Raw genomic sequence first — 56,499 nt, forward strand, 5'->3', positions numbered from 1 at the left:
CCATTCAAGCCGATCGACTCAAGACCTCTGTTAGCTTGCATCTAAAAAGAGCGAAACTCGAAAACCTCGTCGATAACATGCAAAGCAAATTCGATCGTGATCGTTTTCATAATTTCATTGGCTCTTGCCTACCCATGCAGGCGGTTTACAAGATCATTGATTCGGTAGCACCAACCACTGCCAGCGTGTTTATTAACGGCGAAAGTGGTACAGGTAAAGAAGTGTGTGCGGAAGCGATTCACCAAGAGAGTCAGCGTAATGGTAAACCCTTCGTGGCCATTAACTGCGGCGCTATCCCTCGAGACCTAATGGAGAGTGAAATCTTCGGTCACGTTAAAGGTGCGTTTACCGGTGCGACAACCGACCGGAAAGGTGCAGCAATGCAAGCGCATGGCGGTACCCTATTTCTCGATGAGCTTTGTGAAATGGAACTGGAGATGCAGAAGAAGCTCCTCAGATTTTTGCAAACTGGTACGTTTACTCCACTCGGTGGCAACCGCGAGATTAAAGTGGATGTCAGAATTATCTGTGCGACCAACCGCGATCCACTGGTTGAAGTAGAAGAAGGACGTTTTAGAGAAGACCTTTACTATCGTGTTCACGTTGTGCCTATCGAGATGCCACCGCTTCGCGAGCGAGGGAGTGACATTGTCACTCTTTGCAATCATTTCTTGAAGCTGTACGCGAAGCAAGATAAGAAGAAGTTTAAATCAATAGACAAAGAAACGCAGAATCTACTTAAACGTTATGCGTGGCCAGGCAATGTGCGTCAGTTGCAAAACATCATCCGTAACATAGTGGTGTTGAACAATGAAACGAGCGTGACTAAAGACATGTTACCGCCTCCGATTAATAAAGTAGATGCCGCTCCATCATCTAAATCAGTGACACCAATTCGAGTAACTGCGCCTCAACCTGCAGTTGTTGAAGCACCAGAAGCTAAGTTGCCACCGATTACTCCGGAAGAGTTGGAACAATCGTCAGTCGCTCAAGCTCACAACGAGCCGATGACGCCTGCATTTACCACAAGCGAAGGTGCTATTCGTCCAATGTGGCAAATAGAACGTGAAGCCATTCAACATGCCATCAATCATTGCGATGGGAATGTGTTAAACGCTGCTGTGCTGTTAGAACTTAGCCCTTCTACTGTTTATCGTAAGAAACAGGCTTGGGAATCGGAAGATGAGTACAATCAAGCCTAACCAAGGTATACTCGACATAAACCTTCATGAGATTTGGCTGTTGATCGACAGCCAAACTTTTGGAGGCATAGAAACGCATGTTTTAGAATTAGCACAAGGCCTGATATCGGAAAGCGCTCAGTATTCAGAGGCTGTTCGTATCGTTCTTTTGACTAAGTTTAATCCTGAAGCGATCATCGTTGAAAAGTTGAATGCGCTGAACATCCCTTTTAGTTACCTCTCCGATTTAGCCTCATGTTCTGTAGATTCAAATGGCAATAGCGCGACACAGCTGAAACGTGCAGTTCAACATTATCAACCAAGGCTTATCCATGCTCATGGTTACAAAGCCAGTTTGGTCAGCAAGTTAATCAAGCTTCCGCCTCGTTTCAACAACACAAAGCAAATCACCACTTATCACGCAGGTGAAACCCCAACAGGCAAAGTATGGCTTTATGATTGGCTCGACCGTTACAGCAGTTTTCTTTCTGATCAGTCGCTCGTGGTCAGTGAAAAGATTAAAGCGAAAGTGCCGAGTCAAACCCATCAATTGAATAACTTTGTTAAAATGCCAACCGGGTTAACAAGCTCCCCTTCATCAAGCCCATTCCATGTTGGTTTTGTGGGGCGATTGAGCCATGAAAAAGCGCCTGATCGATTTGTTGCATTAGCCAAACAGTTTCCTGATGTTCGGTTTGAGCTTTTTGGTGACGGGCCAGAAATGGACATCTTAGTTAAATCGCAGCCTGATAATGTGACCTTTCATGGGCATCAGACCAATATGGACGACGTCTGGAGCCAAATCGATCTGTTAATCATCCCTTCTCGCTTTGAAGGCTTACCTATGGCGGCATTAGAAGCCATGATTCGTGGCATTCCCGTTCTCGCCACCTCAGTTGGTAACTTGCCTCAACTCATCGAGCATCAAGTTAACGGCTACCTTGCAAATTCAGAAGCTGAGCTAGAACAGTTTTTATCTTTGTGGATGTCATTGACGAACGAGCAACGTGACTCTCTCAAGAGTCACGCGATAGAAACCGTGAAAAACCAATACTCTCCACAAGCCGTTGTCCCGCAGTTGTTGGAAATCTATCAACTCGACCGTTAATTCTAGCCTTAGTCGATAACTGGTTATTTGGGCTTGATGATTTAAGTACTTTAGTCAGTTTTATACTGATTCTCAAAATGACAAAACTCACCTCAAGGCTACGCCCTCACTTAATAATCCAACATTAAATCAGTAAGTTAAACAAAATGCATAACTGGCACTCACTTTGCAATCTTTAACATCAGGCGTAACTACGTCTTAAAAAGATAACGAGCCGAGTCATAAAGAGTTTATTTGCCAATAGAGGTCACAATGGTCAACCCTGAAGCCAATAGATTGCCAGTCATCATCACGATCAGCACCTTGTGTGTTGGGCTTGGTGTTGTTTGGTACTTTGTGCCTCACCCTGCTGTCATTGTGGCGCTCGCTCTTGTGCCATTGGCCGGGTTATTCGTGTTAAACAAAACATTCTGGTTAGTTTTACTGTTCGTTGTCTTTTCATTTTTCCGAATTCACGAAGCTATACCTCAGCTCTATTCGCTAAAAATACCGCTGATGCTTTCATTAGGCGCTCTGTCGGCTCTTCTATGGCATGCATTAATCAGTAAAGAACTTAAAATCTTCTGGCACCCTTGTTTAAATTGGCTCGCCATATTTTGGGTATTGGTTTTCATTGGTATTATCTTCGCGTCCAACAGGCCAATAGCACTAGCAGAATTCAAGGGCGTTTATTGGAAAATTATAGTGATGACGCTTGCGATTACTTGGCTAGTAAACACCACGGAAAATCTCGCAAAAACCGCGATGACGATTATCTACGCTGGCGCTTTAGTCAGCTCTATTGCCGTGTACAACTCAGTAAATGGTATTGGGCTTGTCGAGGGCTCACGCGTGACTATTGGCCGCGATTTTGGCTCTATGTTAGGTGACCCGAACGACCTAGCACTGGTACTGATGTTCCCACTCGCCTTTACAATAAGCCAAGCCACCACGACTGGCATCTCACGATCCAAACGTTTAATCAGTGCCTTAGTTTGTCTGTTACTGCTCGCCGCCATTATTGCCACTCAAAGCCGTGGCGGACTACTGGGGTGTATTGCGGTGATTGGTATTTTTGCGTGGAAGCTAGTGCGCTCTAAAGTTCTCTTAATCTCAGTGGGAACTGTCGCGGCCGTGGTGCTCTATTTAGTTGCTGGTATCTCAGACAGATCTTCTGGTGGTGCCGCTGAACAAGGTATCGATGAATCTGCAATGGGTCGAATCTATGCTTGGGAAGCAGCAATAAAGATGGCAGTTGAGAATCCACTGACCGGCGTAGGGTTGAACAACTTCTTCTCGAACTACTTCTTTTACAGTTCGCATTGGGACGGACTGAATCACGCCGTTCACAGTACCTGGTTTGGTGTGTTGGCAGAAACAGGCTTTATTGGTCTGATCATTTTTGTCTGCCTTATCGTTGCTTTGATCAAAACCTCTCGCTCTACGCTAACGAGGTTAAAAAACTCGGCCACAGAAATCGCCCCCGAACTCAATGCGGTCGCCTATGCGATCTATGCAGGTCTGATTGGAACAATCGTGTCGGGTACATTTTTGACTCAAGGCTTCAACTGGCCGATTTATATCCTCGCAGCACTCACAGTTTGCGTCTCAAATGTATCTCAAACTGCCTGTCAAAATGAGAAAACCTAAAAGACACATTTTAACTTATTGAAAATATTATATTTATTAGATGGCACAATATATGAAAGTACTTCTATATAACAAAAAAGAGGATTTTCATTATGACGTCAGTATCTATACATCAATTCAAACATTGGCTTAAGTTTCATCCTAATTCTCGAATTAGAAATGTGTTTTTCATTTTGAAAAACATCAGAAGCGCAGAGCTACCTACCCCTAAACTATTTAATCGCTGTCTATATCAAGCGCACAAGCTAGTGGTGAATCTGGTTTCTGGCTTTACGCGATTCTTCTACTGGACTCCGGCTTTCAAAGGTCGTGTGGCTCAATGTGGCAAACGCCTGTATTTGTATGGTGGACTGCCTTTCGTCAGCGGTCCGGTGCAAATTACGATTGGCGACAACTGCCGTATCTCTGGCCACACGACATTCTCTGGTTGTACTCAACAACTTGAAGGCTTGGAACACCCACTATTGTCGATTGGCAATAACGTCGACATTGGTTGGCAGTCGACTATCGCTGTTGGAGGTAAAGTGGTTATCTCTGACAACGTACGAATCGCAGGCGGCGCTTTTCTATTTGGATACTCTGGACACCCGCTTGATGCAAAACGCCGAGCGCTAGGTGAAGGTGACGACCCTCAGCAAATCGGTGACATCATTCTTGAACCCGATGTTTGGTTAGGCACGAATGTGACGGTTAAAGGTGGCGTAACCATCGGCGAAGGTGCCGTAATAGCCGCAGGCAGCGTAGTAACAAAGAACATCCCGGCTTTTGCAATCGCAGGCGGTAACCCAGCTCGAGTTGTCGGTCACATCAAACCCGTTGAAGTGACAGAATCCGATATGTTCGATTCGTTAGAGACTCATGGAGGTGACCATGCGTGATTTAATCGTATTTGGTGAAGACTTTGGTGGCCTACCTTCATCGACTCAACATTTAGTTCGTCACCTTGCTAAGCAGCACAAAGTCTTATGGGTCAACTCAATTGGCTTAAGACAACCGAAGCTGTCCGCTAAAGATGCAAACCGAGCGTTCAACAAGTTGTTTGGTAAAACCAAGGCCGTAACTCAAAACATGCTCGACTCTGAGGGACACGACAACATTACTATCGTTAACTTAAAGACAATCCCTGCGCCTGCTTCTAAATTTTCTAGAAAGTTGGCTCAGCAAATGATGTTGCACCAACTAAAACCGATTATTGCGGAGCTTAATCTGAACGCGCCTATCCTATGGACTTCTCTTCCGACCGCTGTTGATTTGTGCGGACACTTAGGCGAGTCATCTGTGGTCTATTACTGCGGTGATGATTTTAGCGCGCTGGCTGGTGTTGATCATGACACCGTTGCACAGCACGAATCAGAGCTAATCGAAAAATCAACGCTTATATTCGCGGCTAGCAAAAAATTGATGGGTAAATTTCCAAAGCATAAAGCGCACTTGCTACCACATGGTGTCGACGTAAACCTGTTTTCAACACCCGCACCAAGAGCAAAAGATTTACCAAGCAACCACCGCCCTATTGCTGGTTTTTATGGCAGTCTTTCTAAATGGCTTGATTATGAAATGATTGATCATGTTGCGAATGCGATGCCGGAATGGGACTTTGTTTTCATAGGTCCAAACGAACTTGATACGCTCATGCTGCCTAAGTTGAGTAACGTACATTACCTTGGCCCTCGTCCACACCACACGCTACCAAGCTATTCTCAACACTGGGATGTGAGCTTGTTGCCGTTTGTTGATAACGAGCAGATCCGAGCGTGTAGCCCACTCAAACTAATGGAATACCTTGCGGCGGGCACACCAATTATCACAACACCGTTCCCTGCTTTGGTTCCATATCAAGGGCACGTAACCACGGTTGGCAGTGCCAACCAAATGATTTGGGCGCTTGATCATGCACGCGAGCTAAGCAACTCACCTATCTCTGTCGTCGAACAAGAGAGCTGGCAGAACCGTGGTAACTTCGTACATTGGATGTTGGAGCTATTATGAATAATCTGAAATTGCGGTTATTAGTCATCATCAATGCGATGTGGCGCCAACGCTACGTTATCGTTCTGCCAATGCTTATTTTGCCCTTTGTAGGCTTTGGTGTGAGCAAGTTGGCTCCAACTAAATATGACGCGCATACCAGTATGTTGATTCAAGAAACGGCCAAGATGAATCCATTCTTGGAAGACATTGCCGTTTCGACGATGCTCAAAGATCGACTTAACGCATTGAGAACACTGCTTCACAGTCGACATGTGCTTTACTCGGTCGCTGATGAACTGCAATTAACCACACCAGATATGCCTGAAATTGAGAAACAAGAGATCATTACTGACCTGTCTCAACGTCTAACGGTGACTCAGCTTGGAAAAGATTTTCTAAAGATAAGTCTAACGTCGAACACACCAAATGGAATGGAAGCGACGCTGCGCTCGGTAAGTGAACATTTCATTGAACAGTTACTCGCACCGGAACGTTCATCGATTGAAGATTCAAGTAACTTCTTGAAAATCCATATCGACAAACGTAGCGCAGAGCTTGCAGAAGCAGAAGAAGCGCTAGCTGCATACATGAATGAGAATGTTCATTCGACGCCTGAGGTACAGAGCCAAAGTTTGAATCGCTTAGCTTCACTCAAACAAACACTGGCAGAAAAAGAGGCCGAGTTATCGGGTGTCGAAAAAAGTTTAGGGTCAATCGACCAACAACTTTCAAGAACCAACCCTGTGATCGGTAAATTAGAAGACCAGATCATCGACATTCGTAGCGACCTTACCTTGTTACAAGCTAAATACACGGACAAGCACAGTGCTGTGCAAGCTAAAGTGCGTGAGCTAGACAGACTAGAGAATGAACGTAAGAGTTTGCTCGAGGTAACCCAGCCAACGATGAACAGCGACCAGCTTTGGGACATCGCAAGTAGTACGACACTGAACAAACTTTCTGATACCCAACCTCTTCTGGTCACTCAATTACACAGCCTACAGCTGGTTCGTGCTCGCTTTGAGTCTTTAACTGAAGAGACCAAAAGCCTTCGAACTATGATTTTCGAATTAGAACACAAGGCCAATAACTTCGGCGAAAATGCAAAAGAGATGTACCGCCTTAAACGTCAAGTTGAAATCAAACGTCAACTATATGATGAACTGACAGAGCGTTATGAAATGGCTCAACTAACGGGTTCGCTTGGTGTATTCGAGCAAAACAAACGTGTGAAGATTATCGATTTGCCTTTCACACCGAGTGTCAAATCTAACATGCCGACTTTTGTTTTTATTCTGGCTGGATTCGTTGCAGGTATCGGTTTGGGTATTGGTTTAGCGGTATTGTTTGAACTGTTTGATTCTTCAATCAAACGCAAAGACGAAATCGAAGATATCTTGGGTGTCCCTGTGATAACGGTGATCCCTAAAATGAGCTAGTCAGCCTCAAAGCCATTTTTGACTTGCTAGATTCACAGCTTTCTAATTTCCTAGCTTCGTGCTTCCTAGCTTTCTAGTTTCCAAGCTTCGTGCATCCTAGAGCAAAACGCCAACACTCGGTTGGCGTTTTGTTTATTTAGAGCCCCAAGTTCTAATGCTACTTTCGATTTACCCAAGCCCTATGATTCAAACTGCCATTCAATTGTATTTTGTTTTGATTCCCATTTTGAGAAATGAAAACTGCCCTAGAATTAAATAATCTAAACAACTGAAAAATAACGGTTATTTAATTGGCACAACTCCTGCAATCTCCTTGTGTAGTTAAACGTTTTAAAGAAGTTACTTCAAGAGAAACGTCAGAAAGGCGAAACAACAATTATAAAGGCAGGGTCCAAACTATGAATACGCATTTAACGAAGCATGGCAAAAAGATCATACACGTTGTTCAGCACCTTGCACCGGGTGGATTAGAAACCCTAACTCTGGATTTGCTACGCCTTGCCAAACCAACAGACCAAGTGTTGATTGTCAGTTTAGAGGGTACTAAACAAGAGTCTATAAACAACTGGCCGAAGCTAGAGCCATACAAAAAGCAAATCGTCTTTTTGGATAAAGCACCAGGCGTACAATTCAATATCATTATTAAGCTAATTAAAGCCTTCAACGCGATTCGCCCTGATGTGGTTCATACCCATCATATTGGCCCACTGTTATACGCTGGTTATGCCGCTCGCGTAACCGGGGTTCCAACTCGAATCCATACCGAACATGACGCTTGGCATCTGAACAACAACAAACGTCGTCGATTACAAGCGCTTGCTTTAAAAGCTGCTCAACCAACGTTAGTTGCCGACGCGACACGTGTTTATAACCAACTACGCACTGCTTTTTCTTATGAGAACATCATTACCATCAAAAATGGCGTTGATTGTGAGAAGTTTAAGCCAATGTCGAAAGAACACGCGAGAGCAAAACTAAACCTGCCGACAGACAAACACATCATCGGTTGTGCAGGTCGACTAGAACATGTCAAAGGCCAAGACCAACTTATTAAAGCACTGACTCTTTTACCTGAAAACATGGTTGTCGCATTGGCTGGCGGCGGTACTAAACGCAATCAACTAGAGCAACTGACTAGCCGCTTGAATCTGAGTGACCGAGTCATCTTTCTTGGCTTAGTTGAAGACATGACCACGTTTTACGGAGCGTTGGATACGTTCTGCCTACCTTCACGCCACGAAGGGCTGCCGCTTTCTACACTTGAAGCTCAAGCATGCAATATTCCAACCGTCGCAATGGACGTTGGTGCCGTCGATGAAACCTTATGTCCAGTCAGCGGCGCCCTCGTCAAAAGCGGCAGCATTGTGGGGTTAGCTAGTGCGCTATTAGAAAAGCAAAATGAACGCTTTTTGTCACCTCGTCGTTACGTACTCGAAAACTTCGACATCATCAAAATGGTTTCGTCTTACAACGATATATCAGAAGGAGCTTACGCATGATTGATTGGTTGCTTGCGGGACTTTGTTTGTTTTCAGGTGCGTTGATTGTCTATCATCACGCAGCCTACCCTTTGTTACTGCGTTGGTATGCGAAAAGCCACCCCGCACGCAAAGTTGAAGAGAGTCATCGTTGCTACAAAGAGGAACAGCAAGATTGCACGTTGCCGACCATCACCGTTCTTGTTCCTGCATTTAACGAAGAACAGTGGATCGCAGACAAGATTCGTAACCTTGCTTCACTCGATTACCCAAAAAAGAAGTTGGAAGTCATTATCGCTTGCGATGGTTGCACTGATAACACAGTCGCCATTGCACAAATGACCATACAAGAAGCGATGTGCAGTGATGTCTATTTTGAGATACATGACCATCAAGTAAACCGAGGTAAAGTCGCGGTTGTTAATGAAGAAGTGACACGTATAACCAGTGATATCACGGCGATGAGTGATGTTTCTGCCCTTATTTCATTGGATGCTTTGCTTATAGCTGCCGCTCATTTTGAAAGTGACAAGGTTGGAGTGGTAAACGCAACGTATCAACTTTGTCCAACAGGCAATGAAGGCGAAAACACGTATTGGCAGTACCAAACCGCGGTTAAAGAGTCTGAGGCTTCGTTAGGTTCTAGCTTGGGTTCTCATGGCGCTTTCTACTTGTTTAGAACACACCTGTTTGAACTGCTTCCACTCAACACTATTAATGATGATTTCATCTTACCGATGCAAATCGTTAAACAAGGTTACATCGCCGAATACGAAACCCAAATGGTTGCATTAGAGCTAGAAGAATCGAACCTAGAAACAGACTTCAAAAGAAGACTTCGTATTTCAGCGGGCAACATGCAACAAGCGATTCGATTATTTGCCTTGTTCAGCCCGAAGTTTAAAGGCATCGCGTTTGCGTTCTTTTCAGGAAAAGGGCTTCGCCTACTCACTCCATATTTAATGATTGTGTGCTTAGTGTGCTCAATCTTACTTAGCAACTACTTGGTATTTGAAGCGCTGTTATGGGCTCAAGTTGCCGTTTATACCATTGGCGTCCTTGGCTGCATCTTGCCAAAGCGTCTAGTAAACAAACCTATTTCATTAATCTCTTATTTGATAGTTGGACACTACGCCAACTTCATTGGTGGCATTCGTTACCTAATCGGACTAGAAAACTCACCTTGGACACGAGCAAATCATTAAGGACTTATTATGATGAACATCGAACAGCTATCTACCCAAAACCTATACCAATACAAAATCTCACGTGCTAAACGTACTTTCGATTTTGTAAGCTCACTGATTGCTTTGATTTTGCTAGCGCCCGTATTTCCGTTGATTGCGATGGCGATTGCACTCACTTCTCGTGGCCCTATTTTCTACCGTCAATTGCGCGTTGGTAAATCGACACCGGAGAAAATGGAAATCTTTGAGATCATGAAATTCCGTAGCATGTACGAGGATGCAGAAACTCGCTCTGGTGCAGTTTGGGCTACCGCGAATGACCCGCGAATCACGCCTGTTGGCCGCTTTTTGAGAAAGACACGTCTTGATGAACTGCCACAACTGATCAATGTACTGAAAGGTGAAATGTCTCTAATTGGCCCGCGCCCTGAACGCCCTACTTTTTACACCAAACTAGAGAACGAAATTCCTTACTTTGCCGACCGCACATACGGTGTAATGCCTGGTATTACAGGGCTTGCACAAGTAAATCAAGGTTACGACACCTGTATTGATGATGTACGTCGTAAAGTAGGTTTTGACCACAGTTATGCACTAAGCCTATGTTCGGTTAAGTCTTGGATTGCCGCTGATCTCAGCATCATCTCTAAAACAATCATCGTAATGGTAGATGGTCGAGGTCGCTAAACCAGTATGGTCTAATGTGGATACAAAGCCTGTTTTCTATAAAGCCTTAGGGGGCGATTGGAAAGTCGCTAATGAAACACAGAGTGCCGAATTAGCCCACGTTAACTAGACTCGCTGCTCTCGGTTCTCAGTTGAATGGTGTAATAAGGTTTCTTCCCTATCAATTGACGTAAACATTGGCAATGAATGTATAACGCAGATGTGGCTTGAGTTAGGGATTAGAAATTAAGAGCTGAGAGCTCAGAGTTAAGAATTAAGAGTTAAGACGAGAAAGCTTATATTCATAGAAAACCACGGCACTTTCGTCAGAGGCTTGCTCAACAAAACCTAGCTTATTAAGTAAGTGTGTAGAGGCTATGTTTGAACGGTCGACACCGCCAATCAGTGTGAACCATGACTCGGTTTTTGCGACTTCTGTGATGAAACTCTGCAATAACTCACTCGCGAAACCCTTGCCCCAGCATTCTTCTGCAAGCAAGTAGCCAATATGAGCATCACTTTCGTCTTCTACATAAGCGAACAGAAAACCAATTAATTGATTATCGTTGGATTTCACTTGAAGTAAGCGGCTCTCCGACAACATTCGGTCGAGCCAAATTTCAGCCAGCTCACCTGACACAATACCATGAAAGTATGGTGGAAGGTTTTCAACGACTGACGAGGTTAGAATGCCAGGTACTCGCTCAAGCAGAGCCGAACGTTCAGGAACAGTAAGTTCACCTGCGACTTCTTCTACTTTTAGTCTTTGAGTTTCAAACGAGATCGCCATGTGTCCTGCCCAATTTGATAAAAATGTGGATTATACACCTGAGTTCTCGTGTTGGCTTCGTTTCCAGGCTAAAGCAAACTAAAGAACAGCCACGCCTTCAACTTCAATCACTGAGTTAACATTTGCTCGCTCGATTATCTTGAGTAACGTCGTTTGAACTAACTCATTATCTCGGATTTCGGTTTCACAAGAAAAACGCTCTTCTTGAACACCATCGCCCTCACCCAGCATAAATTGAACCGCGACTTCCGTTGCGAGATCTTTGGTCGTCCCGTAATACGCTAACGTGATTTTTGGGTATCCGTGGTCGCCTTTTTTAACCTGCTTTGCGATACGTTTTTTGGCTTTATCTAAATTCATACAACTTCCTTTTAAGTTTGAAATACAAGGTGACTAGAACACCTTTTTAAACGGTAAGCAATACAATCAGCGTTGGTTATAGCGATTCCCTAGCCTCTTGATACTAATCAAGATGGTACAGTCTTAGCACTTTAAAGAGTGATAGCTAGAACACAGAAAACCTGTTTAAGAAATATAATGACAACATATAAGAACTACGCGCCAAGAAGTGGGAGATGTTTTCGTTGCTGATAAGTTAAGGCTAACTCCAAGCACTGCTTGATTGGTGCCTTGGGAAGTGGTTCAGTCAGTTTCAAGACGATTGCACGATTACCTTGAAATACCAATGTGCCATCGTGCAATTCTCTGAATGTGTCGATTAGCTTCGTTTGGCAGTTAAAGAACAAGTAATAGTTGTTTGGCGATTTTAATTTCCAATCGATTCGAATTGGACTGCCCGTCTTAACGCTGTAACTCGGCTCGCCCCATTTCAGAGACTCTTCGACTTCACCTAAATCCAAATCAGAGCAAAGCTCAAAGATTAATGAACGCAACTCTTCAAGCCGAGCTCGAACATCATCGGGATACTCGTCGAAATGTGTTTTGATTGCTCTGTCCATTCAACCTCCGATTCATTTGTTGTGATATTAAAGTCCAGCTCACTTAAAGCATAGAACCTTAAACATTAGCCCAACTTTAAACGAAAAGTGCCAAGCCTCGTAAATCAATTTTGAGTTATCTGTTCGTTAGCGGTTTTCAAGGCCAGCTTTAAACCGTCCGTATCCTTACAACCAATGTAAACATGCTTTCCATTGCTTAGGTTTAACTTAAGCGCTGAACCTATCGATGCATTATACAACCAACCATCGCTCAGCATTCGGATACCAATACCTTGATACCACTTGCTTTGATAAAACGATGTCTCTGTAATGTCTGACACTTCTACATTTTTACGCCAAAAGCCAAAGCCGAAATACCAGCTTAGTACATTGTCTTTAACCTCAATTGTCATGGAGAAAAAGAGCAAAGCAATTAAGCCGTTGATGGCGTGAGCGATTAATGTCCCGGGGTTATTATCAGAGGTAACGACAATGAAAGCACTTATCGCAACAAGGATGAGCAGCAATCCCTTGTTGGATTCCTTAGTATAAAACACAGTGGCAACTCCTATAGACAACGAACAATCCACTAACTAGCCAACAGTTATCTTACTGCAGCCTTTCTAAAAAATCGTAGCAAGTAATGCAGGCATACTCCCACAACCAAACCAAGTAGCATCGCCTTGATACTACCAACCCAAAGTATCAAACCAGAATAACCTTGTCCCGGACCTAAGCCTTGTTTATTAATCACATCGACAAACATAAAACCGTTCCACAGCACATGCAGTGAGGCTGTAAATCCATGCACACAAATTGCGATGGTTCCAAGTAACTTGTACTTGCTAATGACTGGTGCGCCACAAAAAATGACAACAAGCGCAAAGGTAAAAATCAGAGGGCCAGACAATACTAAAGTGAGTGTGGTTACTTCAACGTGGCTCTCTATGCCATAACTGTATGTACAAAATACCATTGTCATTGAAAACAAAAGCGAAATGAGTGCGAACCATAGCGTTCTATTCATTAGGGTTCCCTGCCTTAATAGTGGGTTTAGGACAAATTCGATAATCGACAGGAAGAACTAATTACCAAAAATCCGGCATGAAAAATGCCCTTATTACACGACTATTCGATGGACAACTCAGGCTTTCACAAACCCAATGTAACGTGAGACTTAGAACATAAGCTAGATAACAAAAACACCTCTCACCTGCGCGCCTAACTACATACCTTTTTGAGCTTCCTGTTGAACCCAAACAACATTTTCGTTTGAAGTTGGAACCTCAAACCAAGACCAAAACAGATCTAACATTTCAGGTGTCATTTCATAAGACTTACCATTGAGTTCCGAGTTACGGCTGAATGCTCTCTCCTTACAAGTCTCAAACGGAACATCAAGGTAGTGAACTTCGCTGTCCACGCCTAGGTTTGATGCCCAGCTTGTAAAAGAATCCCGATCAGACTCACGCCAAAAACCAAAGTCAAAAATCACAGGGACACCCAAAGAAAAGAGCTGCATTGCAGAGTCCTTGAATAAACCTTGTAACGTAGCCAGCCGGCTATCAAAAACCTCACGCTCCATATGCTCGCCATACAAAGGAATCATCCACTCATCGATTGAGAAACGAAAGGCGCCATGCTTTTCTGCAAGCGCTTTCGAGTAAGTCGTCTTACCCGAACCGATAAAGCCACATACGAAATAGATTTTAGTCATGATTCCCCTTTAGCCTCCCTGTTACGCATGATTCTTTCTATTAGAAGTGTACCAATGCTGCTCACTACAAACGTAAAAGCAAACGCCACAATTGGCCGATAGAAATCAAACGTACCATCCGTCATAAAAAAGTACTGATGAATGGCGACACCAAAGCCAATCCCTAATGCCAGCTTCAAGTTCTTGAAAATTCCTTTTTTCATGTTCATTCCCTCGTAGAAAGCAAAACAATGTATAGGTGTGAGTGACGTTACGAACAGATCTTAAATCATTGCGACGTAAACACTGAAATTGAAGTAAGCCGAAAATAACGCCGTTGAGCATCCGTTTTCAGTGCTATGTCAGGCTAATTTTTCCTGACGTTCTTGAGTGCATGTTTGACCTTGTCGTAAATAAAACTAAGAAGTGCACCGACAAAGACAAATAAACCAAGGTCAATCAGAGCAAGTTTAAGACTGAACGGGTCTGAAAACAGGTTATAGGTGAATCCCATTTGCAAACCAATAAATTTAGTTAAAAAAACTGTAGGTATGATCAGAAGTATATTCACGTATTACCTGAAAAATTGACTAGAAGTAGAGTTCTACCAATTTACTTAATAAAGTGGCTTCGGGCTTGTTCAACACTCGGGATTTAGTGTTGGCTGCGCAACACCTTAATCCTTATTTGTTATGCGATTTTTTGTGCTGCATCAATAATCATAAATAGCGACACTAAACCCACGATGATCGGCAAAATAAATTCGAAAAAAGAACGAGCCAAAGAAACAGGTTTTTTAGCTGATAACCACACTCTATTCTTGCGATATAACATCAATCGCGACGAACTAACTTCCTCGTCAATAGGGTTTTGCTGTCGATACTCATTTTCTCGTTCAATTACATAATTCATATACTCTGAGACATCCAATTCAATGACTGCCTTTTTCCAGACTATAAAGTCAGAAAAAGCATAAAGAGCAAACGCGAATACAAAGTACACTAGCATTGCAGCAAGAACATAGAAAAACGAGCTTTGCTCAGTTGCCGCCAATTCAATACCTAAGGCATTAACTTTACTTGGAACAATGCCCGTTTTGGCAAAAAACACTCCCAGAATACTGAGCCCCAAGAGCATTCTTCTTTCTTTCCTCGTCACTTCAGATAGAGGATCAACTAACGCCTTTTCTTTATTATTTTCCACTTCTGAACTCATTAGCTTCCTCAATCACATAACAGCTATTAGACAGAAAAATTGTGCATTTAAATACAGAATCATTCTATCTAGTTTCATATGCACAGCAATTTACCACGATTAATCACAGCAATTCAGTGACTTAAAACATAGATCGACTCATTGAATGACAAAATGCAGAATATTTCCATATAGTATGAATTTCGCAAAAAACCCACCCTACTGGATATAAATACAGCACTCCACAGATACCCCAAAACACAAAAAAGCCTGCCATTTATGCGAACATAAATGGCAGGCTTTATACGTTAGTTAAGCTTGTGAGTGGCTAGCTTACGCCGCTTCGAATGCGAGGGCCTTCTTCTCTACCTGACGGAAGATCAGCGTTAGTACACCGTTTACTGCTAAGTAGAATGCGCCAGCAATGCCGAACACGGTTAGCGTGTCGTAGGTTTGGCCGTTGATACGCTGTGCGTAGCCCATCAAATCCATGATGGTGATGGTGCTTGCCAATGACGTGCCTTTGAAGACTAGAATCACTTCGTTCGAGTAAGCTGGAACAGCGCGGCGTAGTGCATATGGCAGTAACACTTTCAGCGTTGCGATTTTGTCCATACCAAGTGCGCGACATGCTTCCCACTGCCCTGCTGGAATGGCGTTGAATGCGCCTCTGAACAGTAGCGTGCTGTATGCCGCGGTGTTCAAAGCTAATGCTAACATTGCGCAGAACCAAGGTTGGCTTAACCAAGTCCACATGAAGCTTTCACGAATCCAATCGAACTGACCCGGGCCGTAATACACCAAGAAGATTTGAACCAACAATGGTGTGCCAGTGAACAGCGTGATGATGCCACGAGTGAACCAGTGAATCGCCGGTATTCTTAGAATTAGCGTTACCGTCATCAGCAGTGACAAGATACAACCAACAAGCAATGAAGCGCCTGTGAGTTGAAGACTGGTCACTAAGCCTTCAAGCATTTGAGAGAGGTATTGTTGATTCATGCCATTGCCCCTTTGTTACCCAAACCTTGAATAGAGAACTTACCATCAATCACTTTTACCAATCTTTGTGTGATTAAAGTGATGACCAAGTAGATTGCTGCTGCTGTCGCGTACCAAGTAAATGCTTCGTGCGTTGCAGCGGATGTTAGTTGTGCTTGTTTCAACAAATCTGTTACGCCAATTAGCGAAACTAATGCAGTGTCTTTCAATAACACTAACCATTGGTTGGTTAACCCTGGTAGTGCGTGTCTTACCGCTTGAGGTAACACGATACGAAAGAATGAACGCGATTGAGAGATACCAAGCGCGCTTGCTGCTTCTCTCTGCCCTTTGCTTACTGCTTTCAAAGCACCACGGATGGTTTGTGAAGCGTAAGAAGCAAAGATAAGTGACAGTGCAACAACACCAGATAAGAACGGGCTCACTTCTATGAAGTCGCCAGTGATCATGAACAGAACTTGTGTCGAACCAAAGTAGATAAACAGTACGACCAGAATTTCTGGTAAACCACGAACAATCGTCACAAATGCAGTCGTTGGCCATTTGATTGCAATACGACGAGACATCTCACCACTTGCAAACAAAACTGCTAGAACCAATCCAACCAATAGGCTTACGAACGCAAGCTGAACAGTCATCCAGCTTGCTTCGACGAGCCCTAAAGAGTAACCCGTTAATTCCATAAATTACTTACCGAAGTACTTGTTGAAGATCTTATCGTATTCGCCGTTCGCTTTTACTGCTGCAAGTGCAACGTTAAGCTGGTCTACAAGTTCTTGGTTGCTCTTGTTTACTGCGATGCCAAAGCCGTTACCGAAGTACTCTTGGTTTGTTACTTGGTCGCCAACGTACGTTAGGTTGTCTTCTTTCTTGAACCATTCTGCTACAACGGCTGTGTCACCGAATACAGAATCGATACGACCGTTCTTCATGTCGATGAATGCATCTTGGTAGCTTGAGTAAGGTACCGCTGTTACGCCAGTCATTTGCTCAAGTAGGAAGCTCTGGTGAGTAGAACCGTTTTGAACGCCAACACGCTTACCTTCTAGTGCTGCTTGGTCTGCTACTTTGCCTTCGAAAGAAATGAATGCTGCAGAGTTATCGTAGTATGCGTTAGAGAAGTTCACTTGTTTAAGACGCGCTTCTGTGATGTCCATTGCCGAGATAGCCGCATCGTAACGTTTGAATTTAAGTGCAGGGATCAAGCTATCGAATGCTTGGTTGTGGAAAGTACACGTTGCTTTCAGCTCTTCACAAAGTGCGTTTGCTAAGTCTACGTCAAAACCCTGAATTTGGTTGTTCTCATCCATGTATTCGAATGGTGCGTACGTTGCTTCCATCGCGAATTTGATTTCTTCTTTAGCCGCTGCGTTAAAAGAAGCAAGGCCGATAAGTGAAGCTAGTAGAATCTTTTTCATTTTGTTACTCCGAATACTGTGTAATAGCGGCCTGTGGCCATTCTTATAATTTGATTGTTTTAATTGATGTTGTGTTTAGCTAAATCTAGTGAGTCAACTTTCTTTTAATAAGTGACTTACTTAATGAGTCAAATACTCGGCAAACTCAGGTGTCTGCGGATTAACGAATGAATCGCTGGTGCCGTGTTCAACGATGTACCCTTTCTCTAGGTACAGAACGTGGCTAGCAATCTTCTTCGCGAAATCGACTTCGTGCGTTACGACCACTTGGGTAATGCCCGTTCCGCTCAATTCTTTAATAATGCTCACGACTTGGTTGGTGATCTCAGGATCAAGCGCCGCTGTTGGTTCATCAAACAACAACACGTCCGGTTTCATCATCAGCGCACGTGCAATCGCAACACGCTGTTGTTGACCGCCAGACAGTTGAAGTGGCCAAGCGTCTGCTTTGTCGGCAAGTTGAAGTGTCTTTAGGACTTCTTGCGCTTGCTTAATCGCTTCTTGCTTATCCAAATCCGCCACTTTGGTTGGTGCTTCAATCAAGTTTTCCATCACCGTCATGTGTGGCCATAAGTTGTATTGCTGGAACACCATGCCGACTTTACGACGAAGTTTAAGCCCCTGCTTTTCTTGGATTTGGCTTGAAAAATCGAATTGCTCATTCGCAATGTCTAATTCGCCGTTGTCCGCGATTTCAAGCAGGTTCAATACACGCAGTAATGAACTCTTGCCCGCGCCGCTTGGGCCAAGCAATACCAAGGTTTCGCCACTCTCACAGTCGAAACTGATGTCGTGAAGAACTTGGGTATCACCGTATGATTTGTTGATGCTCTTTACTTGAATACTCATGCCACAATACTGCATTAATTGTCATTTGTTGGTTATTCTATTCAATCCGAGTTTTTATGCAAGAAAAATGTATAAAAAACTACTTTGTTGAATTTTTGTAACAAATATTCCACAAAAAACAGTCGCTATAACTGGTCTTACAACCAAAACTTACAAGTCATTGATAAAGCTAATATCGAGATTGATAGCAAACGTTTTGCTATCAATTTATAAATCATCGCACGGTTGCTTGTTTATGTGTGCACTCTTCTATCAACGCTAATTTACTTGCATAAAAATTAGGGTTAAATAGCTTGGTTTCCTATCCAACTGACTGGATCAAAATGCTTAGTTTTCCTTTAAGGTCGTTTCGAATTATTCACTTAGTGTTGATGAAATATTGGAAATTGAGTTTCCTAGGGAGCGTCACAGCGCAATAAATGCTTTAATGGGTTCGATTCTCAACAACAATTACTGCCCAGCGAACAACGCGCAGTACAGGCAATAAGTCATAAAGCAATTAGCCATAAGCAACAAGCAACAAGCAACAAGCCATCTATTTTTAAAGCGACAACACATTAAGGCAGTCATATGCAAAACGATGTCTCTTCTACGCTCGACTCGAACCAGCGACAGACTCAGCGATCGACTCAACAAGCGCCAGAACCCAAACCTGAGAAAAAAAGCCTCAGTATTTTGTTTGAGCTGAGTAAATTCATTCAGCCTTATAAAGGTCGTGTTATTGCTGCGTTGATCGCGTTGATCTTCACAGCGAGCTTAACCCTTTCAGTCGGACACGGTATTCGTCTTCTTATCGACCAAGGCTTCAGCCAACAATCGTTGTCAGACTTAGGCAGCGCGATTCAATTCATCATGGTGGTGGTCGTGCTGATCTCGATTGGCACCTTCTTCCGCTTCTATTTGGTTTCTTCTGTTGGGGAACGTGTGAGTGCGGACATTCGTTTATCGGTTTTCAATCATGTCGTGACGCTGCACCCGAGTTACTTTGAAACCAACGGCAGTGGCGACATCATGTCGCGCATCACCACGGATACCACTCTGCTTCAAAGTATCATTGGTTCATCGTTCTCTATGGCGATGCGCAGCGCGTTGATGTGTATTGGTGCAATCATCATGCTGTTTGCGACCAATATTAAGCTGACGTTGATTGTATTGGCCTCGGTGCCATTTATCTTGATTCCGATCCTTGTCTATGGGCGTCGTGTAAGAGCTTTATCTCGCCAAAGCCAAGATTCCATGTCTGATGTGGGTTCTTACGCAGGTGAGGCAATTGAGCACATTAAAACGGTGCAAAGCTACAGCCGAGAAGAGCAAGAGAAAGCATCATTCGCGGTAGAAGTGGAAAAGGCGTATGAGATTGGTCGCCAGCGTGTAAAACAGCGCGCGATTCTTATTTCTGGCGTTATCGTGATTGTATTTAGTGCTATTGCAGGCATGCTTTGGGTTGGCGGCAGTGATGTTATCAACGGCACTATGTCGGCTGGTGACTTAGCGGCGTTTGTGTTCTACGCAATTATGGTTGCTTCATCGTTAGGTACGATTTCTGAAGTGATGGGTGAACTGCAACGCGCGGCAGGTGCGACCGAGCGATTAATCGAGATCCTACAAGTTGAAAGCCATATTGTTGCGCCAGTTGCGAATCCAACTTCGCTTGCTAACGTAACGCCAGAAGTTGCATTTGATGATGTGACCTTCTGTTATCCATCAAGACCGGACCAACCCGCAACAAGCAACCTCACGCTTACTGCCCATGAAGGCAAAGTGTTGGCACTGGTTGGCCCGTCTGGCGCAGGTAAAACTACCCTGTTCGAACTGCTGCAACGTTTCTACGACCCACAAGTGGGTAAGGTCACCTTAGGCGGTGTTGAACTGAATCAGTTTGATCCTAACGAGCTAAGAAAGCAGATGGCATTGGTACCGCAACAACCTGCTCTGTTCAGTAACGATGTGTTCCATAACATTCGCTACGGCAACCCGCAGGCAACAGACGAGCAAGTGATCGAAGCGGCGAAGAAAGCGCACGCACACGAGTTCATTCAAAACCTACCTGATGGCTACAACAGCTTTCTTGGTGAACGTGGTGTAAGGCTTTCTGGTGGGCAGAGACAACGTATTGCTATCGCACGTGCCATCTTGAAAGATCCAAATATTCTATTGTTGGATGAAGCAACCAGCGCACTAGACAGTGAAAGTGAGCATCACGTACAACAAGCGTTAGAAGAGTTAATGCGTGGCAGAACGACGATCATTATCGCCCATCGATTATCAACAATTAAACACGCCGACCAAATTGCGGTGCTCGATAAAGGACAACTAGTAGACATCGGCGACCACCAGTCTCTCATCAATAGCTGCGAATTGTACCAACGCTTGGTTGAGCTGCAATTCAAACACCTTAGTGCCTAACTATTGAGTGGATGTGCAACTAAGTCACTGACATTGTGTGGTTTCAAGCTTCAAAAACTTAAATCACGCGTGTTGCAGTTTTGTTAATTTAGCGGTAGGGTTTTTATTCCAATAACAACTTATCCCTACATAACAATAAGAGAGTTCGCATGGAAGCACTATTATCTGACTACCCGGTAGTAACAGAAATCCCTGTCGCTTGGGGAGAAATGGACGCACTCAATCACGTTAACAACGCTGTATATTTTCGCTATTTCGAAACCGCTCGCTTAGATTTTTTCAAGCACGTCGAGCTGATGGAAGAGATGGCGATTACCAAAGTTGGTCCTGTTCTTGGTGACACTTACTGTAAGTATTTCCGCCCAGTCACGTATCCAGATACCTTGATGGTCGGCTCACGTGTTACCGATATTGAAGATGACCGATTCACCATGGAATACGCGATTGTCAGTAAGGCTCAACAGAAACTGACGACCGTTGGCACTGCGACTATCGTGATGTTTGATTTTGCTTCGAACCAGAAAGCCTTGCTCTCGCTGCGCTTAACCAATGAAATCGAAAAGATGAACACGTTGAAAAGCCCATGCTTCAAACAAGAAGCCGTGACAGAATAACGTATTCGTTGGTTGAGAAAGATTCAGAAAGTTTCAGACATTAAAAAGGCCACTCGATTGAGTGGCCTTTTGTTTATTGGTTCAGAGTGCTGATAAGCGGTTGAGCGTTTAAACCTTGAACGCTCTTTGCGTTAGAACCTATAAGCCTTACAGCCCATAGACATTGAACCCTATAAACCTTGTACGCTATAGACCTTGCACGTACTGAGCATTAGTTCGAACTTCAACCATCTGCTCTAGGTTCTGTTGTGAACCTTCAACGCCGTTCAGTAGCGCTTCGAAATGCTTGATAAGCTCAACTTTGTCTTTCACTTCTTTAGAACCTGCACCGATGTTGGTTAGGTCAATGAAGAACTCGTCGAACAGACCAGAGAAGTCAGTTACTGCGTCGTGGTTCAAGAACTGCTCGTGGTTGTAAATGCTTGGGTAGCCACCCTTCTGTTTATCAACCGCAAAAGAGATGCCTTTCACGTTGGTAATCGTGGTCGCTTTCTCACACTTCAACATACAACCTGCTTCGATGCTTGGCTTGTTACAACCCACGGTTCTTTGGAAGAAACACTGACGGCTGGTCATCATCAAGATTGGGTGGTAAATGCTGTAGAACAGTTTGAAGTTCTCTGGGCGACGAATATGACGAATCTGACCTTTGTTGATCTCGTTCGAAATGAATGCGCCTGCACAGTTCAGCTCTTCTTTCAGAGTAACCAGTGCGTGAGAGTTGGTCGTGTTCATGAACGGGCCTGCAACCCACTCAATACCCATCTCGTAAGCTTTGTAAGCAATACCCGTGTTGTTGGTTACGATGCGAGCTGGCTTGATCTCTTCAAGAATACGAACCGCTTCGTCGTAATCTTTACCGATCAATACCGCTGGGAACCAAGGAATCAAACGTGGGTTTGCTGCCAAGATGTCGATGTACTTGTTACAACGCTTCTTGAAGCTTTCTGGAAGTTTGAAGTAAACATCCGCGTCAGTCACGTCACACAGGTGTAAGTCTTCTACATCGGCGATAAGCATCGACATAGTCGGCTTCTCGTTCACTTTAGGGTGCTGAGGCAGTGCTGGCACTTCAACGTGCTTAATCACTTCCACAGAGCCGTTCAGAATGAAGTCGATCTCGTCTTTTAGGTCTGAAACTTCTTTTAGAGGAATCAACAAGCCTGCATCCACTTCACTGAAGTCGTGGCTTTCTAGCGTGTGAACTGCACTCTTCACGTTTTTGAAGCGCTTCTCAAGTAGCTCTTGAGTAATCGCCTTCTCTTCAACCGCTTTCAATAGCGATTTAGATTGAAGAGTAAAGTTCTCTTTTGGCGTGTTCACAGTCACCGTAAATGGTTGACCCACTTTTGCGCTGAACGACAGTGCTACTGGTGTCTTGCGAATATCAAGGAACTCGATCTTGTCACGCATTTCGTTACCAAGAACGTCTTTCGCTTGGTGAAGTTCGTTGGTCACTTCTTGAATCTGTACAACTGAGATTTCGTTGTTCTGCTCCGTCGCTTTTTCAACAGCGTAGTTCATGCTGTTGTCGCGCGGGTTATCGATGAACATGTCTTTCGTTAGGTTGCCCTTTAGGAAAGAGTTGGTGAAATCACGGTTGAATACTTTGTGCAGGTTCGAATCGTCTTCGATCAACAAACCACTTTCTACAAAGCTATCAATCTGTTTACGCCATGTGTCTACCACAGTGTAAACGTAGTGTGCGCCTTTAATACGGCCTTCTACTTTCAATGAGTCGACTTTCGCATCAACCAATTCAGGTAGGTCGTAGTAAGCTGAGTTATCTTTCAGGTTAAGTGGGAACTTGTTGCCCGCGTTGGTGATTTCGTACTCATCACGACACGCTTGGCTACAACGACCACGGTTACCTGAGTTACCCACACTTACTGAGCTTGAGTAACATTGACCAGAGAATGCGATACACAGAGCGCCGTGTACGAACACTTCGGTTAATACGTCGTGATCGTGTGCCACTTCCGTCAGCATCTTGATTTCAGGCAGGTTCAACTCACGAGACAAGTTAACGCGCGTCGCGCCAATCTTAGACAAGAACTTAATCTGACCTTCGTTGTGCGTAGTTAACTGAGTCGACGCGTGAACGTCTAACGATGGGAAATGCTTCTTAACCAGGTTGAATAAACCCAAGTCTTGAACAATGATGCCGTCCACTTTGGTGTTCACAAGCTGGTTCAGCAGTTTGGTGATGCTCTTAGTCTCGTGCTCCAGTAGCACAACGTTAAGAGTCAGGAACACTTCACAGCCGTATTCATGAGCAAGGCGAATCACACCATTCAATTCGTCTAACGACAGGTTAGAGGCTCTGTTACGAGCGTTGAATGTGTCTAAACCACAATAAACTGCATTAGCACCCGCTACGATGGCGGCTTTTATCGCTTCTACATCGCCACCTGGGGCTAATAACTCAATTTTTCTGCTCATTTTTGAAGTCGCTCACTTACTTATAATTTTTAAGCCGCGTATTCTACCCACATCACGATCTCTTTACCACCGTACAACACTTTTCAAACTAAATGACCTCAATAATGCCGAACGAATCCGATCTACCTATCCTTTATTCTTTACGCCGTTGCCCTTATGCAATGCGCGGACGAATGGGCATCGCACTATCACAGCAAAAAGTGTTACTTCGAGAAATCGTTACCAAAGACAAGCCTAGCGAACTATTGGCCAGTTCGCCAAAAGGAACAGTGCCTGTATTGGTGTTACCCAATGGACAAGTCATTGAACAGAGCTTGGATGTGATGAACTGGTCACTTCAACAAAACGATCCTCAAGATCTTCTGCGTTCAAGCAATCCAACGCTTAGCGAACAAGTTCAGCAGCTCATTAAAACCAACGATGAAGAATTTATTGGTCACTTAGAAAGGTATCGTGCATCGGTTCGTTACCGAAACATCGATGTTGAACAACGCCGACAAGCCTGCGAAACCTTCATTAAGCAGTTAGAAGTGCGACTTACCGATCAGCCCTACTTTTTTGGAGAAAACCCAAGCTTGGCCGATTTTGCGGTGATGCCTTTCGTCAGTCAGTTTGTGCGAGTCGAAAAGAAGTGGTTTGTGAAATCGGAATATCAAAACGTAGGACGTTGGTTAAGAGCGCACCTTGAAAGTAAGCTCTACACCCAAGTCATGAAGCAATACCCTTTGTGGAATGAAACCAAGCAAGATTGTCTGTTTGGATAACTTAAGAGAATTTTGGGTGACTTAAGGGTATCTAGGGTGATCTAGGGGAATTCTGGAATAGATAATTCCTAGGTATTAAAGTAGTTACGTGACACTGTATCTTCTTTGTAAAGAACAGATATTCAAAGGCTTAACTGGGATTCCGTTGTCTCTTTACCGGTAACTACTGTCTCTTAACTGGCAAACACAGTCTAAGCTAAGCCTTTTGTTCATTTTAACCTGATCACTGAATCGCTATCGAAATCTCGACTTCAGTTTCACCTTTGTATAGTTCAAAATCTGTCGTGTAAGTTCTCACATGTGGGCAGTCAGCAGCGCTGAAATACGCCCACACTTCACCCCATAGATCGATGACCGCTTGAGGAAGTTCACCTTCAGCAGAAAACGTCAGATATTTGCCTGCTTCAATCTTGGTTTCAATAAGATTATTTAAGTCTTGAGCCGTTAACGCATTAGCACACGCGATAACATCAAACTCACCCGTAAAATCAGACTCGTAATTAGTGTAGACACCGTACACTTTTGAATCCGGCGTTAATTTCGGAAATGCTTGGTCAAAAAAGCCCTGCCACAATTGCCCTATCTTGGCTCTTGCTGGGTCCATCTCATCGGTATTGGTGGTTCTTACTGAAAAACCATACGCCTTTACGGCTTCTATCGTTTCAACTTTCATTCGTTCTATTCCTAAGCCAATTGACGATCTAACTGTATTGAATCCAATGTTTTATAAGATAACGATGCTAATCTTGTATCTCTTTATGGCCACATTTTTCACAGACAAGGTGACGAGAAAACTCATCCATTGACGCGACAAACGGGCCAAGGAACCAACCTTTTATCATGCCTGCCCAAAACTCGCTTCGCTTTTGGTTAGGTTTCTCTGCAAACGCACTCGTCTTTCTGACCAACACCACAACGTGCTGTGTATCTTCTCGGCATGCGGTGCAATAGCATTGTTCTATGGTGTTATTCATTTGAAAGCCTATGACGTTTTGAATGAAATCTGCTGAAAATGAGGGTTGTCGACACAAACTTCTAGTGTGGAAAGGTCTGTGAGTACGACAAGTTGTTCTACACCTTGAATACTGACCTTAATGCACTCTTCACGGCTATCATTGCGTTGAGTATCTAATCCGACACATTCAATCTGCTCGCCAGATTTCAGCGTTAATTTGATTGGGTATCGGTGCATACACACAATCTCAATATAATCGTAATCGTTGCAACTAATCATAATACCCTTCCAATTCATCCACCACGCTAATGCGACATGCCATACTATTCAATATCTTTACAATCAATAAGTTACTCGTATCACAATCGCATTGCCATAATCAGATTATTGAGTAATTTGTTAAATTTAATCTCGTTCTCACCATTCACATTTCATCTGTGAACGACAATTTAAGGCTTCAAGAATCCTTTCCAATAATGGTACAAACCACCAATGTCTGAAGAACACATTAGCGACATTGCGCCTTTGATTTGTTCTTCGCTCCATTCCCACCATTTCATTTCTAGCAACTGAGCGATTTCAGTCTCATTGAAACGATAACGGATATGGCGTGCTGGGTTTGAACCGACAATCGAGTATGGCGCGACATCTTTAGTCACAACCGCTCGACTTGCGATGATGGCTCCGTCACCAACCTTAACACCACTCATGATCATGGCTTCTGTACCAATCCACACATCGTTACCAATCACGGTATCACCAGAGCGTTCAAAGCCGTCTATCGCACCTTCAAACTTCTCATCGTCTTGATAGAAAAACGGGAAGGTACTCACCCACTGGTTTTGGTGGCCTTGGTTGCCCGCCATCATAAACACGGCGCCAGAACCAATCGAGCAGTAGCTGCCAATGATCAGCTTATCGATGTCGGTTCTATCCGGTAATAGGTAACGCGCACAGTCATCAAAGCTGTGGTTATGGTAGTAACCCGAGTAATAGCTGTGCTCGCCCACGATGATGTTCGGGTTGGTCACTTGTTCTTTGAGTGACTTTCCAACAAACGGGCTTTCAAAATAGTTTTTCATGGTTGTACTCTTAGTTTCGTTCTTTTAGTTAGGTACTTTTGTTGCGTGTTGATGGTTGTAACTTGTTTATATTAGTGTAAAGGCAAACGTGCCCTATCGACCGCCTGCAATATCAATAAACGAGCCGGTGACATACGAAGCTTCGTCTGATAATAACCACGCGATAGAGTTCGCGACTTCTTCTGGTGTGCCACCTCGTTGTAACGGTAACTGCGAAGCTAGTCTGTCTACGCGATCTGGCTCTCCGCCGTCTGCATGCATCTCAGTATAAATACAACCTGGCCTTACGCCATTCACTCGGATATTGCGTGAAGCTAATTCAAGCGATAAGCCTTTGGTGAGTGAATCCATCGCACCTTTCGATGCTGCGTAATCCACATACTCAAACGGTGCGCCAGTACGAGAAGCGGCAGACGATACATTCACAATCGAACCCGCGCCATCGGCTTGTTTGATAAAGGCTTTACTGCACAGAAAGCAGCTTGATACGTTGGATTTCATCACCTTTTCAAACCGATCCAATTCAATATCAACCAACGGTGACTGGGTAAACAAGATCCCGGCATTATTGACCAAGTGCGTCACTGGACCTAGCTTATTACGAGCAATCTCAAATAAAGATTTCACATCCGATTCAACAGACACATCCGCACGCACGCTTATCGCGGTTCCGCCTTGTTCACGAATCTCGTCTACTAGATCTTCAGCTCGCGACTCATTGTGTATGAAGTTAACGCATACAGCATAGCCTTTACTGGCCAACAATTTAGACGTTGCTGCGCCAATGCCTCGGCTTCCGCCGGTTACAACCACTACCTTGCTCAATGAAACCTCCTAATGTTTACTTATTCTGTGCAACCTGATTGTTCGTGACAAACTGATCGTATCGATACAAACTAATTGTTCGATACGATCTGAACCCACTGCGATCGCCACGCCGGCGCTTCGAATGGGTCTGGCCAAAACTCAGTTTGCTTTTGAATTAAACCGTCAACCACCGTGTGAAAGGTGATCACTCGGCCTTTCAACACACTGTCAGTGACCGAAACGTCCGTGACTACCGTATCACCTTCACAGACAATCGAATTGAGCGTGAATTCCCAAACACCATTGGCTGGGTATTCAGTATTGATTGCAGTGAAGTTGTCGCGCCCTAACGTCAATTCAGACGACTGCGGCCAATAGCCTTCAAAATCTGCGGTTAACCATTCACCTGCCTTTGCAAAATCATTACTGCGCATTGCATCCCAAAATCCCAATACCACTTGTTTTGGTGTCATTATTCTTCCTTAAAGTTATTTACGTGTGGTGATTTTTAAATGTCTGCTTCGTTATGCGTACTTGCTAATGATCGTTAAAAGATCATCGACACTGTTAGCAATGTAGTCCGGCTTGGTTTGCCAATTTTCAGGCTCCGATCGGCTATAACCTGCGGCTACGGCAATCACTTTTGCATTGTTACCCAGCGCGGCTTCAATATTGCGAGCAAACTGTGTGTCCGCTTCATGGTCACCGATGTACATCAAACAAAGCTCGTTAGTCGGATCGGCGCCAAATATGTTCTCGACACATTTCACACCACCAAATGGATGGGGTTTTTGGTTGCCGTTCGAGACATCGTCATAGCCCACGACCGATTTAAACAAATCGCCGATGCCATAACTGTCGAGTACACCACGAATATTCAATTGAGAGTTTTGAGAGCAGATCCCATGTGGAAGATGAGCAAACTGATTAACCACGGTTTCCATTCCTTCAAACAAGGCGACGGCTGTTTGGTTTTTCTCTTGATGCTCTGCCCACATTCCACCAGCGATCAACATTTCATCGTGTGATAAGCCGTAATAGTCGATATATAAGGCTTGCCAGTTTTTAGCCCCGTGGTTGGCTTCATGATAAAGCGCTTCGCTAAGCAAATATTTAGGTAAGTTGTCGCCTGACAAGTGTGGCGCGACTAAAGAGATAATGTCTTTTGTGATTGCGATATTCTTTGGAACGGAATTGACTAAGGTTCCATCGTAATCCCACAGGATGGCATCTAACTTCATACACTATCTCTTTGTTTCGATAAATATTTTGAATTTATCATTCATAAGCCTATTTAGGGCAATTTTATTGTCTTGAATTTCGAAATTTGTCGAATAGAAGCAAAGCTAGAGAACAAACCGTTACTAGCAAACAAAAACCAAACAGTGTTTGCTCACATCACTGCTTTATCAATTGCAATATATGCGTATAATCCCCGCTCCATTGCGCTATCGCCGTTAAAAATAGCGCCATTCAACATTTTTAATGAGTACCCAATGTCGAAACTATTTTTCAAAGGCCGTATCGAAACAAGACAGAACCACGTTCTTGCTGGCTACAACGTAAACCGCGATGTAAAAGCGGGTACCGAAGAATCTCCAATCGCAGTAATGGTTCAAACTGAAGCGCGCAAAGCAGAACTTGAAGCGCTAGCCGCTGAAAATTCTATCTTCGTTACTGTTACAGTCGACGCAGACAAAGAAGAGAACACCATCGAGCTTGATACTCTACTGAACAAGCCAAAAACGATGACGTTTGAAAAGACCCCTAACCGTAACGACCCATGTTCTTGCGGCAGCGGTAAGAAATACAAGAAGTGCTGTGCATAAGCGCTTTGACTTGAAGAATTTAAAAACGGACCGGTAGCAATATCGGTCCGTTTTTTTATACGCTAAGCAAGCTTATTCAGCGTAAGACAAATTATTAGGCGTCAGACAAACTGAAGCCACTAAATTTGGCGAAATTAGGCGTCGCCTTACTGCCACTGAACGTATAAAGCATCACACCCTGTTCACTGCCTACTAACGAATCAAACGTGATCACTTCCTGCCATTGTTGTTTTTCTAACGGGCGGAAATGAGCGCTGACTTTTCCGCCTTGTTTGACGAGCTTTACCGACACACTAGATTCACTAAACAACAGACGTTCCTTGATATGTGGCTGACCATTTTGTTCTACAACGAACACCAATGAACGCTCGCCCATGAACATCTCTTTGCTCACTTTAATGTAGTTGTCGTTATCCCAGTAAATACCTAACCCAGCTTGTTCAAATGCGAGGTTTGGATCTAATTGAACCGTCACTTCTGTGCTGTAATCCGAGCTAGATACTGGATGAACGAAGATATTATCAACATCAGCTGAACCCGCACCAAAGATATTGCCCTCTTGCACTTGCATCGTCAGCACGCCGTTTTCCAAAGATCGATGTTCCGGATTTTCATTTCTGATTTGCCAGTTAACGAGGTTATTCATGTTATTAGTCCTTGCTGCTAGATCATGCGTTGACGGAGTTGGTAAAACACATTGTCGAGTTCATCGGGATTTTGCTTTTGAATGCGATTAAGCTCTCTTTGTACAGAATCGTACATAAGTTGGTTATCCATGTCTTTCAATGCGGCGTAGTAATGAATGCGACGTCCCAAGATAAAGTTATTCTGGTCATTCTCACTCATCATATTGAAACGGTCTATTGTCGCTAAGAACTTCGCTTTATCCTGTGGCAGCTGTCCGTTCAGTTCCATCAACAAATTAATACCGTGATAGTTACCATAGTTGCCCGTCACGCGGTTTAGTTTACTGATCAATTGATATTGTTCTTCAAGCATTTCACGTTCGCTAAGTGGCGTGAACTCTCCATTCTGCACCAGTTCATCCAATTCGGTTCCAGGCTTCACAGCAAGCGACAGAATGCGTATTTCATCTGGGTTGATTTGGTTAAGTAAGGCCGCCGTTTCTTCAACATGCTGCGCCGAATATTCTTTACCACCCAAGCCAAGGATAATGAAGGTCATCATCTTCATACCCGCTTGCTTCGCGTATTCGGTCGATTTCAAAATAGATTTCGGAGTAATGCCTTTTTTCATCAATTTGAGAACATCAATAGAACCCGATTCCATACCGCAATAAAGCATGTTGAGCCCTGCATCACAGATGGCTTTCATCTCTTCAGGCGACTTCTTAGTCATGCTTTGCGCTCGTCCATAAGAGCTGATCTGCTTTAACTCTGGGAAGGCTTGTTTGAGTGTATTCAACACATCCAGCAAGTCTTCGGTATCCATAGTGAATGAATCACCGTCTTGCAGAAAACAGGTCTCAAATTTACGGTTCTTATAGAATGCTTTCGCAGCCCAAATGTCTTTCTTAATCTCTTCAACGGGACGAATTGCAAACTCCATCCCCTCAAACAGCGTACAGAATTTACATTTGTTCCAAGGACAACCTTGGGTGGTGCGAATCAATAAGCTATCCGCTTCTGAAGGTGGACGAATATGCCCTTGTTGGAACTGATACTGTGTCATTTGAATGCCCAATAATTAACTATTCGCATAGGCTACTAGAAGTTCATTCAATGAAAAATACGGTACAATTTGAATTATTATCAAATGAAAACGGATAATTAAAGAAGAAGAATGTTGAAGTATTAAGTAGGTTAAAGGCTAATCAAGGTTGTCCGGTGTACGTAAATTGGTTCCACACTTTGTACATTTATAGTCACCGTTTCCGCCACTTGAAGCTAGCGACGATAAAATCATTCCAAGCAACCCTGGCTTCTTTTCATGTTGTGGCGCTTTTTCGGCTTGGTTACTGAACATAGTGTACTTGTGCAGTGTCAGTTCCTTACAGTTACTACAGAACGCTCTCGCCTTCTCACTTCCATACATAATATCTATCTCCTTAACTCAAAGCACAAACTAAACATATGGCAAATATGCCACACGTAGAGTTAAATCTAAATATTTTCATGAAGTTATGAGTAAGTAAGAGCGTTTTAAAGAAAAGTAAACTCTCGACTGTTAAGTGAAGTGTTGGTGAACAAAGTTATTCAATTCAGTCACGCTTCTGATGATGTAAACCTCTTTCTCTTTAGCGCGCAATTCTAACTGCGCTCTAAAGTCGTCATTCCAAAATTTAGGACACAGTTGTAGTGTCTTATAGCTTTGTATCGTGCCTTTTATCACTGAGCTTCCAGCAGGCCAGCCTTCAGGTTTAACAAATAAACCTTTGAGCATTCTCTTGGTTACAAACCAGTAGCTAGTTGAATAAGGAATGTCGATATAAACCAAGGTATCAGCTGCATCTAAACGTGTGTTGAACGAGCCTAGAGGGCCAAAACCATCGATGATCCAGCTTTCTGACTTAAGTATGCTCTCATGAGCCTCCTCAAATACTTCACGTTCAACAAACTCTCCGTTGGCCTTGTAAACAATAGAGTCCAACTGGTGAAGCTCTATCCCTGTAGCTAGTGCTAACGCCTTGCTGACTGTGGACTTTCCACTCCCAGGCTTACCAAAAACCGCGATCTTTTTCATATGACTTCCTCTATTCAGATAAAACCCATAAGACAGCGACAAAAAACCCACCTTACGGGTGGGTTCGATAAACAAAGCGCATCAACAATCCCACCATTCTTATGGAATGATGATAATTCGTTGGTTAGATGGCGCTAAATTCAGTTTCATAAAACTACTTTTATATATTGTTGCTTAGTTGTCAATGCAGCCAAACGTTGATTGGGAAGCTATATCCTCGTCAAGTCGCACCCATTAATAGTCTTAATGAGTGCTAATTGGTCTTGGTTATTTCGCTTTCTTTTTCGCCACTGTCGCTTCTGATAGCTTGCTTAGTACACCCGATACTTTCTTAACGACCTCGTCACAGCCATTGATCGCGTGACGCTCTACCAAGTAATTAGGATCGTTGTAAGACAACCATACTTTCTTATTTGAATCTTCAGTGACTAACACCTTCTGCGGTAAATCGATCGCGACTTCTTGAGCACATTGCATTAATGGTGTCCCTACTTTCGGGTTACCAAAGATGATGACTTCCGTTGGTCTCAATTCAAGATCGACCTTACTCGCGTTTTTCTGATGGTCAATTCGCGCAAACAATGTCAAACCTTTGCTTATAGCGAGTTCTTCAAAGCGGTCAGCGGTCTCTTTAACTGAGTAATTACTTTGGTATTTAATCAAACCATCAGAAGCCGCAGCTAAAAATGATGCAGAGAGTAAAATGGCGCATAGTGGTAGTAATTTTTTCATCGTCACCTCAGAGATTTAACCTAATCAAACTTACATTCATAGCGCCACTTCTAAAATCAGCGACGTAACCCATGTCAGTATAGACGCGATTCGATTCTCAGTTTGCAGAGAGGATCACTTTTCTAATGCGTCTTATTATCATCAGTTTAGGTTAACTCGACGCTAACCATTGGCTTTGAAGCTTGAATGTTTGGTCATCAAAATCAATAGTGCCTTGCACACCTAGTGGCGTGACTAGCATGGGATGGGTGTGACAACTGTCGAAGCCATACAGGATCGGGACATTTTTACCGTTCAGCACTTCAAGAAGTACATCGAGTGGTGTTCGCCCTGTCCCTTTGTCATCAAACAACTCATGTTTGCCGAGTACAATAGCGCCTACTTTATCGAATACTCCGCAAGCCAATAAGTGCGCGAATGAACGCTCGACCGCTTCAATGCCTTTTAGTGAATCTTCAATAAGCAGAATATCGCCAGACTGAATTTCTGGCATGTATTCGCTGCCCCAAATCCCGGCCATCGTACTCAGGTTGCCGCCAATCACGCGACCGCTTACTTGACCTCTTCCCATGAAGTGCCATTCGTTATTGTAAACTGGCTTTGCAGAGTCTTGAGTTTCCCAATCGTGTTTAATGTCCGTCCAACTCTCAGGCATCGTGTACTGATGTTGGCTTGAATCCGAGCATAAGATGTCAGTAAACGATTGGAAGGTTTCGTCGACTAATGGCGGGAACTCACCAAATGACGCAACAAGTGCAGGGCCATAAAAAGTCACCAATCCAGTTTTGGCGTAGATGCCTAACAGTAATGCTGTGGCATCTGAATAGCCGACGATGATCTTAGGGTCGTCTCTAAGGGCATCATAATCGATGTATGACAACAGTGAGTTACTGTTGTTACCACCAATGGTCGACATAATGCAGCGCACGTCAGGATCTCGAATGAGCTGATTGAGTTCTTCGGCTCGCGCTTGAATGGAACCAGAACGATACCCTTCTGACTCTCCAGTTAACAAACCTTCAACTAGAATGAAGCCCTGCTTTTCCAAATAACGTTTAGCACGAGCAAATCGATTAGGTGCAAAGACCGTTGCGGGCGATGACGGTGAGAAAAATCCGATTTTGTCACCAATATTTAAAGCTTTTGGGTATATCACTCGTTTGTCCTCTATAACAAAATTGGAATAATACGCCTGACTGAAACTCACTAATTCTTAAAGCAAACGAGTTCTTTAAGCGAGTTGATTTCGGGGTTAGAGCTCAAAAAATTAAGGTTGAATCAAATTTTCATCCCCAATCAGTGCCACGACTTAGTCCCACACTTTTCACACTGGTATTCGTAATCACTGTCGACATAAAAACCGGGAACATTATGGTCACCTTTAAACAATAACGTCATCAGGTACTCCATCAACACGCCTAGCTTCCATTGTTTCTTTTCAGATTCAGTGTCCGCTTTAGATTCAGCATCGGAAGCGTTAACAGCAAGGTGCGGGGTAAGTGCGTTACACTGTTCGCAGTGATAAGGATGTTTAATATACTTACTATCAAGCATTTATATAAGCCAACCAATATTTATAAAGTTGATGCATACTAGCAACTTATCACTCGGTTCTCGAACTTATTGTTGTCCACTAGATCTTTATTTGAAAGAAATGAGACACAAGGTAAGTGCCATGCATCTTGAATCAGTTGCCATCGAGATTTCCCTCATTGAACAGCTAAAGCTATTGTTACGCTTAGGTACGAAATTAACTTTTACTTTAATAGCTCTTTGTCCGCAGCACCTTCAAGCTGCACTTCTAGCTCTTTCCATAAGGCACGACTGCCTTTAGAAATACGCTCGCCATTGAAGGTCAGGACTTTGTCTTTGGATATGTTGTGCTTCTTCCAGCTATGACCACCACCATGGATGTTATGAAGCAAAGGCGGCACTCTATCGATCGCCTTACCAAATCTAGCTTCCGGTGACTCACCGGCTTCGAACTCAAGCCATAAATCCAAATACTCGCTTCTTGAATGGCTCGGCAATGATTTCAGCAAGCGCTCGACGCAGTTTCTCTCTTTGAGCTTGTTTTCTTCGGTTTCACTGGCATAAATGATGGTATCTCCCGCATCGATTTCCCCAAGGTCATGAATCAGCAACATCTTCATTACTCGGGTAATATCGATTTCTTCATTGGCATAGTCTTTCAACATAAGAGCGCTCAAACAGACGTGCCAACTGTGCTCGGCCGAGTTTTCATATCGGTCCAATCCAACTGGTTTCGTCTGTCGATGAACATCCTTTAATTGTTCAATTTCGACCATGAATTGCAGAATGCCTTTGATTTCTTCCACGATAAGCTTCCTTAACTTAAGTTGATGATTGAGCGGTGCGGAGGGTTAACCTAGCGACAAAGAAGCGTTACTCCCAATGAACCGACATTTTGTAATACGCAACACCCGATGGTTGTGGGCTAAGCTTATCTACCTGTTAGCCATAGGGTGTTCAGGATTTAACTGAAGCAGATCCCACAAGTTACCGTAAAGATCTTCAAACACAGCAACGGTGCCGTAGCCTTGCTCTTTAGGCTCTCGGACAAAGTTAATGCCCAAAGACGTCATACGTTCGTAATCACGCCAGAAGTCATCGGTGTTTAAGAATAGGAATACGCGTCCACCAGCTTGGTTGCCGATGAAATCGAGTTGCTCTGGCTTGGAAGCTCTAGCAAGTAACAGGCTCACACCGGTTGAATTTGGTGGAGCAACAACAACCCAGCGCTTATCTTCTTCTGGCAGATACGTGTCTTCGATGAGATCAAACTTAAGCTTGTTTACATAGAAATCAAGCGCTTCATCGTAGTCTTTTACCACGAGTGCAATGTGGACAATATTCTGTTTCATAACATACCTTGTTGGGGTTTTAGCTGCGTGGAATGATGCCATGAAGCAGGTAAAGACACTAGGTGTCGCATCATAAATCGTAGTATCTCGTCCGTCACAATCTAAAAGGTATACATCATTTATAACTGCCAGAATCCGAGCTCGACGCCACCTTGAATGACAATGGCACACATCCCGTGACGTGGTAACTCCATTGGCGGCACCGCAACTTCGGCGCCTAGTTTCTCGGCGGCATTTACTGCAGACTGAATATCCTCAACCAACGTGTAATGACGAACAGTTGGTTCTTCAGTTTCACGAAGCGGTGCTCGAATGCCAATTACCCCGCCATTAGATAGCTTTGCAGTGCGCGCCCCACCAAGGTTCACATCTGCACCACTGAATTTCACGTTGTAGAGCTGAGCGTATGTTGCACAAACGACATCGACCTCTGGGGTAACCACTTCAAGATATTGAACCTTCATCAAATTTCCTTCTCGTGTTCTTTAAGACTCTCAACCTGCATACAGCTGTGCAGGTGTTTCTCATCAATAATTTATTACTAAGCAATTCGACCGCGCATGATAAATTGCGGGCCTGCTGCGCCACCTAAATACTGTTGATTGATATCTTCGAAGCCGCCTTTCTTATAACAGTTGAATGCTGCCGGATTTTTGCAATTCACAGTTAAGTAAATCGACTCATACGCTGAGTAATTCGCTTTTAAATACGGAAACAAAGCCTTCACCGTGCCTGTTCCTAAACCTTTACCTTGCTGGTTTTTATCAAGCACAAAAGCTCTCAAGCCAATGCTTCCTTCAGGGCAGAATTCGTAGTGCTCTGCGTAAGCGATATCCAGCTTAAAGAAACCCACAACTTCGTTATCAGACTTAATCACGTGCAAGTGCGTCGTTTCACTGCCGTCTAATAAAAACTCTGCAGCTGTACCAGCGAACTTAACCTGTTCATCGGCGAGTTGGATGGCCTGAACTAACGCCACATGTGAATCTTCAAGCCTTTCGATAGTTATCATTGTTGTTCCTTCTGTATAACACGCACGAAAAACCGACTAGAGCTCATCGCTAGTGTCTCGAGAACCGTAGTTTGGGAAGTTGATATTAAGAACGTTATCGTCCTCAAGAGTGAATAGAACACTTCCATTCTCTACACCGGTTTCGTTTCTATCTGAACAGCCTAGAAACCGCTCCCAATCAAACGAATATTGAAGTCGGTATTGATTCGCATTGATGTGGAGAACGCCTTTGATTTTGATACCGTTCACCACATGTGCCATATCATCGATGTATGACAGATCAGGGATTAACTTTTCTTCGAAATCACTCTTATGCTCGGTTAAGAAATTGAGCAGTTCAGAACATAACTCGGAGCCATGAACCTATGGTTTAGACAGACTAGAAAACAACATTTCTAAATACTCCAAGGATTGTTTTGATATTGGGAAGATGCGCGCGAGTCTGTTACAAATTCAAGCTCAATCGGAAACCGTAACTTCAAATTCCGACACTACATTAGAGTTTTGGATGTGTTGATACCAACTTTTTACGTCTTCAACCAGCAAGTGCATCATGTAATTGTGACAGTGCGCAGGTTCATAAAAATTTTGCAGAAGGAACGCACAACTGCCGTGACGCAGATAGGCGATATCGTGAAATTCAGACATCACTTCGAAGCCGATTGACTGGTAAAAACGCTTGGATAAATCGAAGTCTTTCGCGGGTACAAAAGACTTAGTTTCTGAGACTTTGAGGTTTTCCATCCTACATCCTTATAGTGTTGATATTCTGCTCCTGACACGCTGAACGCTTTAAGTGGTTACGGCGTTTATTCCGAGCTCTTATTCATAGCCTTGCTGAAATGAGTCGACTTCGGCTTTAGTTAGATAACGCCACTGGCCTGCTTCAACATCTAAACGAACATCACCAATCTGTTCACGGTGTAGGCCAACAACTCGATTCCCTACCGCAGCAAACATTCGTTTCACTTGATGAAACTTGCCTTCAGTTATGGTCAACAGCACTTCTTTACTGGTAATCACTTCAAGCTCTGCCGGACGCGTCGGCTTTTGTTCGCCCTGCAATTGAATGCCCGCTTTGAACTTATCAGCAACATCGTCTTTGATATCTCGTGACAATGTCACGCGATAGACCTTCTTACATGACTTGGTGGGCAGCGTGATATTGAATGACCATCGCCCATCATCGGTAATCAAAACTAAGCCAGTAGTGTCTGCATCTAAGCGCCCTGCGATGTGCAGTTCTGATGCTTTGTCTATCTCGATGTATTTGAACAGTGAAGGATAAACTTCATCGACATTAGAGCAGATGGTACCCGCAGGCTTGTGCATCAGGAGGTAACGAAATTCACGCAACTTAAGCGGCGTGCCATTTAACAAGATGGTGTTGCTTTCATGAACCTGGGCTGACTCATCAGTAACTGTTTCACTGTTTACGTTCACCTCGCCATTATGGATGCGTTCAATCGCTTCAGGCTTGGTTAGGTCAGTGCTTTTACATAGGTATTTATCAAGGCGCATTAATCGTCGGCACCACATTTAGCACAAGGCTTGTAAGTTCGTTCACCTTGCTCGATAACCACATAGTCACCAACGCACTTGTCACATAAAGCGAGCTTTGGGTAAGCCTCTTTTTGTTTCTTTGCGTTAATGTTGCCTTCGGTGGTGTATACGGTTCTCATTTTGATGCCTTTGCTTGAATAACGTGAGAGGCGCAAATTGTATCACTGTTTACAGCTTTGATTGGAGTGGCGGTTCATAGATAAATTGATTTTAAGTACCGCTATTCCAAGTTCCCGCCCGTAACGGCTTAACCATGAACAACAAAATCAACGTGCCACGCCTATCAGTGGTAAAATGATAAAAGCTCACCAACTTATGAAGTCGATAATGAAAGATTGTAATCAATGCGGAAAATGCTGTATCAAATACGGAGATGGCGACCTTGCCGCGACTCAAGAAGAGATCGATTTGTGGGAGTTGTTCAACCCAGACATCTTTGAATATGTTCGAGGAAGCGAGATCTGGTTCGACCCTGAATCTGGCGAACGTTTAACTCGCTGCCCTTTTCTAGAGCTGGTTCCGACGAAAGACACCAAGGCTCAAGCCAAGTACACATGCAGCATTTACTTAGACCGACCAGAAGATTGCAGACACTATCCAAGCCTGATTAATGAGATGGTACGAGATGAGTGTGAAATGATTGAGGTGGTGGATTTGCAAGACACGAAGAAAGCTCAAAGGAAACTCGACCTATTGATGAAAGACAGCCGCCCTTCAAGCTATTCGTAAGCGATGATCTTTTGAAGATCAATCATCAGTATTAGCTAATAGCCGCTAAAACCTTAAGCCAAATACTGGTTCGCTTCTAACCAATCAAGCGCAACCAGTGCCGCCAATGAGCATACCGCTCTGTCGTTGCCATCAACAAACTTAAGCTCTTCAATTTCAGCATCTGGAGACAGTTCTCCAGTATAATCAGAAAGATAACAAGTCAATTGCACTGATACGCCTTCCGCTTTACCATCAGCTTGGCCAGTAAAGGTCTCTACGTATTTGATGGAATCTGGTACTAAATCTACGGAGATCTCTTCTTTGATTTCACGAACCAGTGCTTGCTCATCACTTTCGCCAGCTTCACGCTTACCACCCGGTAGGTAGAACAGTTCTTTGCCTTTTGATCTCACCATCAACAACTTGCCGTCTTTGATGAATATCCAAGCCAGCTTATCAATTACCTTATTCATGTTCTTAGACCTTGTTATTGTGTTTATTATTTTGGTTAGCACAACGTATCGCGCTAGGCGTATATTACATCCAGCAGTGAACATATTCTATTGAATCGAATTGGAGATATCATCGCCAAAACAAAAATAACAGCTTTCGAGACAATGCTCGTCTACTGTCATTGGCGTTGTTTAGGGATTGTTAGCTAGCTGTCCGCAGATAGAATCAATCGACTAGCCAATTAAGCGCAGAGTCATGGTCTTCGAATGACTTTATCTCACCCGACACAAACCAACTGCCGACTTTTGATGCCATTTCTTGCCAGCTTTTATCACCATATATCGCGATTTTGTCTATCTTCGAATTGAGCTCTAATCCAAGTTTAAAATCGTCCCAAGCAGCACGTAACTCCCAACCCGTTAAGGTGGAGATGTCGACCAGCATCTTGAGTTCAGATGAATCGAGTTCTTCTAGCGTGGTATTTAGAATTGGCATCATTGCTTGATAGTCATCGTGTGTAAGCTTGCCTTTCGCTTTAAACACAACGATGGTTTCACCGCTAACACGTTCAATTCCAACCGATATTCCATGACGTTCGATACTCATAACCTAGCCCTCATAGTAGAAACTAGAGTTAGCTTAGAGGATTAAACAGCAAAGAGATGAGAGGTTTACGTCAAAACGGACAAGCGCTTTATCTGAACTTAATATCAGAGAGTTAATCGCGCTACTCCAACAGTTCGCTTAGGGATTGAACTTGTACGATACCTGGATGCTGTGACTTAAGCTCAGCACCTTCCGTGTTCAACCACACCGCTTGCAAACCCGCTTCAAGTGCTGGGTAAATGTCTTTCTCTAGAGTGTCGCCTACCATGGTGATCTCTTGTGGTGAAACACCGAGCTTAGAAATAATGGCAGGATAGAACCCCGACTCGAACTTAGAAAAGCCAATGCTCGCCTTACAAAAGTAACCCAAGATATATTGAGACAGGCCAACACGCTCAAAGGCTCGAATGATGTCGTCTTTACTGGAATCACCAGCATTGGTAGCAACATAAACTAGATGAGTTTTCGACAACTCCCCCAGTAATGCACGAGCACCACTCACTTCTTGCACGGTTTCCCAGTCACACATCTTCCCTTGTGCGTCTGGGAAATCGACCATCAGCGTATTGCCCCAGTCGAATAAGACTATTTCTGTTAATTCGATTAGCTTTGTCATCTTGCCTCCTGCATACGATGAATTATCTAATGTTTAAGCGAGCCTATAAAAACTTCTCGGACGGTTAGGCTCATTATGGACAACCTTGTTACTGTTTATGGAGCACGATCTTCTAAACACAAAATACCCTTTATTGATAAACCACTTTGAAACGCTCCAACATAAGTAACATGTCTTCACTTGGTGAGATCTTGAGCTCTTCACATTCACGAGAGAAGAAGTTCCAGTGAGCTTCTTTCCACCATTCGAGTGTTTTGTCACCCTCGCCTTCGGCAGCAGCAAACTCCGCCGTCACTTCGTTATATTTGCACTGTGAGACTGAAGTGATCTCTACAATGCAAACTGGCTTGCCATCCCAGTCAGTGACGACTTGCAAGTGACCAACTACTGGTCTCGTCTCGCCTTCATGGCTGTACCAATATTCAAGGCTGCAAGACGCTTGTTTTTCACCCTTGAGAATTAACTGGGCGCAGAGGTTGGCGTTGTATTCATCAGCACAGTAATAGTCGGCACTAAAAGAGGTGTATTGCGAAGCAACGTCTGCTGGTAATGTGTTGAGGTAGCTATCAAGATAAGCTTTGCTTCTTTCTTCCATGATCTTTCCAAATTCAATATCAGGTTGAGCCGATAAACACTTATAGATTAAGCATCTGGCTGCATTGGGAGTAACCTATCAAGTCAGGTTATAGCTGTAAACCGAGTGAATATCAAAATGCGGGCTGAGAAAGAAGAATATAGGTAGGATTTCGAGGCCAGTACAAGGAGATCCAAAAAGTGAAAGAACAGCCAAAAGCACCTTTAGTCGGTGCTTTTGGCTCTTAGTATCTCGTTACTAATAGCTCGTAACTGACGGGGTATTAACGGTTCAAGAAGTCGACCGCTTTGTCTGGGAAGTCGGTAAACACACCATCAACTTTGACTTGGTTGTAGAAGACATCCAACATGCCATCAAAGTTGTCAGCATAAGCTGGGATTCTTCCCGGGTCAGCACGGAACGTGTATGGGTGAACGTCTAAGCCCGCGTCTTTTGCTGACTTCATTAACGGTTTAATAATGATGTTATCTTTGGTCGATGCATCGTCCACCAACATTGGCTTCCAAGGGCCTATTCCTTCCGCATAAGTCGCCACTTTATCCATGCCACCAGCTTCAAACATCCAGTCATAACTGTACGGCGTTGCTTTGTCACCTTGGTACGTCATGGTTTCATTCCAATCTGTATAAGCCATCAACTGAACGAGCTTAAGATCCATTTCCATCGCTGGCATAAGCTCATCGTTAATGCGTTGAAGTTCATTGGCGTCAAAACACTGCAAATACACTTTGTCGTCTTTTGATAGGTAACCATATTGATGCAAGGTTGCAAGTACCGCTTTGGAGATATCTTTGCCTTCGTGACGATGGAACCAAGGTGCTTTAATTTCAGGATAGATGCCCACGTCATAACCTAAGGTCTTATTTAGGCCTTGGATCAGCTCGATCTCTTCTGCAAAGGTAGCGACACGAAAATCAGACTGCCACATTGGGAAGCGCGTTGGGTACCCTGCCACTCTTTTACCTTGGTCATCGAGGTTAAAGCCTTCGGTCACTTTCAGGGATTTAATCTCAGCGAGCGTAAAATCAATCGCGTAGTAGCGGCCATCTGCGCGAGCACGTGTTGGAAAGCGATCCGCGACATCGGTGACTCGGTCTAGATAATGATCATGCAAAACCACCAATTGGTCGTCTTTGGTCATCACGACATCTTGTTCGATGTAGTCGGGTTTCATCGCATAAGCGAGCGCTTTAGCGGGTAAAGTGTGTTCAGGTAAATAACCAGAAGCGCCGCGATGCGCAATCACTAAAGGATCGGCGAACGCATTTGCAGATAAACTTAGTGCTAATAAGGTCAGAGACAGTGACGTTGTTTTCATTATTGTTTCCCTTTAATAAAACAGAAGCAGGATATACCTGCCTCTGTTGTTATTTATAGATGCGATTCAGTAAATACACTACTGAGCTAGCGCTTCTTTCTCTCGTTCGAGATCTTTTTGTTTATGGTGCGCACGCTCACCTAAGAAGGCGTAAAGCAGACAGATGATTGAAGCCACACAAGCGCCGACCAAAATAATGAAGCCGCCATCCCAGCCGTAATGGTCAACCATAAAGCCGAGTATTGCGTTCGCAGCGACCGCGCCACCTAAGTAACCAAACAAACCCGTTAGACCAGCCGCTGTACCCGCTGCTTTCTTAGGTGCAAGTTCCAGTGCATACAAACCGATAAGCATTACAGGACCATAGATAAGGAAACCAATCGCAACCAGTGCCAACATATCAACCGTTGGGTTACCTGCTGGGTTCAGCCAATATACCAACACAGCGACGGTCACTAGAACCATGAACAAGATACCTGCAGGTGCGCGTCGGCCTTTGAATAACTTATCTGAAATCCAACCACACAATAAGGTGCCAGGGATACCTGCCCACTCATACAGGAAGTAAGCCCAAGATGATTTATCGACAGAGAAGTCTTTTGCTTCTTTTAAGTAAACCGGAGCCCAATCGAGTACGCCATAACGGATAAGGTAAACAAACGCATTAGCAATCGCGATTGACCACAGTAACTTGTTAGAGAAAACGTACTTAAAGAAGATCTCTTTCGCCGTCATTTCTTTCTCATGAGACGTATCGTAGTCGTCTGGGTAATCGTCTTTGTGTTCTTCAATCGGTGGTAAGCCGCAAGATTGAGGTGTATCTCTTACAGTAAACCAAACAAAGACAGCAACGAGAGTGGCAAAAAATGCAGGAACATAAAAAGCGGTTCGCCAATCGTCGTTAAAAGCCCACAGCCCCAACAAGAACATTGGACCAATCAAACCGCCACCCACGTTGTGAGCAACGTTCCATACCGATACGATCTCACCACGTTCTTTGCGAGACCACCAGTGAACCATGGTTCGTCCACAAGCCGGCCAACCCATACCTTGGAACCAACCATTCAAGAACAACAGAATAAACATCGCAGTGATGCTACCTGTTGCCCAAGGCATAAAGCCGAAGCAGAACATCACCAACGCCGACATTAACAAGCCACCGCTGAGGAAGTATCGAGGATTAGAACGGTCAGAAACACTGCCCATTAAGAACTTAGATAAGCCGTAAGCGATAGATACCGCCGCTAGCGCAACCCCTAGTTCCCCGCGGCTAAAACCTTGTTCAATGAGATAAGGCATCGCCAAGCTAAAGTTTTTACGGACTAGGTAGTAACCCGCATAGCCAACGAAGATGCCGAGAAACAGCTGCCATCGTAGTCGTGTGTAGGTGCTATCGATCTTATCTGATGACAAGCGATCGATATGCGCCATAGGTTTGAATATTCCAAACATAGGAACCTCATAATTATTGGGCGAAGGAAGAATTTAAATGCTCGAACGAAAAAATTTAGCGCTCATTCGAAATCAAGGGAATTGTATGTGCTTCAGGATTAATTTCTGTGATAGAGGTAGTCATTAACAAAAAATAACTTTAAATACAGCATATTAGTTTCATTTAATTAGACTGCGCTTCATATTTTTGTTGGTATCTGTTCAATTAAACATCAGAACTTTCGAGGGTAAATAAATCCAAAAAGAGCGAGCGAACATAAATCAACCAACAACAACTTTGTTATTACTGCAAATGCATAGTGAATAACAACAATTTTGGTTGAATCTGTGTAGTTATGAAGGTGGTTTGGGCTATCGATTAAAGAAGTTCGTCAAAATCAATGCAAACAAAAAGGGTCTAGATTTCTCTAGACCCTTTTAGGTAATAACGCTTGGTGGTTTTGTGTTGGCTAATGAGACACACGTTAGCTAATTACACGAAGTATTAGCTCACCACACGAAGTGATTATGCGTCGATGTAAAAAGCTTCTACTGTGCCTTTTAGAGTAATAAGCATTGGCTGACCAAAACGATCTAGCGCTTTTGGAGAAGGGATCTTAACCCAACCTTCGCTGATGCAGTATTCTTCAACATCAGTACGCTCTTTACCATTTAGACGAATGCCGATTGGGTATTCGAAACACTCAGCAACGTGGTGTGGGCTGCGTGGGTTACCTGCAAGATGATCTGGTAAAGCTGGTCTTGAATTAGTATCGCTCATGTTCATTACCTGTATGTACGTAAATAAAAAAAGTGCGTCATTCTAGTCAATATAGGCTTTGTGCTCAACAACTGCTGCAATAAATCGTCGTGATCGTTTTAATCGACAGCGAGTTGTTTGATTTAAAGGCGATATATGCATAATTTCAAACGAAAATTTAACAGAGTTATGAGGTGTGGATACAGCGAGCACTTCATTACTTGAAAAGCAGATACCACACAAGTAGGTTTTCATTGTGAGCCTATCGTTTGAGCTCAATACTCATCACTTTATGGTTTGGCTCTGATTCGATGTCAACAACTGACCAACCTAGCCCTTGATAGAGTCCCGTGATATTGGTGTACGCGTAGAGTTGAGTTTGCACAGTAGAAGATACTTGTCTGACACCACGATTAATCAATTCACTGGCAATACCTTGGCCGCGCCATTGAGGGGCGACAAACACGGCGTTGATCCAAACCACATCCCGAACTTGATGAGGTTCCTGAAAATAGGAATACGCCAAACCACCAATGACCACATTATCGCGAAGTACTGTGATTACCGGAGGGAGATTTACGTTTTCTTCATAGGTGTCTTTAAACTTGAAACCCGACCATTCGCTTTGAAATAAGTCTTCTAATTCACTCCAATAAGGAGAGCTTTCATCGCAATTTCTAAAGATTACTTTCTGCATTTTTTCCGTCCTTTGAAAAGGGTGATTTGGCCATCCTAGCCTTGGTTTATATCAGAGTCGATAAAGCTACTCTTCTTCGTCATAGTCGTCTGCAGGGTCTTGATTAATCTCTTCGCCGCATCCTAAGCACTCACCTTGTAGATCCGTAGGCATCACAATAATCAAACCACAATGCGGGCATAAATCGCCTTGTTGAAACATCCTGTATTCCTTCTACTTCATGGCTATTGCTTGGGATGGTTATTGCTTAGGATACTTCTGCTTACTCGCTTCTAACCAGTCGTGAATCACTTGGCGAGCGGATTCTGACGGCGGTGCATTTCGTTTTCCGCAGATTTGGTCTATTTCAAAAGGAAATGCTTTGCTCGGGACGCGGCGTAAACCTATGGTTAAACGCTGAGGCTTGAGCATGCGGAACACCACATAACGATCGCTCATGATTCGGTTGTGATACACGCCAATACAGTGCTTCTGCTCGATGCCTTCGTGTTCAAGGTCGTAATAATCCGTGAGCGGATGAATGTTGTCATTGCCAAGTAAAGGAACGGGATAAGGGATGTCTTTATCCATTGGGCAGTTACCCTCCAAACGACGTAATTGGCGTTGCTCCGTCCAGCGGTCATGGAGTTGTTCAAACATCGCAAAAGAGTTCTGACTGGTAATCGCGCGCAGTGGATCATCCATCTCCAAATCTTGCCCTAGCAATATCGCATCTTGGAACATCGCCATCTTCGACGGTGCGTTAAGTCTGCCCTCTTCCACCATTGCAATCCCTAGCCTGCTACCAGTTAGAAATGGATGAACTTGGTCCAAACGCAGGGCTGTGTATCCAACTTTTGAGTAATGCTTAAACTTAAGAACTCGTCTTTGCAGTGGCTCGAGAATGCGAACAATGTGGTCGAGTTCATCACCAACATTGTAATGAAGCTCTAGCTTGTCGATGAATTTGAGTGTCGCCTTGCTGCCGTCTAAGCCCAACTTGGTAAGGATCTTCTTCTGCCCTAAGCGACTTAGTGCCAGTGCTTTCTTGTTGTCGACACTGTATTTCATGCAGATCAAAGCCAAAATAACAGGCCTTAATTCAAGCAATTGCGCGGCTTCATAAGTATTCGCAGCAAGCCACAACATCTGGTATTGGTATTCTGGAAAGTCGTCGGTGATTTCACGATAACGCGCAGGTAATGAATTTAGCCAACGACCATTCACGTCAAACTGTTCAACAAGGTTGAGGCTCAGCCCAATGCCTCCATCAAGCGGTCGTCTACCATCTTCAAACACATGAAAGCCGACGAGCTTTTGAGACCAGTCTCGGATCTCAATATCGTAGTCGAAACCTAATGTTCGAGTGGGAATGGTTAGTAGTGCTGTCATTGATGCCTCTTCGTTATTGGCGCATTGAACTATCAAGCCTATCTAACAGCATAAGCTAGCGCTTCAACCACTATATCAACCTTTTGTAAATTTCTTATCAATCAAAGCGATATAAATACGATAGTGCTTAGAAGAACATTGAATGATGATTTTACGCATTATGAGACCTCTTCGATATCATTTGTGCCAACAGAAACTATGCTTGATACATAACTCACAACAAGAGGCTTTAATTATGGATTACCGACATATTCTGGTCGCACTTGAACTGTCTGACGACACCAAGATTCTCATTGATAGAGCGACCTTCTTCGCTGATAAACTGGAGGCTGGCATTTCATTTGTTTATATCGATGGTACGCATGGAGAAATTTACCCAGAGCTCGTTGATATTCAAGGAAATGACGGTGATTTACCCATCAATGAAGATGCCGTTAAGCATTTGAAAGAGTTTGAAGCCTACGCCAAACACCCAATTAAGCACATTTTCGTGGGAACGGGTGATTTGAACGATAAGCTCAAAAATGCCATCGAAGCAAATGGCGTTGACCTATTGCTGTGTGGCCATCACCATGATTTTTGGCATAAGCTCATCTCCCATTCTAAACAGATCATCGATACTTCCCCTATCGATATTCTCGTTGTTCCTATGGAATAGAAGCTCCAGTTCGACACTCAAAAATAACCGGCTTTGCCAACCTCTATCGGTATTATTGGTTGGCTTGATATCCTCTTCAACACACTCATCCTGATCGAAATCTCCTATTTCCCGCTTAGAGTAGAAATTTGTGATCTTGTCAGCTTATCAACTCGTAAGCGTCTAATAATTAACAAATCGCCGAGTGAAAGTAATGAAAAAGATTGGCCTGTATCTTTTTACAAACGACTTAAGAATCAACGACAATGCGCTACTTTACCAAGCAAGCCAAATCGTCGATGAGCTCGTTTGTGTGGTTGTCGAACCGCTTCTGTCTCACTACTCAGCACAGTTCGCCCAAGAACAGCAATATGGCGCTCACCGCATAGCTTTCATTTCACAATCGATAAGCGATCTTAAGGCTAACCTGAGCGACCTAGAGCAAACACTCATCGTCCTTACACAAGACCAAGATAAAAGCGAGAACGTTAAATACTCGCTCAACGAGATTATCTCTGCTCTAAACGTCACTCACTTGTTTGCAAATGTTCATTGTGGCTACAACGAGCAACAGCTAGTGCAATCAACATTGGCTGACTGCCCGAACTTAACTCCGATTCAAACTCACAACTCGACTCTGTTTGAGCTCGATGACTACCCTTTTACGTTAGACAAGTTACCACGCTCGTTTACCAAGTTCAGAAAACTCATCGAGCACTTGTCTGTCGATACACACAGTTTGATCATAACGACGTTACCACCAGCACCAGACCTAACAGAAACGTCACACTGTCACTCAAAGGCATCCCTTTTTATGACGAACGATTTGACGAGCGAGCAAAGTTTCAAAGGCGGTGAAACATCGGGGTTAGTACATCTCGACCACTACTTCTCACACGATTACGCGAGCCGCTATAAACAGACTCGGAATGTGTTGGATGGCATCGAGAACTCGACCAAGTTTTCACCGTGGCTCGCATTAGGTTGTGTCTCACCGAAAACAATCTGCAGACACCTCTCTCGATTTGAGTCGCATCATGGTTCCAATGATTCAACCTACTGGATCTATTTCGAGCTGTTGTGGCGTGAGTATTTTTATTGGAAAAGCATGTCGTTGAAGGCATCGTTATTTACAGGCTCATACACAAACCCCGTTATAGCAGAGAGTAGCACTCAATCGGCAAGCCTTAATTTTTCCAAATGGAAGAGCGGTAACACCAACTACCCGATTGTCGATGCATGCATGCGCCAGCTTAACGCGACTGGCTACATGTCCAATCGCGGAAGGCAGTTAGCCGCAAGCTGTTTGATTTACGAGTTGGGCGTCGACTGGCGACACGGCGCGGCCTATTTCGAAAGCCAACTTGTCGACTATGACGTGGCATCTAACTGGGGGAATTGGGCGTATATCGCTGGGGCTCTCAATCAACCAACCCACAACAGCGAAACTAAAAACCAGTCACAACCTAAATCACGCCATTTTGATTTAGCCAAGCAGACTGAAATGTACGACCCAGACCATGCCTTCATCAATCAATGGACAGGCGGTAACGCAGTCACAACAAGCCTCACAAACCAGGACGCATTATGAAATTTAAAACGGTACGACTTGTATTAGGTGACCAACTCAACATTGAGCATTCATGGTTTAGACAGGTTAACGATGACGTTATTTACATCATTGCTGAGCTAAAACAAGAAACAGATTATGTTGCCTCTCACGTTCAAAAAGTGGCCGCGTTTTTCTGTGCGATGGGTTACTTCGCTAACGAACTCAAAGAACAAGGTCATCAAGTACTACACCTTACTCTTGACGACACAACGCAATTTGAAAACCTAGACACACTTCTAAAGCACTATGTACACGAATTCGGCGCAGAGAAATTCGAATATCAAAGGCCAGATGAATATCGCCTCTTAGAGCAGATGAACAAGCTCAAGCTGACCAATGCGACCAAAGGTTGTTGTGATACAGAACACTTCCTCTTTCCATTCGAAGAGATCGAACAACAGTTTCCAAAAGACAAACACATCGTGATGGAACACTTCTATCGCCGAATGAGAAAACGTTTCGACATTTTGCTAGAAGACGGAAAGCCCGTTGGCGGAAAATGGAATTACGACGCGAACAATCGAAATAAGCTCAAGAAACAAGACATCGAAAACCTACCTCAGCCGCTGATGTTTACCAATGATATAACCGACATTTTGCAACGTATCGAACGTCACCAAGTACAAACCATTGGTCAAGTCGGTAACCAGTTACTATGGCCGGTGAACCGCGCACAAAGCTTGTCTCTACTCGCTCATTTCTGCCAAGTCTGCTTGCCGTTATTTGGGCAGTTTCAAGATGCGATGACGACAGAGCACGACTCTAAATGGAGCTTGTATCATAGCCGTATATCGTTCTCGCTGAACAGTAAACTGCTGAGCCCTAAAGAAGTGATTGATGCAGCACTGTCGGCCTACCAAGCATCCTGTCTTCGAGACAGCTCACCAGATAAGCCAAGCATCGATATTGCACAGGTCGAAGGATTTGTACGCCAAATACTGGGGTGGCGAGAGTACATACGCGCCGTCTATTGGGCAAACATGCCTGCTTACGCCAACAAAAACCATTACTCAGCACATAATAACCTGCCCCATTACTTTTGGGACGGACAAACCAAGATGAACTGCATGAAGCATGCGATTGACCAGTCTCTTGAGTTTGCTTACGCGCACCACATCCAAAGGTTAATGATCACTGGCAACTTCTGTTTAATCACGGGTATAGACCCTGACCAAGTCGATAGTTGGTACCTCGGTATTTACGTCGACGCGATTGAGTGGGTTGAAATGCCAAATACGCGAGGTATGGCACTGTTTGCGGATGGCGGGATCGTAGGAACCAAACCATACTCTGCCAGCGGTTCCTATATCAACCGCATGAGTGACTACTGCAAAGGCTGTCACTACAAGATAAAAGAACGCAGCGGCGAGCAATCTTGCCCTTTCAATAGCTTGTATTGGCGCTTTATGGACCAGCACCGCGATGCGTTAAACCGCAACCCACGTATGGGCATGTTATATCGCTCTTGGGACAACATGGATGAGCAATCACAACAAGCGATTCTCGATACTGCTGAACAACGAATCACAAACTTGGAGAACTTATAATGGTGGAGCAACTCAGATTACACATATTGGTGGTCGGTGGGAGCGGCGGTATTGGTTTCGCTGTGGTTAAACACCTATTATCTGAGCTCTCTCGGTTTGATTTTCTTGATGTGCATGTAGACGCGACTTACCACTCTCAACAGCCGGAACTAGAAAACAATCGCTTGAGCTGGCACAAAGTCGACGCCACCGACGAAGCTGATATTAAGCGCTTGAGTTCTGAGTTTGAACAACTTGATTGGCTGATCAACTGCGTGGGTATGCTCCACACTCCAGATCTTGGACCGGAAAAGAACTTGTCGTCCATCGACCCTGAGTTTTTCCTCAAAAACATCTCTGTGAATACCCTGCCCAGCTTGTTATTAGCAAAACACTTCACGCCGATACTTAAAGCGAGCGACAATCCAAAGTTTGCTGTGGTATCCGCAAAGGTTGGCAGTATTTCAGACAACAGATTAGGCGGTTGGTATAGCTACCGCTCATCGAAAGCAGCCCTAAATATGTTCATCAAAACCATGTCGATCGAATGGCAACGCACCATTAAGAAAGGCACCGTGTTGGCTCTGCACCCGGGCACGACAGACACAGCTCTGTCGAAGCCTTTTCGGACCAATGTCCCTGAAGGTAAGTTGTTTGAGTCAAGCTATGTCGCCCATCAGTTGGTCGATATTATTCGCACTGCCACACCGGATAACAGTGGGCACTTCTACGCTTACGATGGTGAACAGTTAAATTGGTAGTTGATACGAGTGTCCGTCTTTCATTAGTGCTAAAAAAGAAAACCCAACAGAGTTGAAGCTCCATTGGGTTTTTATTTAGAAAGAACGCCTCTGTTTTAAAAGGCGTTTGGTTGATATCTAGCTAAAGATCAAAACTGATCATCACGATTATTCAGCCCAATTGAACTTAGTATCGTCAACACCTTCTTTCTCTTCTTTAGCTCGCTCGCGTCGATGTTGTTCTTCAATTCGCGCAGCGTCTATCTCTTGCATGATGGCTTCGATATCAGCCAAGTCGTCGGTTTCCGTAAACTCACCCGTCAGTTTGCTGTCTGGCTTCAAGTCGCCTTTCTCGTACAGCGCCCACATTTCCTTGGCATACTCGGTTTTTGCCAGTTCAGGAGCAAACTGAGCGTAATAGTCACGGATGTTATTGATGTCACGCGCCAGCATCCACTCAGCGTTGTTGTTAGCCGAAGCGTCAACCGCTTGTGGTAGGTCGATAATTACTGGACCGTACTCATCCACCAATACGTTGAACTCAGACAAGTCACCATGGATCAAACCAACACACAGCATTTTAACTACGTAAGTCATCATCACGGCGTGGTCTTCGATCGCTTGCTCTGCTGACATCACCACATCGTTCAAACGTGGTGCAACGTAACCCTCATCGTCAGTGACCAGCTCCATAAGCAGTACGCCATCAAAGCAACCATAAGGGACAGGCACACGAACACCCGCTTCTGCCAGTTTATATAAAGCATCCACTTCAGCACTTTGCCAAACCTTTTCTTGTTGTTCACGACCAAAGCCAGAGCCTTTTTCCATCGCTCGTGCACGGCGGCTATTCCGGACTTTTCGGCCTTCACGATACGCGGTCGCTTTTTTAAAGCTGCGTTGGCTAATTTCCTTATATACCTTGGCACAACGGATCGTATCGCCGCAGCGCACAATGTACACCGATGCTTCTTTGCCACTCATGAGTTGGCTTGTCACCTCGTCGACTAAACCGTCGTCAACTAAAGGCTGTATTCTTTTAGGTATCTTCATGCCGCCTTTATACATCACTTATCTTACAGATAGAAATATTAACTTGAGAAATGAATGACGAAACGATTAAAGGATCATCAAAATTACGACAAAGGAAGGAAATATTGGAGTTAACGGGTTTAGATCATGAGGATTGACCTGATCTATTCAGATTATGGGACTAAGACTTATTACGACGACAACGTTCAGAACAGTAGATCACGTCATCCCAACAGCGCTGCCATTTTTTACGCCATGCGAAAGGCTTTTGGCAAACAGGACATATCTTAGTCGGTAAATGGGGTTTCTTGTGCATGGCCGTTCCCTTCTTGAAGCATCCACTTCCTGCGTTTACTAGAGATTCCCTATTACGCTCGTACCTCGCTTTAGGGAATGACGAAGGTAATGCGAACAAATCTAGATTCCCTATTACGTTCGTACCTCGCTTTAGAGAATGACGAAGGCAATACGAACAAAGCCTAGTTCTCTATGACGTTTGTTCCTGACTTTAAGGAGTGACTGCGTAGTGATTTGTGACTACTCCCGACTCCGTCATCCTCGAGAAGGAGGAACGACTGAGTCGGGGATCTGCTTCATCTAGCTCTGTTTCTATTTCTGCGCAGATAAATTTAGCAAGAACCAAAGTAACAACCTAAGCGACAACCTTGTACTGCTTCTCCATCTCACTCACACCTAAGCCAGAGTGTTTTGTCACTTTAAGCTGAACGGGCACTCGCTCTTTCAGTGCTTCAACGTGGCTAATGACACCGATCATCTTGCCTGATGCATTCAAGTTATCTAACGCGTTAAGGGCAATGTCCAATGTGTCACTATCCAACGTGCCGAAACCTTCATCTAAGAACAGAGAATCAATACTGGTTTTGTAGCTCACAAGATCAGAAAGCGCTAATGCCAACGCCAAGCTCACCAAGAAGCTTTCGCCACCTGATAAAGTCTTTGTATCACGCATCACATCGCCCTGCCATGTATCAAGCACTTGCAGTTCTAAGCCATCATCGGCTTTACGTTTTAGCTCGTAACGACCATGCAAACGCTGTAGCTGCTTGTTCGCCAAGTACACCAAGTTTTCCAGTGTTAGACCTTGAGCAAACTTACGGAACTTGTCGCCGTTCTTAGAACCAATAAGTGAATTCAGACGTGAAATATCATCAAACTCGACCTGCTGCTCGTCGATCTGCTTGAACAGATCTTGCTGATTACTGCGGTTCTGGCTATCCGTTTCAAGATTGGCGGAAATTGCACCGATCTTTGTCGCATGGCTTTGCTGTGCGTTTTGACACTCAGTAGTCGCTTCTTCAACTTGCTGTTGGTCTTGCTCTTGCCATGCTTTCGCATTTTCGTGATTTTGTAGCTCCACTTGTGTCGCTGTGGCGGTGTTCAACCTAGCTTGCGCACTGACAATCGCTTCGTCTAAAGACTTCTTCAAGCTTTGAAGTTGAGTTCTAACCTCTTCATCTAACAACGCTGCTTCAAAATTAGCCTCATCTTCGAATGGGCTGGTTTTCAGCGCTGCTAACCAAGCATTCGACGCTTGTATGTAGCTCGATTGCTTACTGACTAACTCGTCCGAGAAACCAGTTTGTTTGGTTTGCTCGGTTCGATGTTCCAGCTCGCAACGGTTAAGCACTAACTGCGCAGCATCAAATGCATTTACCGCTTCAGTGACTTTTTGCTTCATCGCATTGCTGGTGGCTTGAATGTCTTTATCACCAAACAATTCTGTTCTTTCAGCCGTTACACGAGTCAGCTCTAACACTAGAGACTCACTCTCTTGCTTCAGTGTCGCGAGCTCTTTCTCAACACTGCTTAGCTTGTCATCTAAGGTTTTCAATTCGGCATTTTGAGTGATCAGTTGCTTCTCAATATCGGCCTGTTGCTGTTTAGTTTGCTGCCATGAGCTTGATGCTTGCGATTTCGCAGTAAACCAATCATCAATATGTTCAAGTTCAGGCGCTTCGATAGCCGTTTGAACAATGCTCTCTTTCAGAGCGTTCCATTGCTGTTCTTTTGCTAGAGCTATCTGAGCCACTTGTTCGTTCGTGCTGTGATTTTGCTTATTCAGATCCGCTAAGCGTTGCTCGGCCAACTCGAGATTAGACTGCGCTTTGTCAGCCATAACACTCACAGACAGGCGTTGTTTCTCAGCTTCAGCATAGTGTGCTTTCGCATCAGCCAACGCTTTGAGTTGCTGCGAGCTCCGACTTAGTTGAAGTTCACATTGCTGAGCAAATGTCGCGACTGTAGCTTCATTGCCTAAATCGTTAATCGTTAGCAGCGCCAGTTCAGGAGCCGTGCCAACGAAATCCGATAAGCTCTGTTGAAGCTTGCCGACAACGCCTTGCCAATTCAGCTGAGCTTGTTGAATATCCGCTTGCGCACGTTGAATGTCATCGTTAAGCGCCACAATCACAAGGGTAAGAGAATCTAACTGCTGACGATGCTCTTGGCCTTCTTTCTGAATCGCTGCTAATTCTTGTTCCTCAAGCTCTTTCTGGGCATTCAAATCCTTCGAACTTTGTGATTGTTCGATCGCATGGTCTGTTGAACCACACAATGGACAATCCATACCTGGCTTCAATGACGCTCGGTATTTCGCAAGGTCACCTTCTTGATCAATTAAGCGAACTAAACGTTCAAGTGAGGTCTTTTTTTCTTGGTATCGCAGAAGCAACACTTCACGCTCTTTCGAAAGCTTGTCGACCAACTGGGTGTTGGTTTGATGTGCCTGTGTTTTTGCGTGCAGCTGTTGTTGGGCATTTAGGAAACCACGATTGATCTCGAGTAATGAGTGCGTATTGCGATTCCAAAACTCCAACAGATCTTTTTGCGAATTCAACACTTGCTCGCTAGTGTTGCCTTGCAAGGCTTCCCACTGTTGCTTTGCACTACTCTCGAGAACAACCAATTCAGCTAAAGTTTTATCTTGCGTTGCTTTAGCGTCTTGCGCAGATTTGATGATCGTTTGCTGAGCATCAACCGCAGACAAAGCTTGCTTCGCTGAGTTCAACTGCTCAGAATGCTGACGCTCTAAAGTGCGGACTTGCTCAACTTTGGCTTGCCACTGACCTAAGTGTTTTTCTAACTGTTGGTCAGCTTGATGGGTATTTAAGTACTCAGTGCTGAGTTGTTGCTGTTGTTTTAGCTCATCAACTTTTTTAACCAAAACGACCTGTTGCTTGCTCTGCTGCGTGCGCTGCTCATTGAGTGTATTCACTGCATTAACGGCCGCAGTTTGTTTGTCTTTGAGTACGGCAATTTGGTTATCTAGCGGGCGGACAAGATCGATGATCTTCTCTTGTTCTTGTTGCTCGGTTTTAACCTGTTCGACAATTGCACTGCTTTGAGTCAGTTTAGTTTGCGCGTCTTGCTTCTCTGCATCACGAACGGCAAGTAACTTAGCGCTGTTATCTAAATGAGCTTGAGTAGTGTTCACCTCTAGTTCGCAACGCTTTAAATCTTTGTGCATTGGGCGCAGCTTTTCAGCCGGTTCACTGTATGCCAAACGCTCTAGTGATGGTTGGTTACGGCCTAGTTTATCTTGAGCTGTTTTAAGATCGTGCTCACTGGTCGCGATAGTTTGCTCAGCTTTAGTCACGTCTTTCCACCAGCTGAGATGCGCTTGCCACTCTTTTAATTGCTCGGCTAAACGCTTCTGCTCGGCTTCTAGCGTTTCTCGTTCTGCGGTTAGCTCTTTGATTTGCTCTTCAGACAGTAATCTCACACCTTCTGCTTTCGCTTTGAGCTGATTAAGCGATGTTTCACTCGACTTAAAGTGATCGTAGATGCGCTCTGAGATCAGGCTATACACTTCGGTACCCGTCAGCTCTTCTAGTAGCTCTGCACGATCGTTGGCATTGGCATTTAAGAACGCCGCAAACTCACCCTGAGACAGCATGATCGATTTAGTAAAGCGTGAGAAATCGAGGCCCGTGACCTGCTCCACCAGCTTGGTCTTCTTGGTCAACATGGTCTCTAAGACTTTGTCGGTGTCCGCATCGGCAAACTCGCACGTTGGCGTTTGCAATGCGCCATC

General features: G+C 44.1%; 65 protein-coding genes and 1 pseudogene (2 of these 66 running past the window's edge). 18 read left to right on the forward strand and 48 right to left on the reverse strand.

Going from position 1 to position 56,499, the window contains the following annotated elements:
* The 9 genes from AB4558_RS05330 to AB4558_RS05370 all read left to right on the forward strand — a co-directional run.
* A protein-coding gene (locus AB4558_RS05330; protein ID WP_136978470.1) for a sigma-54 dependent transcriptional regulator crosses the window boundary here: on the forward strand, positions 1 to 1,202 show its 3' portion. 310 nt of this gene lie to the left of the window's left edge; 1,202 of the gene's 1,512 nt are visible here — the last part of the coding sequence; its start codon lies off the left edge, out of view; the stop codon is at positions 1,200 to 1,202.
* On the forward strand, positions 1,183 to 2,289 hold the full coding sequence (locus AB4558_RS05335; protein ID WP_102320216.1) for a glycosyltransferase family 4 protein: 1,107 nt from the start codon (positions 1,183 to 1,185) through the stop codon (positions 2,287 to 2,289). The genes AB4558_RS05330 and AB4558_RS05335 overlap by 20 nt, the downstream gene beginning before the upstream one ends.
* Before the next feature lie 252 nt (positions 2,290 to 2,541).
* A complete protein-coding gene (locus AB4558_RS05340; RefSeq protein WP_136982666.1) occupies positions 2,542 to 3,918 on the forward strand; it encodes an O-antigen ligase family protein in 1,377 nt (458 codons plus the stop codon).
* 92 nt (positions 3,919 to 4,010) lie between these two features.
* Positions 4,011 to 4,796 carry a DapH/DapD/GlmU-related protein gene (locus tag AB4558_RS05345; protein ID WP_017059585.1) on the forward strand — a complete coding sequence of 262 codons (786 nt, stop codon included), beginning with the start codon at positions 4,011 to 4,013 and terminating at the stop codon, positions 4,794 to 4,796.
* Positions 4,789 to 5,907 (forward strand): glycosyltransferase, encoded by a 1,119-nt coding sequence (locus AB4558_RS05350; RefSeq protein ID WP_372158270.1) that lies wholly within the window; start codon positions 4,789 to 4,791, stop codon positions 5,905 to 5,907. Before AB4558_RS05345 ends, AB4558_RS05350 begins: the two co-directional genes overlap by 8 nt.
* The gene (locus tag AB4558_RS05355; RefSeq protein ID WP_017063900.1) at positions 5,904 to 7,328 is read left to right on the forward strand and encodes a Wzz/FepE/Etk N-terminal domain-containing protein; all 1,425 of its coding nucleotides are present in this window, start codon (positions 5,904 to 5,906) and stop codon (positions 7,326 to 7,328) included. Before AB4558_RS05350 ends, AB4558_RS05355 begins: the two co-directional genes overlap by 4 nt.
* Positions 7,329 to 7,726: 398 nt before the next feature.
* The gene (locus AB4558_RS05360; protein WP_372158273.1) at positions 7,727 to 8,827 is read left to right on the forward strand and encodes a glycosyltransferase; all 1,101 of its coding nucleotides are present in this window, start codon (positions 7,727 to 7,729) and stop codon (positions 8,825 to 8,827) included.
* Positions 8,824 to 10,011 (forward strand): glycosyltransferase family 2 protein, encoded by a 1,188-nt coding sequence (locus tag AB4558_RS05365; protein WP_017059581.1) that lies wholly within the window; start codon positions 8,824 to 8,826, stop codon positions 10,009 to 10,011. Before AB4558_RS05360 ends, AB4558_RS05365 begins: the two co-directional genes overlap by 4 nt.
* 9 nt (positions 10,012 to 10,020) lie before the next feature.
* Entirely contained in the window at positions 10,021 to 10,680 is a 660-nt protein-coding gene (locus tag AB4558_RS05370; RefSeq protein WP_017063903.1) for a sugar transferase, read from the forward strand.
* 253 nt (positions 10,681 to 10,933) lie between these two features.
* On the opposite strand, the gene AB4558_RS05375 is transcribed toward AB4558_RS05370, so the two are convergent.
* The 12 genes from AB4558_RS05375 to artP form a co-directional block, all read right to left on the reverse strand.
* Positions 10,934 to 11,449 (reverse strand): GNAT family N-acetyltransferase, encoded by a 516-nt coding sequence (locus AB4558_RS05375; protein ID WP_017070861.1) that lies wholly within the window; start codon positions 11,447 to 11,449, stop codon positions 10,934 to 10,936.
* Between the two features lie 78 nt (positions 11,450 to 11,527).
* Positions 11,528 to 11,809, reverse strand: a complete 282-nt coding sequence (locus AB4558_RS05380) for a hypothetical protein (protein WP_017059577.1) — start codon at positions 11,807 to 11,809, stop codon at positions 11,528 to 11,530.
* Between the two features lie 194 nt (positions 11,810 to 12,003).
* Positions 12,004 to 12,408: a DUF1801 domain-containing protein gene (locus tag AB4558_RS05385; protein ID WP_017059576.1), complete on the reverse strand. Its 405-nt coding sequence runs from the start codon at positions 12,406 to 12,408 to the stop codon at positions 12,004 to 12,006.
* Positions 12,409 to 12,512: 104 nt separating this feature from the next.
* On the reverse strand, positions 12,513 to 12,965 hold the full coding sequence (locus AB4558_RS05390) for a hypothetical protein (protein ID WP_372158277.1): 453 nt from the start codon (positions 12,963 to 12,965) through the stop codon (positions 12,513 to 12,515).
* A gap of 26 nt (positions 12,966 to 12,991) precedes the next feature.
* On the reverse strand, positions 12,992 to 13,414 hold the full coding sequence (locus AB4558_RS05395) for a hypothetical protein (protein WP_017068350.1): 423 nt from the start codon (positions 13,412 to 13,414) through the stop codon (positions 12,992 to 12,994).
* Between the two features lie 198 nt (positions 13,415 to 13,612).
* The gene (locus AB4558_RS05400; protein ID WP_229647960.1) at positions 13,613 to 14,104 is read right to left on the reverse strand and encodes an ATP-binding protein; all 492 of its coding nucleotides are present in this window, start codon (positions 14,102 to 14,104) and stop codon (positions 13,613 to 13,615) included.
* Positions 14,101 to 14,307, reverse strand: coding sequence for a hypothetical protein (locus AB4558_RS05405; protein WP_102333313.1), 207 nt, complete (start codon positions 14,305 to 14,307; stop codon positions 14,101 to 14,103). The genes AB4558_RS05400 and AB4558_RS05405 overlap by 4 nt, the downstream gene beginning before the upstream one ends.
* Before the next feature lie 466 nt (positions 14,308 to 14,773).
* A complete protein-coding gene (locus AB4558_RS05410) occupies positions 14,774 to 15,298 on the reverse strand; it encodes a hypothetical protein (protein ID WP_372158281.1) in 525 nt (174 codons plus the stop codon).
* Positions 15,299 to 15,610: 312 nt separating this feature from the next.
* The gene (artM, locus tag AB4558_RS05415) at positions 15,611 to 16,279 is read right to left on the reverse strand and encodes an arginine ABC transporter permease ArtM (RefSeq protein WP_050645159.1); all 669 of its coding nucleotides are present in this window, start codon (positions 16,277 to 16,279) and stop codon (positions 15,611 to 15,613) included.
* Positions 16,276 to 16,962 (reverse strand): arginine ABC transporter permease ArtQ, encoded by a 687-nt coding sequence (gene artQ, locus AB4558_RS05420; RefSeq protein ID WP_017083621.1) that lies wholly within the window; start codon positions 16,960 to 16,962, stop codon positions 16,276 to 16,278. The genes artM and artQ overlap by 4 nt, the downstream gene beginning before the upstream one ends.
* A 3-nt stretch (positions 16,963 to 16,965) precedes the next feature.
* Positions 16,966 to 17,697, reverse strand: coding sequence for a lysine/arginine/ornithine ABC transporter substrate-binding protein (locus AB4558_RS05425; RefSeq protein WP_017070691.1), 732 nt, complete (start codon positions 17,695 to 17,697; stop codon positions 16,966 to 16,968).
* A gap of 120 nt (positions 17,698 to 17,817) precedes the next feature.
* Entirely contained in the window at positions 17,818 to 18,546 is a 729-nt protein-coding gene (gene artP / locus AB4558_RS05430; RefSeq protein ID WP_123950340.1) for an arginine ABC transporter ATP-binding protein ArtP, read from the reverse strand.
* A 570-nt stretch (positions 18,547 to 19,116) separates the two neighbouring features.
* Here artP and AB4558_RS05435 point away from each other — a divergent pair.
* Both AB4558_RS05435 and AB4558_RS05440 read left to right on the forward strand, forming a co-directional pair.
* Positions 19,117 to 20,952, forward strand: coding sequence for an ABC transporter ATP-binding protein/permease (locus tag AB4558_RS05435; protein ID WP_017061820.1), 1,836 nt, complete (start codon positions 19,117 to 19,119; stop codon positions 20,950 to 20,952).
* A 149-nt stretch (positions 20,953 to 21,101) separates the two neighbouring features.
* Complete coding sequence (locus tag AB4558_RS05440) at positions 21,102 to 21,566, forward strand: acyl-CoA thioesterase (protein WP_372158286.1); 465 nt, start codon at positions 21,102 to 21,104, stop codon at positions 21,564 to 21,566.
* Between the two features lie 186 nt (positions 21,567 to 21,752).
* Here AB4558_RS05440 and AB4558_RS05445 read toward each other — a convergent pair whose 3' ends face one another.
* Entirely contained in the window at positions 21,753 to 24,008 is a 2,256-nt protein-coding gene (locus AB4558_RS05445) for a peptidase U32 family protein (RefSeq protein ID WP_017063916.1), read from the reverse strand.
* Between the two features lie 173 nt (positions 24,009 to 24,181).
* On the opposite strand from AB4558_RS05445, the gene AB4558_RS05450 reads away from it, so the two are divergent.
* Entirely contained in the window at positions 24,182 to 24,772 is a 591-nt protein-coding gene (locus AB4558_RS05450; RefSeq protein ID WP_372158363.1) for a glutathione S-transferase, read from the forward strand.
* A 223-nt stretch (positions 24,773 to 24,995) separates the two neighbouring features.
* Here the strand turns inward: AB4558_RS05450 and AB4558_RS05455 are convergent, their stop codons facing one another.
* From AB4558_RS05455 to AB4558_RS05485, 7 genes are all read right to left on the reverse strand, one after another.
* Positions 24,996 to 25,445, reverse strand: coding sequence for a GyrI-like domain-containing protein (locus tag AB4558_RS05455; protein WP_372110511.1), 450 nt, complete (start codon positions 25,443 to 25,445; stop codon positions 24,996 to 24,998).
* Positions 25,446 to 25,512: 67 nt separating this feature from the next.
* Entirely contained in the window at positions 25,513 to 25,746 is a 234-nt protein-coding gene (locus tag AB4558_RS05460; RefSeq protein ID WP_017061815.1) for a hypothetical protein, read from the reverse strand.
* An 8-nt stretch (positions 25,747 to 25,754) separates the two neighbouring features.
* On the reverse strand, positions 25,755 to 26,006 hold the full coding sequence (locus tag AB4558_RS05465) for a Rho-binding antiterminator (protein ID WP_004733849.1): 252 nt from the start codon (positions 26,004 to 26,006) through the stop codon (positions 25,755 to 25,757).
* Between the two features lie 170 nt (positions 26,007 to 26,176).
* Positions 26,177 to 26,809 (reverse strand): type B chloramphenicol O-acetyltransferase, encoded by a 633-nt coding sequence (gene catB, locus AB4558_RS05470; RefSeq protein ID WP_017063920.1) that lies wholly within the window; start codon positions 26,807 to 26,809, stop codon positions 26,177 to 26,179.
* 93 nt (positions 26,810 to 26,902) lie between these two features.
* Positions 26,903 to 27,634, reverse strand: coding sequence for a glucose 1-dehydrogenase (locus AB4558_RS05475; RefSeq protein ID WP_372074088.1), 732 nt, complete (start codon positions 27,632 to 27,634; stop codon positions 26,903 to 26,905).
* Positions 27,635 to 27,705: 71 nt separating this feature from the next.
* Positions 27,706 to 28,089: a nuclear transport factor 2 family protein gene (locus AB4558_RS05480; protein WP_017061812.1), complete on the reverse strand. Its 384-nt coding sequence runs from the start codon at positions 28,087 to 28,089 to the stop codon at positions 27,706 to 27,708.
* A gap of 51 nt (positions 28,090 to 28,140) precedes the next feature.
* Positions 28,141 to 28,857 carry an HAD family hydrolase gene (locus AB4558_RS05485; RefSeq protein WP_372158291.1) on the reverse strand — a complete coding sequence of 239 codons (717 nt, stop codon included), beginning with the start codon at positions 28,855 to 28,857 and terminating at the stop codon, positions 28,141 to 28,143.
* A 255-nt stretch (positions 28,858 to 29,112) separates the two neighbouring features.
* Here AB4558_RS05485 and AB4558_RS05490 point away from each other — a divergent pair, with 255 nt between their 5' ends.
* Entirely contained in the window at positions 29,113 to 29,445 is a 333-nt protein-coding gene (locus AB4558_RS05490) for a PBPRA1643 family SWIM/SEC-C metal-binding motif protein (protein WP_017061810.1), read from the forward strand.
* 94 nt (positions 29,446 to 29,539) lie between these two features.
* Here AB4558_RS05490 and AB4558_RS05495 read toward each other — a convergent pair whose 3' ends face one another.
* From AB4558_RS05495 to AB4558_RS05565, 15 genes and pseudogenes are all read right to left on the reverse strand, one after another.
* On the reverse strand, positions 29,540 to 30,091 hold the full coding sequence (locus tag AB4558_RS05495) for a DUF1349 domain-containing protein (protein ID WP_372158294.1): 552 nt from the start codon (positions 30,089 to 30,091) through the stop codon (positions 29,540 to 29,542).
* A 17-nt stretch (positions 30,092 to 30,108) separates the two neighbouring features.
* A complete protein-coding gene (locus AB4558_RS05500; RefSeq protein WP_017061808.1) occupies positions 30,109 to 31,137 on the reverse strand; it encodes a radical SAM protein in 1,029 nt (342 codons plus the stop codon).
* 138 nt (positions 31,138 to 31,275) lie between these two features.
* The gene (locus AB4558_RS05505) at positions 31,276 to 31,500 is read right to left on the reverse strand and encodes a hypothetical protein (protein WP_372074085.1); all 225 of its coding nucleotides are present in this window, start codon (positions 31,498 to 31,500) and stop codon (positions 31,276 to 31,278) included.
* 132 nt (positions 31,501 to 31,632) lie between these two features.
* A complete protein-coding gene (locus tag AB4558_RS05510) occupies positions 31,633 to 32,148 on the reverse strand; it encodes an adenylate kinase (RefSeq protein WP_136978486.1) in 516 nt (171 codons plus the stop codon).
* A 267-nt stretch (positions 32,149 to 32,415) separates the two neighbouring features.
* A complete protein-coding gene (locus AB4558_RS05515) occupies positions 32,416 to 32,880 on the reverse strand; it encodes a DUF302 domain-containing protein (RefSeq protein ID WP_017061805.1) in 465 nt (154 codons plus the stop codon).
* 151 nt (positions 32,881 to 33,031) lie between these two features.
* Positions 33,032 to 34,036, reverse strand: a complete 1,005-nt coding sequence (locus tag AB4558_RS05520) for a S66 peptidase family protein (RefSeq protein WP_017061804.1) — start codon at positions 34,034 to 34,036, stop codon at positions 33,032 to 33,034.
* A gap of 140 nt (positions 34,037 to 34,176) precedes the next feature.
* Positions 34,177 to 34,434, reverse strand: coding sequence for a hypothetical protein (locus AB4558_RS05525; protein WP_372074083.1), 258 nt, complete (start codon positions 34,432 to 34,434; stop codon positions 34,177 to 34,179).
* 203 nt (positions 34,435 to 34,637) lie between these two features.
* On the reverse strand, positions 34,638 to 35,219 hold the full coding sequence (locus AB4558_RS05530; protein ID WP_372157936.1) for an HD domain-containing protein: 582 nt from the start codon (positions 35,217 to 35,219) through the stop codon (positions 34,638 to 34,640).
* A 129-nt stretch (positions 35,220 to 35,348) separates the two neighbouring features.
* Entirely contained in the window at positions 35,349 to 35,765 is a 417-nt protein-coding gene (locus AB4558_RS05535) for a VOC family protein (protein ID WP_017061801.1), read from the reverse strand.
* Positions 35,766 to 35,884: 119 nt separating this feature from the next.
* On the reverse strand, positions 35,885 to 36,229 hold the full coding sequence (locus AB4558_RS05540) for a VOC family protein (RefSeq protein WP_050649969.1): 345 nt from the start codon (positions 36,227 to 36,229) through the stop codon (positions 35,885 to 35,887).
* Between the two features lie 77 nt (positions 36,230 to 36,306).
* Positions 36,307 to 36,777, reverse strand: coding sequence for a GNAT family N-acetyltransferase (locus AB4558_RS05545; RefSeq protein WP_017070703.1), 471 nt, complete (start codon positions 36,775 to 36,777; stop codon positions 36,307 to 36,309).
* Positions 36,778 to 36,813: 36 nt separating this feature from the next.
* The gene (locus AB4558_RS05550) at positions 36,814 to 37,113 is read right to left on the reverse strand and encodes a hypothetical protein (RefSeq protein ID WP_372074120.1); all 300 of its coding nucleotides are present in this window, start codon (positions 37,111 to 37,113) and stop codon (positions 36,814 to 36,816) included.
* Positions 37,114 to 37,239: 126 nt separating this feature from the next.
* A pseudogene (locus AB4558_RS05555) lies at positions 37,240 to 37,521 on the reverse strand (glyoxalase); the annotation flags it as partial.
* Between the two features lie 78 nt (positions 37,522 to 37,599).
* Entirely contained in the window at positions 37,600 to 38,298 is a 699-nt protein-coding gene (locus tag AB4558_RS05560) for a pseudouridine synthase (RefSeq protein ID WP_372157939.1), read from the reverse strand.
* Positions 38,298 to 38,459 (reverse strand): hypothetical protein, encoded by a 162-nt coding sequence (locus AB4558_RS05565; protein ID WP_017059212.1) that lies wholly within the window; start codon positions 38,457 to 38,459, stop codon positions 38,298 to 38,300. Before AB4558_RS05565 ends, AB4558_RS05560 begins: the two co-directional genes overlap by 1 nt.
* Positions 38,460 to 38,667: 208 nt before the next feature.
* On the opposite strand from AB4558_RS05565, the gene AB4558_RS05570 reads away from it, so the two are divergent.
* Positions 38,668 to 39,069: a YkgJ family cysteine cluster protein gene (locus AB4558_RS05570; protein ID WP_017065706.1), complete on the forward strand. Its 402-nt coding sequence runs from the start codon at positions 38,668 to 38,670 to the stop codon at positions 39,067 to 39,069.
* A 53-nt stretch (positions 39,070 to 39,122) separates the two neighbouring features.
* On the opposite strand, the gene AB4558_RS05575 is transcribed toward AB4558_RS05570, so the two are convergent.
* The 10 genes from AB4558_RS05575 to AB4558_RS05620 all read right to left on the reverse strand — a co-directional run bounded on the left by AB4558_RS05575 (position 39,123) and on the right by AB4558_RS05620 (position 46,898).
* Positions 39,123 to 39,524: an NUDIX domain-containing protein gene (locus AB4558_RS05575; protein ID WP_372157941.1), complete on the reverse strand. Its 402-nt coding sequence runs from the start codon at positions 39,522 to 39,524 to the stop codon at positions 39,123 to 39,125.
* Positions 39,525 to 39,729: 205 nt separating this feature from the next.
* Positions 39,730 to 40,110, reverse strand: coding sequence for an STAS/SEC14 domain-containing protein (locus tag AB4558_RS05580; RefSeq protein ID WP_372157943.1), 381 nt, complete (start codon positions 40,108 to 40,110; stop codon positions 39,730 to 39,732).
* Positions 40,111 to 40,231: 121 nt separating this feature from the next.
* Positions 40,232 to 40,726: an HAD family hydrolase gene (locus AB4558_RS05585; protein ID WP_136982728.1), complete on the reverse strand. Its 495-nt coding sequence runs from the start codon at positions 40,724 to 40,726 to the stop codon at positions 40,232 to 40,234.
* Between the two features lie 130 nt (positions 40,727 to 40,856).
* The gene (locus AB4558_RS05590) at positions 40,857 to 41,321 is read right to left on the reverse strand and encodes an ASCH domain-containing protein (RefSeq protein WP_017059207.1); all 465 of its coding nucleotides are present in this window, start codon (positions 41,319 to 41,321) and stop codon (positions 40,857 to 40,859) included.
* Positions 41,322 to 41,583: 262 nt separating this feature from the next.
* Positions 41,584 to 42,639: a glycerophosphodiester phosphodiesterase gene (glpQ, locus tag AB4558_RS05595; protein ID WP_017059206.1), complete on the reverse strand. Its 1,056-nt coding sequence runs from the start codon at positions 42,637 to 42,639 to the stop codon at positions 41,584 to 41,586.
* Between the two features lie 78 nt (positions 42,640 to 42,717).
* Positions 42,718 to 44,091, reverse strand: coding sequence for a glycerol-3-phosphate transporter (gene glpT, locus AB4558_RS05600; RefSeq protein ID WP_029235560.1), 1,374 nt, complete (start codon positions 44,089 to 44,091; stop codon positions 42,718 to 42,720).
* A 505-nt stretch (positions 44,092 to 44,596) separates the two neighbouring features.
* Positions 44,597 to 44,851: a DUF3297 family protein gene (locus AB4558_RS05605; RefSeq protein WP_017059204.1), complete on the reverse strand. Its 255-nt coding sequence runs from the start codon at positions 44,849 to 44,851 to the stop codon at positions 44,597 to 44,599.
* 241 nt (positions 44,852 to 45,092) lie between these two features.
* A complete protein-coding gene (locus tag AB4558_RS05610) occupies positions 45,093 to 45,527 on the reverse strand; it encodes a GNAT family N-acetyltransferase (RefSeq protein WP_372074076.1) in 435 nt (144 codons plus the stop codon).
* Between the two features lie 66 nt (positions 45,528 to 45,593).
* Complete coding sequence (locus AB4558_RS05615; RefSeq protein ID WP_017059202.1) at positions 45,594 to 45,728, reverse strand: hypothetical protein; 135 nt, start codon at positions 45,726 to 45,728, stop codon at positions 45,594 to 45,596.
* A 39-nt stretch (positions 45,729 to 45,767) separates the two neighbouring features.
* Positions 45,768 to 46,898, reverse strand: a complete 1,131-nt coding sequence (locus AB4558_RS05620) for a PcfJ domain-containing protein (RefSeq protein ID WP_017059201.1) — start codon at positions 46,896 to 46,898, stop codon at positions 45,768 to 45,770.
* Positions 46,899 to 47,133: 235 nt separating this feature from the next.
* Here AB4558_RS05620 and AB4558_RS05625 point away from each other — a divergent pair, with 235 nt between their 5' ends.
* The 4 genes from AB4558_RS05625 to AB4558_RS05640 all read left to right on the forward strand — a co-directional run bounded on the left by AB4558_RS05625 (position 47,134) and on the right by AB4558_RS05640 (position 51,434).
* Positions 47,134 to 47,556 (forward strand): universal stress protein, encoded by a 423-nt coding sequence (locus tag AB4558_RS05625; RefSeq protein ID WP_017063967.1) that lies wholly within the window; start codon positions 47,134 to 47,136, stop codon positions 47,554 to 47,556.
* A gap of 193 nt (positions 47,557 to 47,749) precedes the next feature.
* Entirely contained in the window at positions 47,750 to 49,126 is a 1,377-nt protein-coding gene (locus tag AB4558_RS05630; protein ID WP_372074074.1) for a DASH family cryptochrome, read from the forward strand.
* Positions 49,123 to 50,694: a cryptochrome/photolyase family protein gene (locus tag AB4558_RS05635; protein ID WP_372074072.1), complete on the forward strand. Its 1,572-nt coding sequence runs from the start codon at positions 49,123 to 49,125 to the stop codon at positions 50,692 to 50,694. Before AB4558_RS05630 ends, AB4558_RS05635 begins: the two co-directional genes overlap by 4 nt.
* A complete protein-coding gene (locus tag AB4558_RS05640) occupies positions 50,694 to 51,434 on the forward strand; it encodes an SDR family oxidoreductase (RefSeq protein WP_372074071.1) in 741 nt (246 codons plus the stop codon). Before AB4558_RS05635 ends, AB4558_RS05640 begins: the two co-directional genes overlap by 1 nt.
* A gap of 147 nt (positions 51,435 to 51,581) precedes the next feature.
* Here AB4558_RS05640 and AB4558_RS05645 read toward each other — a convergent pair whose 3' ends face one another.
* The 3 genes from AB4558_RS05645 to AB4558_RS05655 all read right to left on the reverse strand — a co-directional run.
* Positions 51,582 to 52,466: a PA4780 family RIO1-like protein kinase gene (locus AB4558_RS05645; RefSeq protein ID WP_029235559.1), complete on the reverse strand. Its 885-nt coding sequence runs from the start codon at positions 52,464 to 52,466 to the stop codon at positions 51,582 to 51,584.
* Positions 52,467 to 52,626: 160 nt separating this feature from the next.
* On the reverse strand, positions 52,627 to 52,761 hold the full coding sequence (locus AB4558_RS05650; RefSeq protein WP_081324519.1) for a DUF2256 domain-containing protein: 135 nt from the start codon (positions 52,759 to 52,761) through the stop codon (positions 52,627 to 52,629).
* A 336-nt stretch (positions 52,762 to 53,097) separates the two neighbouring features.
* A protein-coding gene (locus AB4558_RS05655; RefSeq protein ID WP_372158304.1) for an AAA family ATPase crosses the window boundary here: on the reverse strand, positions 53,098 to 56,499 show its 3' portion. 315 nt of this gene lie beyond the right edge of the window; only the last 3,402 of its 3,717 coding nucleotides appear in the window; its start codon lies off the right edge, out of view; the stop codon is at positions 53,098 to 53,100.

The sequence above is a fragment of the Vibrio sp. 10N.222.51.C5 genome (assembly GCF_041474575.1).
Lineage (GTDB): Bacteria > Pseudomonadota > Gammaproteobacteria > Enterobacterales > Vibrionaceae > Vibrio > Vibrio crassostreae_C.

Coding starts and splice junctions, on each gene's coding strand:
- AB4558_RS05335 (WP_102320216.1), top strand. CDS start 1,183: ATGAGTACAATCAAGCCTAACCAAGGTATACTCGACATAAACCTTCAT.
- AB4558_RS05340 (WP_136982666.1), top strand. CDS start 2,542: ATGGTCAACCCTGAAGCCAATAGATTGCCAGTCATCATCACGATCAGC.
- AB4558_RS05345 (WP_017059585.1), top strand. CDS start 4,011: ATGACGTCAGTATCTATACATCAATTCAAACATTGGCTTAAGTTTCAT.
- AB4558_RS05350 (WP_372158270.1), top strand. CDS start 4,789: ATGCGTGATTTAATCGTATTTGGTGAAGACTTTGGTGGCCTACCTTCA.
- AB4558_RS05355 (WP_017063900.1), top strand. CDS start 5,904: ATGAATAATCTGAAATTGCGGTTATTAGTCATCATCAATGCGATGTGG.
- AB4558_RS05360 (WP_372158273.1), top strand. CDS start 7,727: ATGAATACGCATTTAACGAAGCATGGCAAAAAGATCATACACGTTGTT.
- AB4558_RS05365 (WP_017059581.1), top strand. CDS start 8,824: ATGATTGATTGGTTGCTTGCGGGACTTTGTTTGTTTTCAGGTGCGTTG.
- AB4558_RS05370 (WP_017063903.1), top strand. CDS start 10,021: ATGATGAACATCGAACAGCTATCTACCCAAAACCTATACCAATACAAA.
- AB4558_RS05375 (WP_017070861.1), bottom strand. CDS start 11,449: ATGGCGATCTCGTTTGAAACTCAAAGACTAAAAGTAGAAGAAGTCGCA.
- AB4558_RS05380 (WP_017059577.1), bottom strand. CDS start 11,809: ATGAATTTAGATAAAGCCAAAAAACGTATCGCAAAGCAGGTTAAAAAA.
- AB4558_RS05385 (WP_017059576.1), bottom strand. CDS start 12,408: ATGGACAGAGCAATCAAAACACATTTCGACGAGTATCCCGATGATGTT.
- AB4558_RS05395 (WP_017068350.1), bottom strand. CDS start 13,414: ATGAATAGAACGCTATGGTTCGCACTCATTTCGCTTTTGTTTTCAATG.
- AB4558_RS05400 (WP_229647960.1), bottom strand. CDS start 14,104: ATGACTAAAATCTATTTCGTATGTGGCTTTATCGGTTCGGGTAAGACG.
- AB4558_RS05405 (WP_102333313.1), bottom strand. CDS start 14,307: ATGAAAAAAGGAATTTTCAAGAACTTGAAGCTGGCATTAGGGATTGGC.
- AB4558_RS05410 (WP_372158281.1), bottom strand. CDS start 15,298: ATGAGTTCAGAAGTGGAAAATAATAAAGAAAAGGCGTTAGTTGATCCT.
- artM (WP_050645159.1), bottom strand. CDS start 16,279: ATGAATCAACAATACCTCTCTCAAATGCTTGAAGGCTTAGTGACCAGT.
- artQ (WP_017083621.1), bottom strand. CDS start 16,962: ATGGAATTAACGGGTTACTCTTTAGGGCTCGTCGAAGCAAGCTGGATG.
- AB4558_RS05425 (WP_017070691.1), bottom strand. CDS start 17,697: ATGAAAAAGATTCTACTAGCTTCACTTATCGGCCTTGCTTCTTTTAAC.
- artP (WP_123950340.1), bottom strand. CDS start 18,546: ATGAGTATTCAAGTAAAGAGCATCAACAAATCATACGGTGATACCCAA.
- AB4558_RS05435 (WP_017061820.1), top strand. CDS start 19,117: ATGCAAAACGATGTCTCTTCTACGCTCGACTCGAACCAGCGACAGACT.
- AB4558_RS05440 (WP_372158286.1), top strand. CDS start 21,102: ATGGAAGCACTATTATCTGACTACCCGGTAGTAACAGAAATCCCTGTC.
- AB4558_RS05445 (WP_017063916.1), bottom strand. CDS start 24,008: ATGAGCAGAAAAATTGAGTTATTAGCCCCAGGTGGCGATGTAGAAGCG.
- AB4558_RS05450 (WP_372158363.1), top strand. CDS start 24,182: ATGGGCATCGCACTATCACAGCAAAAAGTGTTACTTCGAGAAATCGTT.
- AB4558_RS05455 (WP_372110511.1), bottom strand. CDS start 25,445: ATGAAAGTTGAAACGATAGAAGCCGTAAAGGCGTATGGTTTTTCAGTA.
- AB4558_RS05460 (WP_017061815.1), bottom strand. CDS start 25,746: ATGAATAACACCATAGAACAATGCTATTGCACCGCATGCCGAGAAGAT.
- AB4558_RS05465 (WP_004733849.1), bottom strand. CDS start 26,006: ATGATTAGTTGCAACGATTACGATTATATTGAGATTGTGTGTATGCAC.
- catB (WP_017063920.1), bottom strand. CDS start 26,809: ATGAAAAACTATTTTGAAAGCCCGTTTGTTGGAAAGTCACTCAAAGAA.
- AB4558_RS05480 (WP_017061812.1), bottom strand. CDS start 28,089: ATGACACCAAAACAAGTGGTATTGGGATTTTGGGATGCAATGCGCAGT.
- AB4558_RS05485 (WP_372158291.1), bottom strand. CDS start 28,857: ATGAAGTTAGATGCCATCCTGTGGGATTACGATGGAACCTTAGTCAAT.
- AB4558_RS05490 (WP_017061810.1), top strand. CDS start 29,113: ATGTCGAAACTATTTTTCAAAGGCCGTATCGAAACAAGACAGAACCAC.
- AB4558_RS05495 (WP_372158294.1), bottom strand. CDS start 30,091: ATGAATAACCTCGTTAACTGGCAAATCAGAAATGAAAATCCGGAACAT.
- AB4558_RS05500 (WP_017061808.1), bottom strand. CDS start 31,137: ATGACACAGTATCAGTTCCAACAAGGGCATATTCGTCCACCTTCAGAA.
- AB4558_RS05505 (WP_372074085.1), bottom strand. CDS start 31,500: ATGTATGGAAGTGAGAAGGCGAGAGCGTTCTGTAGTAACTGTAAGGAA.
- AB4558_RS05510 (WP_136978486.1), bottom strand. CDS start 32,148: ATGAAAAAGATCGCGGTTTTTGGTAAGCCTGGGAGTGGAAAGTCCACA.
- AB4558_RS05515 (WP_017061805.1), bottom strand. CDS start 32,880: ATGAAAAAATTACTACCACTATGCGCCATTTTACTCTCTGCATCATTT.
- AB4558_RS05525 (WP_372074083.1), bottom strand. CDS start 34,434: ATGCTTGATAGTAAGTATATTAAACATCCTTATCACTGCGAACAGTGT.
- AB4558_RS05535 (WP_017061801.1), bottom strand. CDS start 35,765: ATGAAACAGAATATTGTCCACATTGCACTCGTGGTAAAAGACTACGAT.
- AB4558_RS05540 (WP_050649969.1), bottom strand. CDS start 36,229: ATGAAGGTTCAATATCTTGAAGTGGTTACCCCAGAGGTCGATGTCGTT.
- AB4558_RS05545 (WP_017070703.1), bottom strand. CDS start 36,777: ATGATAACTATCGAAAGGCTTGAAGATTCACATGTGGCGTTAGTTCAG.
- AB4558_RS05560 (WP_372157939.1), bottom strand. CDS start 38,298: ATGCGCCTTGATAAATACCTATGTAAAAGCACTGACCTAACCAAGCCT.
- AB4558_RS05565 (WP_017059212.1), bottom strand. CDS start 38,459: ATGAGAACCGTATACACCACCGAAGGCAACATTAACGCAAAGAAACAA.
- AB4558_RS05570 (WP_017065706.1), top strand. CDS start 38,668: ATGAAAGATTGTAATCAATGCGGAAAATGCTGTATCAAATACGGAGAT.
- AB4558_RS05575 (WP_372157941.1), bottom strand. CDS start 39,524: ATGAATAAGGTAATTGATAAGCTGGCTTGGATATTCATCAAAGACGGC.
- AB4558_RS05580 (WP_372157943.1), bottom strand. CDS start 40,110: ATGAGTATCGAACGTCATGGAATATCGGTTGGAATTGAACGTGTTAGC.
- AB4558_RS05585 (WP_136982728.1), bottom strand. CDS start 40,726: ATGACAAAGCTAATCGAATTAACAGAAATAGTCTTATTCGACTGGGGC.
- AB4558_RS05590 (WP_017059207.1), bottom strand. CDS start 41,321: ATGGAAGAAAGAAGCAAAGCTTATCTTGATAGCTACCTCAACACATTA.
- glpQ (WP_017059206.1), bottom strand. CDS start 42,639: ATGAAAACAACGTCACTGTCTCTGACCTTATTAGCACTAAGTTTATCT.
- glpT (WP_029235560.1), bottom strand. CDS start 44,091: ATGTTTGGAATATTCAAACCTATGGCGCATATCGATCGCTTGTCATCA.
- AB4558_RS05605 (WP_017059204.1), bottom strand. CDS start 44,851: ATGAGCGATACTAATTCAAGACCAGCTTTACCAGATCATCTTGCAGGT.
- AB4558_RS05610 (WP_372074076.1), bottom strand. CDS start 45,527: ATGCAGAAAGTAATCTTTAGAAATTGCGATGAAAGCTCTCCTTATTGG.
- AB4558_RS05615 (WP_017059202.1), bottom strand. CDS start 45,728: ATGTTTCAACAAGGCGATTTATGCCCGCATTGTGGTTTGATTATTGTG.
- AB4558_RS05620 (WP_017059201.1), bottom strand. CDS start 46,898: ATGACAGCACTACTAACCATTCCCACTCGAACATTAGGTTTCGACTAC.
- AB4558_RS05625 (WP_017063967.1), top strand. CDS start 47,134: ATGGATTACCGACATATTCTGGTCGCACTTGAACTGTCTGACGACACC.
- AB4558_RS05630 (WP_372074074.1), top strand. CDS start 47,750: ATGAAAAAGATTGGCCTGTATCTTTTTACAAACGACTTAAGAATCAAC.
- AB4558_RS05635 (WP_372074072.1), top strand. CDS start 49,123: ATGAAATTTAAAACGGTACGACTTGTATTAGGTGACCAACTCAACATT.
- AB4558_RS05640 (WP_372074071.1), top strand. CDS start 50,694: ATGGTGGAGCAACTCAGATTACACATATTGGTGGTCGGTGGGAGCGGC.
- AB4558_RS05645 (WP_029235559.1), bottom strand. CDS start 52,466: ATGAAGATACCTAAAAGAATACAGCCTTTAGTTGACGACGGTTTAGTC.
- AB4558_RS05650 (WP_081324519.1), bottom strand. CDS start 52,761: ATGCACAAGAAACCCCATTTACCGACTAAGATATGTCCTGTTTGCCAA.